This window comes from Streptomyces sp. NPDC005794 (genome assembly GCF_042871445.1).
Classification (GTDB): domain Bacteria; phylum Actinomycetota; class Actinomycetes; order Streptomycetales; family Streptomycetaceae; genus Streptomyces.
This window is the reverse complement of the sequence record NZ_JBIAIN010000009.1, coordinates 113,740-169,242: the sequence shown is the minus strand read 5'-3', so window position 1 is coordinate 169,242 and position 55,503 is coordinate 113,740. Positions and strand designations below refer to the sequence as shown.

The 55,503-nt window shown below is 71.8% G+C and carries 51 protein-coding genes, 1 other RNA gene and 2 pseudogenes (2 of these 54 cut by a window edge); 27 read left to right on the top strand and 27 right to left on the bottom strand.

Translation table 11 applies throughout. The features are described from left to right. Window positions 1-963 carry the 5' portion of a prenyltransferase/squalene oxidase repeat-containing protein gene (locus ACFYQ5_RS16815; RefSeq protein WP_389198060.1) on the bottom strand. The gene continues 291 nt to the left of window position 1, outside the view, so 963 of the gene's 1,254 nt are visible here — the first part of the coding sequence; it begins with the start codon at window positions 961-963; the stop codon falls past the left edge of the window. A gap of 271 nt (window positions 964-1,234) precedes the next feature. Here ACFYQ5_RS16815 and ACFYQ5_RS16810 point away from each other — a divergent pair, with 271 nt between their 5' ends. Further along, complete coding sequence (locus ACFYQ5_RS16810; RefSeq protein WP_389198059.1) at window positions 1,235-1,747, top strand: hypothetical protein; 513 nt, start codon at window positions 1,235-1,237, stop codon at window positions 1,745-1,747. Between the two features lie 36 nt (window positions 1,748-1,783). Here ACFYQ5_RS16810 and ACFYQ5_RS16805 read toward each other — a convergent pair whose 3' ends face one another. Then, entirely contained in the window at window positions 1,784-2,389 is a 606-nt protein-coding gene (locus tag ACFYQ5_RS16805; RefSeq protein ID WP_389198058.1) for a TetR family transcriptional regulator, read from the bottom strand. 231 nt (window positions 2,390-2,620) lie between these two features. Here ACFYQ5_RS16805 and ACFYQ5_RS16800 point away from each other — a divergent pair, with 231 nt between their 5' ends. The 4 genes and pseudogenes from ACFYQ5_RS16800 to ACFYQ5_RS16785 all read left to right on the top strand — a co-directional run. After that, entirely contained in the window at window positions 2,621-3,934 is a 1,314-nt protein-coding gene (locus ACFYQ5_RS16800) for a glycosyltransferase family 4 protein (protein WP_389198057.1), read from the top strand. A gap of 52 nt (window positions 3,935-3,986) precedes the next feature. After that, window positions 3,987-4,718 (top strand): class I SAM-dependent methyltransferase, encoded by a 732-nt coding sequence (locus tag ACFYQ5_RS16795; protein ID WP_389198056.1) that lies wholly within the window; start codon window positions 3,987-3,989, stop codon window positions 4,716-4,718. Further along, the gene (locus ACFYQ5_RS16790) at window positions 4,715-5,788 is read left to right on the top strand and encodes a prenyltransferase (RefSeq protein WP_389198055.1); all 1,074 of its coding nucleotides are present in this window, start codon (window positions 4,715-4,717) and stop codon (window positions 5,786-5,788) included. Before ACFYQ5_RS16795 ends, ACFYQ5_RS16790 begins: the two co-directional genes overlap by 4 nt. 108 nt (window positions 5,789-5,896) lie before the next feature. Continuing rightward, window positions 5,897-6,049, top strand: a pseudogene (locus ACFYQ5_RS16785) (maleylpyruvate isomerase N-terminal domain-containing protein); the annotation flags it as partial. 155 nt (window positions 6,050-6,204) lie between these two features. Here the strand turns inward: ACFYQ5_RS16785 and ACFYQ5_RS16780 are convergent. From ACFYQ5_RS16780 to ACFYQ5_RS16765, 4 genes are all read right to left on the bottom strand, one after another. After that, window positions 6,205-7,032 (bottom strand): hypothetical protein, encoded by an 828-nt coding sequence (locus ACFYQ5_RS16780; protein WP_389198054.1) that lies wholly within the window; start codon window positions 7,030-7,032, stop codon window positions 6,205-6,207. Window positions 7,033-7,227: 195 nt separating this feature from the next. Continuing rightward, entirely contained in the window at window positions 7,228-8,175 is a 948-nt protein-coding gene (locus ACFYQ5_RS16775) for an N-acetylmuramoyl-L-alanine amidase (RefSeq protein ID WP_389198053.1), read from the bottom strand. 22 nt (window positions 8,176-8,197) lie between these two features. Next, window positions 8,198-8,854 carry a class I SAM-dependent methyltransferase gene (locus tag ACFYQ5_RS16770; protein WP_389198052.1) on the bottom strand — a complete coding sequence of 219 codons (657 nt, stop codon included), beginning with the start codon at window positions 8,852-8,854 and terminating at the stop codon, window positions 8,198-8,200. Between the two features lie 192 nt (window positions 8,855-9,046). After that, window positions 9,047-10,579, bottom strand: a complete 1,533-nt coding sequence (locus tag ACFYQ5_RS16765) for an MFS transporter (RefSeq protein WP_389198051.1) — start codon at window positions 10,577-10,579, stop codon at window positions 9,047-9,049. 247 nt (window positions 10,580-10,826) lie between these two features. On the opposite strand from ACFYQ5_RS16765, the pseudogene ACFYQ5_RS16760 reads away from it, so the two are divergent. Next, window positions 10,827-12,333: pseudogene (locus ACFYQ5_RS16760) on the top strand (MFS transporter). Between the two features lie 427 nt (window positions 12,334-12,760). Here the strand turns inward: ACFYQ5_RS16760 and ACFYQ5_RS16755 are convergent. Continuing rightward, window positions 12,761-14,155 carry a hypothetical protein gene (locus ACFYQ5_RS16755; RefSeq protein WP_389198050.1) on the bottom strand — a complete coding sequence of 465 codons (1,395 nt, stop codon included), beginning with the start codon at window positions 14,153-14,155 and terminating at the stop codon, window positions 12,761-12,763. 252 nt (window positions 14,156-14,407) lie between these two features. On the opposite strand from ACFYQ5_RS16755, the gene ACFYQ5_RS16750 reads away from it, so the two are divergent. The 4 genes from ACFYQ5_RS16750 to ACFYQ5_RS16735 are packed head-to-tail and all read left to right on the top strand — an operon-like array spanning window position 14,408 to window position 18,042. Next, a complete protein-coding gene (locus ACFYQ5_RS16750) occupies window positions 14,408-15,244 on the top strand; it encodes a Nif3-like dinuclear metal center hexameric protein (RefSeq protein WP_389198049.1) in 837 nt (278 codons plus the stop codon). After that, entirely contained in the window at window positions 15,241-15,984 is a 744-nt protein-coding gene (locus ACFYQ5_RS16745) for a zinc ribbon domain-containing protein (RefSeq protein ID WP_389198285.1), read from the top strand. Before ACFYQ5_RS16750 ends, ACFYQ5_RS16745 begins: the two co-directional genes overlap by 4 nt. Continuing rightward, window positions 15,984-17,249, top strand: a complete 1,266-nt coding sequence (locus ACFYQ5_RS16740; RefSeq protein ID WP_389198048.1) for a bifunctional RNase H/acid phosphatase — start codon at window positions 15,984-15,986, stop codon at window positions 17,247-17,249. The genes ACFYQ5_RS16745 and ACFYQ5_RS16740 overlap by 1 nt, the downstream gene beginning before the upstream one ends. Window positions 17,250-17,256: 7 nt before the next feature. Next, window positions 17,257-18,042: a TSUP family transporter gene (locus ACFYQ5_RS16735; RefSeq protein ID WP_389198047.1), complete on the top strand. Its 786-nt coding sequence runs from the start codon at window positions 17,257-17,259 to the stop codon at window positions 18,040-18,042. Window positions 18,043-18,051: 9 nt separating this feature from the next. On the opposite strand, the gene eda is transcribed toward ACFYQ5_RS16735, so the two are convergent. Further along, the gene (eda, locus tag ACFYQ5_RS16730; RefSeq protein WP_389198046.1) at window positions 18,052-18,699 is read right to left on the bottom strand and encodes a bifunctional 4-hydroxy-2-oxoglutarate aldolase/2-dehydro-3-deoxy-phosphogluconate aldolase; all 648 of its coding nucleotides are present in this window, start codon (window positions 18,697-18,699) and stop codon (window positions 18,052-18,054) included. 66 nt (window positions 18,700-18,765) lie between these two features. Next, window positions 18,766-19,566, bottom strand: coding sequence for a peroxide stress protein YaaA (gene yaaA, locus ACFYQ5_RS16725; protein WP_389198045.1), 801 nt, complete (start codon window positions 19,564-19,566; stop codon window positions 18,766-18,768). Window positions 19,567-19,720: 154 nt separating this feature from the next. Between yaaA and ACFYQ5_RS16720 the strand changes: the two genes are divergently transcribed. From ACFYQ5_RS16720 to rnpB, 3 genes are all read left to right on the top strand, one after another. After that, a complete protein-coding gene (locus ACFYQ5_RS16720; protein ID WP_389198283.1) occupies window positions 19,721-21,139 on the top strand; it encodes an RNB domain-containing ribonuclease in 1,419 nt (472 codons plus the stop codon). Between the two features lie 129 nt (window positions 21,140-21,268). Continuing rightward, on the top strand, window positions 21,269-21,778 hold the full coding sequence (locus ACFYQ5_RS16715; RefSeq protein WP_389198281.1) for a TetR/AcrR family transcriptional regulator: 510 nt from the start codon (window positions 21,269-21,271) through the stop codon (window positions 21,776-21,778). 18 nt (window positions 21,779-21,796) lie between these two features. Next, window positions 21,797-22,196, top strand: an RNA gene (gene rnpB / locus ACFYQ5_RS16710) — RNase P RNA component class A. Window positions 22,197-22,521: 325 nt separating this feature from the next. Here rnpB and ACFYQ5_RS16705 read toward each other — a convergent pair. Both ACFYQ5_RS16705 and ACFYQ5_RS16700 read right to left on the bottom strand, forming a co-directional pair. Further along, complete coding sequence (locus ACFYQ5_RS16705) at window positions 22,522-23,091, bottom strand: Fic/DOC family protein (RefSeq protein ID WP_389198044.1); 570 nt, start codon at window positions 23,089-23,091, stop codon at window positions 22,522-22,524. After that, on the bottom strand, window positions 23,088-23,438 hold the full coding sequence (locus ACFYQ5_RS16700; RefSeq protein ID WP_389198043.1) for a type II toxin-antitoxin system Phd/YefM family antitoxin: 351 nt from the start codon (window positions 23,436-23,438) through the stop codon (window positions 23,088-23,090). Before ACFYQ5_RS16700 ends, ACFYQ5_RS16705 begins: the two co-directional genes overlap by 4 nt. 62 nt (window positions 23,439-23,500) lie before the next feature. Between ACFYQ5_RS16700 and ACFYQ5_RS16695 the strand changes: the two genes are divergently transcribed. The 6 genes from ACFYQ5_RS16695 (at window position 23,501) to ACFYQ5_RS16670 (ending at window position 29,735) form a co-directional block, all read left to right on the top strand. After that, a complete protein-coding gene (locus ACFYQ5_RS16695; RefSeq protein WP_389198042.1) occupies window positions 23,501-23,881 on the top strand; it encodes a hypothetical protein in 381 nt (126 codons plus the stop codon). A gap of 1,542 nt (window positions 23,882-25,423) precedes the next feature. Beyond that, a complete protein-coding gene (locus tag ACFYQ5_RS16690; RefSeq protein ID WP_389198041.1) occupies window positions 25,424-27,106 on the top strand; it encodes a sensor histidine kinase in 1,683 nt (560 codons plus the stop codon). A gap of 5 nt (window positions 27,107-27,111) precedes the next feature. Continuing rightward, window positions 27,112-27,522 carry a roadblock/LC7 domain-containing protein gene (locus ACFYQ5_RS16685; protein ID WP_389198040.1) on the top strand — a complete coding sequence of 137 codons (411 nt, stop codon included), beginning with the start codon at window positions 27,112-27,114 and terminating at the stop codon, window positions 27,520-27,522. Further along, window positions 27,519-27,890 (top strand): DUF742 domain-containing protein, encoded by a 372-nt coding sequence (locus ACFYQ5_RS16680; protein ID WP_389198039.1) that lies wholly within the window; start codon window positions 27,519-27,521, stop codon window positions 27,888-27,890. The genes ACFYQ5_RS16685 and ACFYQ5_RS16680 overlap by 4 nt, the downstream gene beginning before the upstream one ends. Further along, a complete protein-coding gene (locus tag ACFYQ5_RS16675) occupies window positions 27,871-28,476 on the top strand; it encodes an ATP/GTP-binding protein (RefSeq protein ID WP_389198038.1) in 606 nt (201 codons plus the stop codon). The genes ACFYQ5_RS16680 and ACFYQ5_RS16675 overlap by 20 nt, the downstream gene beginning before the upstream one ends. Next, complete coding sequence (locus ACFYQ5_RS16670; protein ID WP_389198037.1) at window positions 28,473-29,735, top strand: cytochrome P450; 1,263 nt, start codon at window positions 28,473-28,475, stop codon at window positions 29,733-29,735. The genes ACFYQ5_RS16675 and ACFYQ5_RS16670 overlap by 4 nt, the downstream gene beginning before the upstream one ends. Window positions 29,736-29,808: 73 nt before the next feature. Here ACFYQ5_RS16670 and ACFYQ5_RS16665 read toward each other — a convergent pair whose 3' ends face one another. The 3 genes from ACFYQ5_RS16665 to ACFYQ5_RS16655 all read right to left on the bottom strand — a co-directional run bounded on the left by ACFYQ5_RS16665 (window position 29,809) and on the right by ACFYQ5_RS16655 (window position 33,792). Beyond that, entirely contained in the window at window positions 29,809-30,840 is a 1,032-nt protein-coding gene (locus ACFYQ5_RS16665) for a 7-epi-alpha-eudesmol synthase (RefSeq protein ID WP_389198036.1), read from the bottom strand. A gap of 345 nt (window positions 30,841-31,185) precedes the next feature. Continuing rightward, window positions 31,186-32,088, bottom strand: a complete 903-nt coding sequence (locus tag ACFYQ5_RS16660; RefSeq protein ID WP_389198035.1) for a glycosyltransferase family 2 protein — start codon at window positions 32,086-32,088, stop codon at window positions 31,186-31,188. Between the two features lie 249 nt (window positions 32,089-32,337). Next, entirely contained in the window at window positions 32,338-33,792 is a 1,455-nt protein-coding gene (locus tag ACFYQ5_RS16655; protein ID WP_389198034.1) for an MFS transporter, read from the bottom strand. Window positions 33,793-33,898: 106 nt separating this feature from the next. Between ACFYQ5_RS16655 and ACFYQ5_RS16650 the strand changes: the two genes are divergently transcribed. Beyond that, a complete protein-coding gene (locus ACFYQ5_RS16650; RefSeq protein ID WP_389198033.1) occupies window positions 33,899-34,510 on the top strand; it encodes a TetR/AcrR family transcriptional regulator in 612 nt (203 codons plus the stop codon). Window positions 34,511-34,666: 156 nt separating this feature from the next. Here ACFYQ5_RS16650 and ACFYQ5_RS16645 read toward each other — a convergent pair whose 3' ends face one another. Next, a complete protein-coding gene (locus ACFYQ5_RS16645; protein WP_389198032.1) occupies window positions 34,667-35,491 on the bottom strand; it encodes an SAM-dependent methyltransferase in 825 nt (274 codons plus the stop codon). Between the two features lie 225 nt (window positions 35,492-35,716). On the opposite strand from ACFYQ5_RS16645, the gene ACFYQ5_RS16640 reads away from it, so the two are divergent. Beyond that, window positions 35,717-37,672: a serine/threonine-protein kinase gene (locus ACFYQ5_RS16640; protein ID WP_389198031.1), complete on the top strand. Its 1,956-nt coding sequence runs from the start codon at window positions 35,717-35,719 to the stop codon at window positions 37,670-37,672. A 38-nt stretch (window positions 37,673-37,710) separates the two neighbouring features. Here the strand turns inward: ACFYQ5_RS16640 and ACFYQ5_RS16635 are convergent, their stop codons facing one another. The 3 genes from ACFYQ5_RS16635 to ACFYQ5_RS16625 all read right to left on the bottom strand — a co-directional run bounded on the left by ACFYQ5_RS16635 (window position 37,711) and on the right by ACFYQ5_RS16625 (window position 40,092). Then, window positions 37,711-38,565 (bottom strand): PhzF family phenazine biosynthesis protein, encoded by an 855-nt coding sequence (locus tag ACFYQ5_RS16635; RefSeq protein ID WP_389198030.1) that lies wholly within the window; start codon window positions 38,563-38,565, stop codon window positions 37,711-37,713. 169 nt (window positions 38,566-38,734) lie between these two features. Then, window positions 38,735-39,199 (bottom strand): lamin tail domain-containing protein, encoded by a 465-nt coding sequence (locus ACFYQ5_RS16630; protein ID WP_389198029.1) that lies wholly within the window; start codon window positions 39,197-39,199, stop codon window positions 38,735-38,737. A gap of 137 nt (window positions 39,200-39,336) precedes the next feature. Beyond that, the gene (locus tag ACFYQ5_RS16625) at window positions 39,337-40,092 is read right to left on the bottom strand and encodes an SDR family oxidoreductase (protein ID WP_389198028.1); all 756 of its coding nucleotides are present in this window, start codon (window positions 40,090-40,092) and stop codon (window positions 39,337-39,339) included. 142 nt (window positions 40,093-40,234) lie between these two features. Between ACFYQ5_RS16625 and ACFYQ5_RS16620 the strand changes: the two genes are divergently transcribed. Continuing rightward, window positions 40,235-41,902, top strand: coding sequence for an alkaline phosphatase D family protein (locus ACFYQ5_RS16620; RefSeq protein ID WP_389198027.1), 1,668 nt, complete (start codon window positions 40,235-40,237; stop codon window positions 41,900-41,902). Between the two features lie 23 nt (window positions 41,903-41,925). Here ACFYQ5_RS16620 and ACFYQ5_RS16615 read toward each other — a convergent pair whose 3' ends face one another. Further along, on the bottom strand, window positions 41,926-42,933 hold the full coding sequence (locus ACFYQ5_RS16615; protein ID WP_389198026.1) for a Gfo/Idh/MocA family protein: 1,008 nt from the start codon (window positions 42,931-42,933) through the stop codon (window positions 41,926-41,928). Window positions 42,934-43,019: 86 nt separating this feature from the next. Here ACFYQ5_RS16615 and ACFYQ5_RS16610 point away from each other — a divergent pair, with 86 nt between their 5' ends. Beyond that, window positions 43,020-44,414 (top strand): Bcr/CflA family multidrug efflux MFS transporter, encoded by a 1,395-nt coding sequence (locus tag ACFYQ5_RS16610; protein WP_389198025.1) that lies wholly within the window; start codon window positions 43,020-43,022, stop codon window positions 44,412-44,414. A 202-nt stretch (window positions 44,415-44,616) separates the two neighbouring features. After that, the gene (locus tag ACFYQ5_RS16605; RefSeq protein WP_389198024.1) at window positions 44,617-45,621 is read left to right on the top strand and encodes a small ribosomal subunit Rsm22 family protein; all 1,005 of its coding nucleotides are present in this window, start codon (window positions 44,617-44,619) and stop codon (window positions 45,619-45,621) included. A gap of 105 nt (window positions 45,622-45,726) precedes the next feature. Here ACFYQ5_RS16605 and ACFYQ5_RS16600 read toward each other — a convergent pair whose 3' ends face one another. Further along, entirely contained in the window at window positions 45,727-46,110 is a 384-nt protein-coding gene (locus ACFYQ5_RS16600; protein WP_389198023.1) for a hypothetical protein, read from the bottom strand. A gap of 341 nt (window positions 46,111-46,451) precedes the next feature. After that, entirely contained in the window at window positions 46,452-47,339 is an 888-nt protein-coding gene (gene ddaH / locus ACFYQ5_RS16595; protein ID WP_389198022.1) for a dimethylargininase, read from the bottom strand. A 113-nt stretch (window positions 47,340-47,452) separates the two neighbouring features. On the opposite strand from ddaH, the gene ACFYQ5_RS16590 reads away from it, so the two are divergent. Continuing rightward, the gene (locus tag ACFYQ5_RS16590; RefSeq protein ID WP_389198021.1) at window positions 47,453-48,073 is read left to right on the top strand and encodes a TetR/AcrR family transcriptional regulator; all 621 of its coding nucleotides are present in this window, start codon (window positions 47,453-47,455) and stop codon (window positions 48,071-48,073) included. 142 nt (window positions 48,074-48,215) lie between these two features. Next, the gene (locus tag ACFYQ5_RS16585; protein ID WP_389198020.1) at window positions 48,216-48,959 is read left to right on the top strand and encodes a bifunctional DNA primase/polymerase; all 744 of its coding nucleotides are present in this window, start codon (window positions 48,216-48,218) and stop codon (window positions 48,957-48,959) included. A 61-nt stretch (window positions 48,960-49,020) separates the two neighbouring features. Here the strand turns inward: ACFYQ5_RS16585 and ACFYQ5_RS16580 are convergent, their stop codons facing one another. From ACFYQ5_RS16580 to efeO, 4 genes are read right to left on the bottom strand one after another with little or no spacing between them, the layout of a single operon-like run. Beyond that, window positions 49,021-50,028, bottom strand: a complete 1,008-nt coding sequence (locus ACFYQ5_RS16580; RefSeq protein WP_389198019.1) for a hypothetical protein — start codon at window positions 50,026-50,028, stop codon at window positions 49,021-49,023. Further along, window positions 49,940-50,875: an iron uptake transporter permease EfeU gene (efeU, locus tag ACFYQ5_RS16575; RefSeq protein WP_389198018.1), complete on the bottom strand. Its 936-nt coding sequence runs from the start codon at window positions 50,873-50,875 to the stop codon at window positions 49,940-49,942. The genes ACFYQ5_RS16580 and efeU overlap by 89 nt, the downstream gene beginning before the upstream one ends. A 22-nt stretch (window positions 50,876-50,897) precedes the next feature. Continuing rightward, window positions 50,898-52,205, bottom strand: a complete 1,308-nt coding sequence (gene efeB / locus ACFYQ5_RS16570) for an iron uptake transporter deferrochelatase/peroxidase subunit (protein WP_389198017.1) — start codon at window positions 52,203-52,205, stop codon at window positions 50,898-50,900. A 14-nt stretch (window positions 52,206-52,219) separates the two neighbouring features. Then, the gene (gene efeO, locus ACFYQ5_RS16565) at window positions 52,220-53,356 is read right to left on the bottom strand and encodes an iron uptake system protein EfeO (RefSeq protein ID WP_389198016.1); all 1,137 of its coding nucleotides are present in this window, start codon (window positions 53,354-53,356) and stop codon (window positions 52,220-52,222) included. A 281-nt stretch (window positions 53,357-53,637) separates the two neighbouring features. On the opposite strand from efeO, the gene ACFYQ5_RS16560 reads away from it, so the two are divergent. Then, window positions 53,638-54,309 carry a PhzF family phenazine biosynthesis protein gene (locus ACFYQ5_RS16560; protein ID WP_389198015.1) on the top strand — a complete coding sequence of 224 codons (672 nt, stop codon included), beginning with the start codon at window positions 53,638-53,640 and terminating at the stop codon, window positions 54,307-54,309. Here the strand turns inward: ACFYQ5_RS16560 and ACFYQ5_RS16555 are convergent, their stop codons facing one another. Then, the gene (locus tag ACFYQ5_RS16555) at window positions 54,310-54,975 is read right to left on the bottom strand and encodes a heme oxygenase (biliverdin-producing) (RefSeq protein WP_389198014.1); all 666 of its coding nucleotides are present in this window, start codon (window positions 54,973-54,975) and stop codon (window positions 54,310-54,312) included. It abuts the gene before it with no gap. Window positions 54,976-55,129: 154 nt separating this feature from the next. After that, on the bottom strand, window positions 55,130-55,503 hold the end of the coding sequence (map, locus tag ACFYQ5_RS16550) for a type I methionyl aminopeptidase (protein ID WP_389198013.1). Its footprint extends 484 nt past the window's final position; only the last 374 of its 858 coding nucleotides appear in the window; its start codon lies off the right edge, out of view; the stop codon is at window positions 55,130-55,132.

The window sequence follows — 55,503 nt, the reverse complement described above, 5'->3', positions numbered from 1 at the left end:
CGCCCAGCCCTGCGCGTGCTTCTCCAGGTACGCGACCGCTCCGGCCGCCTTGTCCTTGTGGCCGGACGCCGCGAGCGCCACGACCGCGTCCGCCGTGTTGCCGAAGTCCGGCTGCGGGGCGGAGTCCTCGGCGCCCGGCATCGGCGGCAGGTCCAGGTGCCCCGAACCGGCGAGTGTCCGCGCCAGGTAGTGGGCCCCGTTCTGCGCGGTCTGCTCGGGGGTGAGGTCGTCGCCCTGGTGGCAGGCGGGCGCCTTCGCCGCGTTGTAGTTCCCGGCGGCCAGGCCCTTGCCCATCGCGCCGATGACCGCGGCCGCCGTGGCGTCCGCGTTGGCGGCGAGCCCGCCGTCCTTGTCCGGCTGATAGGCGAACGCCCCGCCGTCCTCGCCCCCGCAGGGCAGCGCGAAGGTCTGCAGCGCCGTGTACGGGGTCTTCCCGTCCGCCGTGGTGACCTCGGCGAGCGGTACGCCCGCCCGCGCCAGCGCCCCGGTCACGACGCCGGTGGAGTTGGCGTCGCTCGGGCTGCCCGGGTTGTAGCCCCAGCCGCCGTCCTCGTTCTGTACGGACTTCAGCCAGGCGACCCCGCTGTCCACGACCTCGCGGTGCACGGCGAGCTCGACCATGGCCTGGACCGCCGCCGCCGTGGCGTTGGTGTCCGCGACCGTCTTGGCGCCGCAGGGCTCGGAGGCATCGCGGTACGAGGCGAAGGCCCCGCTGTCGCACTGCTGGCCGACGAGCCAGTCCACCGACTGCGTGGCGGGCGTGACCAGCTCGATCTTCTGGGCGAGGAAGGCCAGCGACTGGCGCCACACCCCGTCGTACGTCGGGTCCTTGCTGCCGTACAGCCCCGCCGGAAGGTCCGGCGTGGACGGGGACGGACTCGGCGCGGCGGCCGCCACCGGGGCGGCCGCTCCACAGAGCACGGCGGTGAGCGCGAGCGCTGCCGCGCGGCGGCGTACGGACATGGCGGGCCGGGCCTCTCGAATGGGGTTTCCCCTGCTCGAGCTGAGCCGAGCGCGTAGGGGTCGGGTCGGTGCCGGATTCGCACCGGCTTCCCCCTGTACGGGCATGATGACGACCCGCTCACTCTACCGGGGCACCCCCGGCCCCCTCCGGTCGGACAGCCACCCCTCCGTGCCGCGCACCTTCCCAGCAGGTCAGAGCCCATGCGAAACTCCTGCGGGGACCGCACGGGCGTGTGCCCGTGGGAAGGAACGACCGGGGTGGGAAGCGTCAGTGCGCAGAAGCAGGACGGCGGCCGTTGTCGCCGTGGCGGCCGGACTCATGACGGCGACGGCGGGCTGCGGCCTCATCGAGGACAGTGAGGGTGTCCCCGCTCCCTCCCCGGACCCCGCTCCACCGTTCGCCGCGCAGACGGTCGCCGACGAGATAGCCGGCTTCGCCCGGGCCGGAGGGCTTCCGCCCGGTGACACCTCCACCGCCGGACTGCCGAAGGGCGCCTGGCAGAAGTGCGTCGCACCCTGGAAGGGCGACGTGCCGGAGGCGGACGGCGCCGATGCCTTCGAGGCGACGGTGCTGCGGTCGAGGCAGCACGACTGGGAGATCGTCTCCAGCCATGCCGAGCACGAGGTCACCTACCGCACCCTGGCCAAGCGGGGCTGGAAGCTGTACGCCCGGCACCACGCCGCGGAGGGCTCGGGGGCGGGGCGGACGGTGTCCCTCACCGCGGTCGAGGACGGCTGCCGGCTGCCCGCGAGGATCAGGGGAGACTACGAGGACCCGGCCTGACAGCCGACGCTGCGGGCACCGCGCACGGCGCCGGCCTCAGCGCGTGTCCGCCGGCAGGTCGATCAGCCCGCACACCGTCTCGATGTCCCGCTTCACCTGCGCGATCGACTCCCGCCCCGAGAGCCAGGTGATCAGAGCCGAGTGCCAGGTGTGCTCGATGACGCGGACCACGGACAGCTGTTCCTGCGTCGGGTCCCGCACCCGCATGGCGTCCAGCACGATCGCCGTCGTCAGCCGGGACACGGCGTCCACCTCGGGGCTCACCCCGCGGTCGGCGAAGGTCAGCGCCCGCACCATGGCGTCCGCCAGGAGCGGATCGCGCTGGAGCGCCCGGAAGGCCAGCATCAGCGTGTCGGCGACCCGCCGGGCGGCGTCCTCACCGGTGGGCGGCTGCCTGCGGAGCGTGAGGTGCAGACGCTGGAGCTGGTCCTGCATGACCGCGACCAGAAGATGGATCTTGGACGGGAAGTAGCGGTACAGCGTGCCCAGCGCGACCCCGGCGGCCTCCGCCACCTCACGCATCTGCACCGCCTCGAAACCGCCCCGTCCCGCGAGCTGCGCACCGGCCCGCAGAATGCTGCGGCGGCGGGCTTCCTGGCGTTCCGTCAGGGGAGGCGCTGCCGGCCTGGCTTCCGCTGTCATCTGTCCCCATCCACAAAGGGAGAACCGGTTCCCTGTCCGGCCGGGCCCCGGTTTCCGGGGCGCACAGCATGCCAGGGCGTCCGTCGTGGCGCGAATCACCTGATCCGGCCGTCACACCGACGCTACCTGCCGGTAGATTCGGTGCGGGTTGAACGAACGAGTCTGAAACTTGTTCTAGATTAGCGCGACCGGTTACGCTCCGGCGAAAACGCAGTGAGAAGGGGGCCGAGTGTGACCGCTGAGGCCATAGAGACGGGCCCCTTCGAGGGCGGCGGCGCGTCCGGCACCGACGGTGACCGGCCGTTGCGCATCGCGGTCCTGACCTACAAGGGCAACCCCTTCTGCGGTGGCCAGGGCGTCTACGTCCGCCACCTCGGCCGCGAGCTGGCGCGGCTCGGCCACAGCGTCGAAGTGATCGGCGCCCAGCCCTACCCCGTACTCGACGAAGGCGTCCCGCTCACCGAGCTGCCGAGCCTCGACCTCTACCGCCAGCCCGACCCGTTCCGCACCCCGGGACGCGGCGAGTACCGCGACTGGATCGACCTCGCCGAGGTCGCCACCATGTGGACCGGCGGCTTCCCGGAGCCGCTCACCTTCAGCCTGCGGGCGCGGCGTCATCTCCTCGCCAGACGCGGTGACTTCGACGTCGTGCACGACAACCAGACGCTCGGCTACGGCTTGCTCGGGGACGTCGGTGCGCCCCTCGTCACCACGATCCACCACCCGATCACGGTCGACCGCCAACTGGACCTGGACGCCGCGGAGTCGGCGCGCCGCCGGCTCTCCGTGCGCCGCTGGTACGGCTTCACCCGCATGCAGAAGCGCGTCGCCCGCCGTCTGCCGTCGGTCCTCACCGTCTCCGGCTCGTCGCAGCAGGAGATCGTCGAGCACCTCGGGGTGCGCCGGGACCGCATCCGCGTCGTGCACATCGGGGCCGACACCGACCTCTGGTCACCCGACCCCTCGGTCGCCGAGGTCCCCGGCCGGATCGTCACCACCTCCAGCGCCGACGTCCCGCTCAAGGGCCTCGTCCACCTCGTGGAGGCCCTCGCCAAACTCCGCACCGAGAACCCGGCCGCGCACCTCGTGGTCGTCGGCAGGCGTGCGGAGCGCGGCCCCGTCGCCCAGGCCATCGAGCGCTTCGGACTCCAGGACGCCGTCGAATTCGTCAAGGGCATCAGCGACGCCGAACTCGTCGACCTGGTCCGCAGCGCCCAGGTCTCCTGCGTCCCCTCGCTGTACGAGGGCTTCTCGCTGCCCGCCGCCGAGGCCATGGCCACCGGGACCCCGCTGGTGGCCACCACCGGCGGCGCCATCCCGGAGGTCGCGGGGCCCGACGGGGAGACCTGCCTCGCCGTGCCGCCGGGCGACGCGGAGGCACTGGCCGCCGCGCTCGGCCGGCTGCTCGGCGACCGTGAACTGCGCGCCCGCCTCGGCGCGGCCGGCCGCGCCCGGGTGCTGGCCAACTTCACCTGGGCCAGGGCCGCCGCCGGTACCGTCGAGCTGTACCGTCAGTCGATCGCCGCCCGTGGGGCGCGAAGGTGAGCGCCCCCGTGGCTCCCGGAATCCGTACCTCCGACCTCGAAGGCAGGCCCCCGTGCTGACCGTCGACTTCACCCGCTTCCCGCTCGCCGCCGGCGACCGGGTGCTCGATCTGGGCTGCGGCGCCGGCCGGCACGCCTTCGAGTGCTACCGGCGTGGCGCCCAGGTGGTGGCCCTCGACCGGAACGGCGAGGAGATCCGCGAGGTCGCCAAGTGGTTCGCCGCGATGAAGGAGGCCGGTGAGGCACCCGCGGGCGCGACCGCCACCGCGATGGAGGGCGACGCCCTCAACCTGCCGTTCCCCGACGCGTCGTTCGACGTCGTGATCATCTCCGAGGTGATGGAGCACATCCCCGACGACAAGGGTGTGCTCGCCGAGATGGTCCGTGTCCTGAAGCCCGGCGGCCGGATCGCGATCACCGTGCCCCGCTACGGCCCCGAGAAGGTCTGTTGGACGCTCTCCGACGCGTACCACGAGGTCGAGGGCGGCCACATCCGGATCTACAAGGCCGACGAACTCCTCGGCAAGATCCGGGAAGCCGGACTCAAGCCCTACGGCACCCACCACGCGCACGCGCTGCACAGCCCGTACTGGTGGCTGAAGTGCGCCTTCGGCGTGGACAACGAGAAGGCGTTCCCGGTGCGCGCCTACCACAAGCTGCTGGTCTGGGACATCATGAAGAAGCCCCTGGCCACCCGGGTCACCGAGCAGCTGCTCAACCCGGTCGTCGGCAAGAGCTTCGTGGCGTACGCGACCAAGCCGCACCTGCCCAAGGCCGAGGCGTGAGCACGCCGGAGCAGACCGAACACCTCGTCCTGCCGGGCGTCCTCACCGCCGGACAGGCAGCCGAGACCGTGGCCGCGCTGCTCGCCGTGCAGCGCGCGGACGGGGCACTGCCCTGGTTCCGCGGGCACCACCTCGACCCGTGGGACCACACCGAGGCCGCCATGGCCCTGGACGCGGCCGGGGAGCACGCGGCCGCCGCCCGCGCTTACGCGTGGCTGGCCCGCCACCAGAACGAGGACGGCTCCTGGTACGCCGCGTACCACGACGGCGACCCCGGCCGGCCGACGGACCTGGGCCGCGAGACCAACTTCTGCGCCTACGTGGCCGTCGGCGTCTGGCACCACTACCTCGCCACCGGCGACGACGCGTTCGCCGACCGGATGTGGCCGACGGTCTACGCCGCGGTCGAGTTCGTGCTGCGGCTCCAGCAGCCCGGCGGCCAGATCGGCTGGAAGCGCGAAGCCGACGGCACCCCCGTCACCGACGCCCTGCTGACCGGCTCCTCCTCCGTCCACCAGGCGCTGCGCTGCGCCCTGGCGCTCGCGGAACAGCGCGAGGAACCGCAGCCCGACTGGGAGTTGGCGGCCGGTGCGCTCGGCCACGCGATCCGCAGCCACCCCGAGCGCTTCCTGGACAAGAGCCGCTACTCGATGGACTGGTACTACCCGGTCCTCGGCGGGGCGGTCACCGGGCCCGACGCGACGCGGCGGATCGAGGACGGCTGGGACAGCTTCGTGGTCCCCGGTCTCGGCGTGCGCTGTGTGCTCCCCAACCCCTGGGTGACGGGCGGCGAGAGCTGCGAACTGGCCCTGGCGCTCTGGGTGACGGGGGAGTCGGACCGTGCCCTGGAGATCCTGCAGTCCATCCAGCACCTGCGGGCCGAAGGCGGCCTCTACTGGACGGGGTACGTCTTCGAGGGCGAGCGGGCCATATGGCCGGAGGAACTCACCACCTGGACCGCCGGATCACTGCTGCTCGCGGTGGCGGCGCTCGGGGGGGACGAGGCGACCACGGCGGTCTTCAGCGGCGAACGGCTGCCGGCCGGGCTGGAGCCGGACTGCTGCCGGTAGGGGTGCCAAAGAGCGCGGGCGCCGAGGTGAAGAACAAGGTTCCGTCCACCTCCGAACTGGGCGGATAATCAGCTGAAGCGGCCGTCGTACGCCGCATAGGGTGCCCGGATGACCCTCCTCGCGCATGCGCGCTACTGCGACGAAATCCTGGCCCGGACCGAGCAGTTGGGCGCACTGGTCACGAGCGCCGGCCTGACCCGGCGGGTGCCGACCTGCCCCGACTGGAACCTGCGCGAGCTCGTCGTCCACGTCGGCGGCGCGGTCTCCAGCCAGAAGTCCAGCAGCCCCCTGTCCCCGAGGACCTCCAGTCCGCCCTCGTCCGGCTTCTGAGGTCGTCCTTCGGCTGAGCACCACCCGCCGCGGATACGACAGCGGCCCCCGCCCTGGTGGGCGGGGGCCGCTCGGGCGTGACGGGCTCAGCCGCGCTGGATGCCCGTGGTGTCCTGGAGGACGCCACGACGGCCGTCCTGCGTCTGGGCGATGAGCCCGGGGCCACGCTGCTCGACCGCGAGGTACCACGTACCGGGCGCGAGTTCGGCGATCGGGTTGGGGGCGCCGTCCTCGCCGTACAGCGGACGGGCCACCGGCACCGCGAACCAGAAGGGCGTGAAGTCGGCAACCGGTGCCGGCGCCGCACCGCCCTGCGAGGCCTGCTGTGCCGCCTGCTGGTGTTCCGGCTGACCGGGCTGGCCCGGCTGGGCGCCGTACGGCTGGTGCTGGCCGGGCTGGGCGCCGAAGGGCTGCTGGGCGGCACCTGGGTAGCCGTAGCCCTGACTGGGCTGCTGGCCGTAGGCCGGCTGGACGGCGGCCGGGCGCGGTGTCCCCAGCAGCGGGGCCTTGAGCGCGGGAACCAGCGGAGTGGCCACGGCGCCGCCGGCCAGCGCGAGGGCGGCGAGCAGCCCGAGGATCAGGCCGGCCCCCGCGTCACCGGCGTCGATGATCGTCCAGAACATGGTCCACAGGGAGAACACGGTGAACGCGGCGCCGAACTGGCCGAGTTCGAAGCCGGCCACCTTCCGGACCGGCATCGCGCGGCTGACGATCAGCAGCGCGGCGCCGATGATGCCGGCCAGGTAGATGCCCATCAGTACGGAAAGCGAGTCCCAGGCGTTCGCGCTGTAGCTCGAGCAGTCCACGCCCGAGGGGCAGTCGTAGCCGGAGAGGTCGAGGAAAGAGGCGATGAACAGCACGACCGCTGCTCCGATCACCACGCCGTCGCCTCGAGTGAGGGAGCGGATATTCACGTGAAGGTCCTTAGTCGGTCGTATCGTCGGGGCGGTCGTCGATGCCGCCTGAACGGCGGGTGCGGCGCGAAGCTCGGGGGCGGCTCCCCATCGTACGGATGAATCTATCGTCTGCCCGGGCCGGTTGTGGTGCTGCCCGAACCTCGGACCGGCTGTCCCCCACAGGCCGCCGCTGCCGCTGCCGTCCGCGCGGAACTACCTCTTCAGATAGCTGCCGATGCCCTCGGCGATGCCGAGAGCCGCTTTCTGGCGCCAGCCTGCGCTGGTGAGCAGGGCGGCATCCTCCGGATCACGCATATTGCCGCATTCGATGAACACTTTGGGTACCTTCGACAGATTCAGTCCGCCGAGATCATCACGGGTGTCGAGCCCGGTGTTGCCGCCGATGTAATTGGACGGGGCACTTCCGGTGACCCGTACGAAATTCCCCGCAATCCGCACTCCAAGTTCACGCGAAGGGGCAACGATCTTCGCGGTGTCCGCGCCGCCTCCGTTCACCGCTGCGGGGAGAATGACGTGGAATCCCCGGTTCCCGGTTGCGGAACCGTCCGCGTGGACCGAGACCACCGCGTCGGCACGCTCCCTGTTGCCGATCCGTGCGCGCTCGTCGACGCACGGGCCGAAGGCGCGGTCACCGTCCTGGGTGAGGACGACCTTCGCACCCTGTTCCTCCAGCAGGGTGCGCAGCCGGCGGGAGACGTCGAGGGTGAACCGGGCCTCCGCGTAACCGGCGTCGGTGGCCGTGCCGGTGGTGTCGCACTCCTTGCGCCCGGTGCCGATGTCCACCTGGCTGTTGATCTCCCGGGTGTGGTCGCGGTTACCCGGATTGTGCCCGGGGTCGATCACCACGGTGCGGCCCGTGAGGGGGCCCCGGGGCAGGGGTTTCGCGGACGTGGCCCCGGCGGACGGGCTCGCGGCCGGGGACGACGGCTCCCGGGTCGAGGGCGTGGGGGAGGGGGAGGGGGACGGCGAGGAGGACGACGGCCGGGACGCGGCCTCCGGTCCGGCGCCGGGATCCTGTCCGCCGTCGCCCGCGCACCCGGCGGCGGTCAGACAGACGCCGGCCAGGGCAGCCGCGGCGAGCACGGGCCTGCGGCGCGGGCCCGTGCTCGCTGTGGGGGGAGGCAACTCGTGGTGACGCACGTCGCGATGCTATCCGTGACCCTCAGGTCCCCGGCCCCGTACGCCGCAATACGCGCAAGGAGTCCGTCACCGAGATCTCGGCGAACGCGCCCGACTTCAGGGCGCGTTGGTGGATGCGGTACGGAGCCTGGCCGCCGTCCGCCGGGTCCGGGAACACATCGTGGATGACCAGCAGGCCGCCGTCGGCGACCTTCGGGGCCCAGCCCTCGTAGTCGCCGTTCGCGTGCTCGTCGGTGTGCCCGCCGTCGATGAAGACCAGTCCGAGTTCCCCGCCCCAGACGGCGGCGACCTGCGGGGACCGCCCGACGAGCGCCACCACGTGCTCCTCCAGCCCTGCGCGGTGCAGGGTGCGCCGGAAGGCCGGCAGCGTGTCCATCAGGCCGATCTCCGGGTCGACCACCGACGGGTCGTGGTACTCCCACCCCGGCTGCTGCTCCTCGCTGCCCCGGTGGTGGTCGACGGTGAGCGCCGTCACCCCGGCGGTGCGGGCGGCGTCGGCCAGCAGGATCGCGGACCGTCCGCAGTAGGTTCCGACCTCCAGGAGCGGCAGCCCCAGCGCGGCGGCCTCGACGGCGGCGGCGTACAGAGTGAGCCCTTCGTGGACCGGCATGAAGCCCTTGGCGGCCTCGAAGGCCGCGAGGACCTTCGGCTCCGGACGGGCGGCGGACTCGGCGGCCACGGGGTTCCTCCTGGTGGGGCGGTGGATCGGACGGCGTCCCATCGTGCCGTACGCCCCCGCGATACGGATCGGCGGGGGCGTACGGGTGGAGAGGGCCTGGGGCGGGGTCCCTGGCAGGGCGCGCCCGGCCGTTCACACGCGGGTTCCGGCCGCAGGAGCGCGCGGCCGGAACCGATGTGTCCCGTCTGCCGGCTACGGAGCCGAGGTCCGACGCTCCCGAGCGCTGACCGCCACCGCCACGGGGGCGGACTCCGCCGCGGCGAGCGCGTCGCCCGCGCTGCTGGCCAGCAGCACCGGGCGCGCCTTCCGCTGCGCCGGCAGGAACGCGGCCAGTACGAGGCCGATCAGCACCGCCCCGGTGGCGATCATGAACGAGGTGCGGAAGCCCTCCATGGTGGGGACCTCCACCGACCCCATCCGCACCGAGGTGTTCGCCAGCACCATGCCGATCACCGCACTCGACAGCGAGGTGCCGATCGAGCGCATCAGCGTGTTCAGGCCGTTGGCCGCGCCGGTCTCGGACGCGTCGACCGCCCCGATGATCAGCGCGGGAAGCGAGGAGTACGCGAGCCCGATGCCGGCTCCGAGCACCACCGCGATCACCACGGTCTGCCAGGCCGCGCTCATCAGGCCCAGCCCGGCGCCGTAGCCGACGGCGATGACGAGCATGCCCAGGATCAGCGTGGTCTTGGGGCCGCGGCGGGCGGAGATCCGGGCGTACAGCGGGGCGACGAACATCATCGTCACACCCAGCGGTGCCACGCAGAGCCCGGCCACCACCATGGACTGCCCCAGTCCGTATCCCGTCGACGCGGGCAGCTGGAGCAGCTGCGGCAGGACCAGCGAGACGGCGTAGAAGGCCACCCCGACCATGATCGACACGAGGTTGGTGAGCAGCACCTCACGGCGGGCGCTGGTGCGCAGATCGACCAGCGGTGCCGGGGAACGCAGCTCGAACAGGCCCCACAGCACCAGGATCAGCAGGGACACGCCGATCAGGCCGAGCGTCAGGGGAGAGGTCCAGCCCCAGTCGCCGCCCTTGGTGACGGGCAGCAGCAGACAGACCAGGCCGAGGGAGAGCCCCAGCGCGCCGATGTGGTCGAAGCGTCCCGGCGCGCGCAGCGGAGGCTCCGGCACGACGAGGGCCGTCAGGGTCATCGCCACGACGCCCAGCGCGGCGGAGCCCAGGAAGAGCGCGTGCCAGTCGGCGTGCTGGGCGACGACCGCGGCGGCGGGCAGCGCGAGTCCGCCGCCCACCCCTATGGACGAGCTCATCAGGGCCATCGCCGAGCCGAGCTTCTCGGCCGGCAGGACATCGCGCATGATGCCGATCCCCAGCGGAATGGCGCCCATGGCGAAGCCCTGGAGCGCCCGGCCGACGATCATGACCACGAGGCTGTCGGTGGACGCGCAGATCAGCGAGCCCACCACCATGACGGCGAGGCTGGCCAGCAGCATCCGCCGCTTGCCGTAGAGATCGCCGAGCCGCCCCATGATCGGCGTCGCGACGGCCCCGGCGAGCAGGGTGGCCGTCATCACCCAGGTCGCGTTCGCCGGGTCGGTGCCGAGCAGGGACGGCAGGTCCTTGATGACGGGGACGAGCAGGGTCTGCATCACCGCGACGGTGATCCCCGCGAACGCGAGTACGGGAACGACGCCGCCGCCCTTGCCCCTGCGCGGGTCGGGGTGTTTCCCGGCTTGCTGTTCGTTCGTCGTCCGTTGCATACGTGTGGCCTCCGGGCAGGGGAAAGTGCGGAAGATCGAGCGGGGCGGAGCATGCGGGGGCGCGCCGACAGGCAGCGCCCACCGCCAAGTGCGTGCATGGTGAACGCTTCCGTATGCCCGCGATATTCCGGTGAACACGACGTAAAAAGAGGACAGTCGGCAAAGGTCCTACGCCAGGGGGCGGAGGCCCGAGGGGGCCCGAAGGGGGACCCGAAACCGATGTACGGGGCACGTGTGGCCTGCGAGTATGACACGCATGGTTGACGTCTCCCCGCCCACGCGGCCTCCCGCCCGACCGAGAACCCGGACGTGGGCCGTGGTCGCGGCCGCCTGCACCGGCCAGTTCCTGGTCGTCCTCGATGTGTCCGTCGTCAATGTGGCACTGCCGTCCATGCGCACCGACCTGGGACTGAGCGCACCCGGACTGCAGTGGGTCGTCAACGCCTACTCGATCGCCTTCGCCGGCTTCATGCTGCTCGGCGGGCGGGCCGCCGACATCTACGGCCGCAAGAGGATGTTCCTGACCGGACTCGGCCTCTTCACCGCGGCCTCACTGGCCGGAGGGTTCGCGCAGGAGGGCTGGCAGCTCCTCGCCGCCCGAGCCGGGCAGGGACTCGGCGCCGCCGTGCTGGCCCCGGCGACGCTCACCATCCTCACCGCGGCCGTCCCCGAAGGCCCCGCGCGGACCAAGGCGATCGGCACCTGGATGGCCGTCGGCGCGGGCGGCGGAGCGGCCGGCGGGCTGATCGGCGGGGTGCTCACCGACCTCCTGTCCTGGCGGTGGGTCCTGCTCATCAACGTGCCGGTCGGCGTCCTGGTCCTCGCCGGCGCGGCCGTGTGGCTGGCCGAGGGCAGGGCGGGCGACCGGCGCCGTGTGGACCTGCTGGGCGCGGTGCTCGTCACGGCGGGCCTGGCGACGACGGCGTACGGCATCGTGCAGACCGAGGCCGCCGGCTGGACCGCCGCCGACACCCTGGTGCCCCTGCTGGGCGGTCTGGCCCCTGCTCGGCGTGTTCGTCCTGGTGGAGGCCAGGACGGCCGCGCCCCTGATGCCGCTGCGGGTGCTCGGGGTGCGCGCCGTCTCGGCGGCGAACGTGTCGATGCTGCTGCTGGGTTCGGCGACCTTCTGCATGTGGTACTTCATGACCGTCTACGTCCAGAACGTCCTGGGCTACACGCCGCTGGAGGCCGGATTCGCGCTCGTACCGAGCTCCGTAGCCGTCTTCGTCGGCGCGAAGGCCGCCCCCGCGCTCATGGCGCGGACCGGCGCCAAGCCCCTGGCCGTGGCCGGCGCCCTGGTCGCCGCCGTCGGCTTCGGCTGGCAGTCCACCTTGGGCGTGCACGGCTCCTACCTCACGGCGGTCTGTCTCCCCGGCGTCCTGATGATGGCCGGCGCCGGACTGGCCTCCACCCCGCTGGCCGCCCTCGCCACCTCCGGTGCGGCACCCGGAGACGCCGGACTCGTCTCCGGGCTGGTCAACACCTCCCGCACGATGGGCGGCGCACTGGGCCTCTCCGTGCTCTCCACGGTCGCGGCGGCCCGTACGGCGGGCTCGACGGGTCCGGCGGAGATCACCGCCGGATACGCCCTGGCCTTCCGCACCTCCGCCGTGGTGCTGGTGACCGGGGCGGTGATGATGCTGCTCTGGCTTCCGGGGCGGGGCGAGAAGCAGACGCCCGGCCGCGCGGAGACGCGAGCCGGGGGCCGCCCGGGGACGGAGCCCGCGTCGGCGCTGCAGTCCCCGGAGGCGTAGAACCTGTCCGGCGGATCAGATGACTGCCGGGGCGGGGGCCGGGGCTGACCTCAAGTCGGGAGCGGGACGCGGTCGCCGTACCGCCGAAGGCCGCCGCAGCCGGGTGGCTGCGACGGCCCTCGTGTCGTACGGAGCGGATCAGGCCGCCGCGCTGCCACCCCCTTCGGAGGGACGGCGGTGACGGCCGTGCGGCTGCACGGTCACACTCTCCGCAGATGCGCCTCCTCGGTGCTTTCCGTAGCCGCCGGCTTCGGCCCGTTCCGTGTCCGCCTCCGGCGGACGCGTCTGGGTCGTGTCGGTTCGGGCTTCAGACATGTGGGAAGTCTCCCCGTTGCAATCGCTTACGTGTGTGTCGCAGCCCCGCCGCCACCCGGCACGGTCACCGTCGGCGCCCGCGCGGAACGGCTGCGTAGCCCCGATCCCGAGTTTATCCAGGTGTGGTGCGCCCGGTGAGAGGCGCCTGCCCCAGCGGAACGGGCGTGCACACACCGCGAGCCGCCGCAGCCCCGGACGTGTCCGTTCCGTTCGTGGCGACCGGGTGCGGGCCGTCCACGGGAGCCTCCAGCAACGCCACGGCGCAGGGGGCGCCCTCCTGCGCGTACGGCAGGTGCAGCACACCTTCCCGGGTCCAGAAACCGGATCCGGCCAGCCACCCGCCGGGCGCCGCGAACTGGTGCAGCCGGCGTCCCGCCGGACGCCACAGCCCCACCCAGCTGCCGGCCGAACCGTCGATCCGCAGGGCCACCGCGCAGCTCTCCGGCATCAGCATCTGACCGGGCTGTACGGCGAACGGCGTCAGTGTCCCGTCCGGAGGGCGCAGGCACTCCGGGAACCGCACCGGGAGACAGCTGCCGAGTACGCCCCAGCCGAGCCGGTCGTGGCCGGGCGCGTCGGACCGGACCAGCAACAGGCCGCTGTCGGCGTCGGCCAGCAGCAACCGATCGTTGCTCTCCGGTGCGATCTGCAGCAGCGGGGTCACCTCGCCGCAGCGCTCCAGGTCCACGACGACCGCTTTCACGGGGCCGCCGCCCGGCATCTGCCGGTCCAGGGCGAGCAGCCGGCCCTCGCGGTCCAGCCAGGCACCGCCCGAACAGCGCCCCGGAACATCCGCGACCCGCTCGGGCCCGAACGCGCCGCCCGCCACCAGCCAGACGGCGGTGGAGCGTTCACCGGGAACCAGGGCACAGGCGCTCATGCCGTCCGGGGACGGGGGGAGGAGTGTGAGTTCCGGGCAGTCGAGGGAACCCAGGGAGAGTTCACCCGTGCCGGGCCCGGTCGGATAGAGCAGCGAGAACGTGTGCCGGTCGGCTCCCACCCGCCGCCGGATGAGGACCCGTCCGTCCGAGAGCGGCAGTACATCGGAGGCCGCCTCCTCCGGCTGGTCGAGGGGGAGGGGGACGGCGTAGGGCTCGGGCCCGTCCAGCGTCCAGCGCTCGGGGAACCAGGCCGGCTCGGCCGTCTCCCCGGCTGCGGTGAGCCGCGCGGCGTACGAGTGGTCGGCGGCGATGGTGAGCGCGGCCGGCAGGAGACGCGACGAGGTCCGGGGGCCGGCCGCCGCGGGTGTCCGCACGGGGGGCGTGGGCGGCACGGAGGGGACGGGCGGCACGGAGGGGAGGGGCGACGTGCGTGGGCCGGTGTCCCGGCCGACCGCACCCGGCCCGACCGGATCCGCGTCCTGGTCCTCGTCCGGCACACCCGCGGCGCCGACGTGCGGCACGGGCCCGTCCGGCCCGTCCGGTTCCGCCGGCTCGGGTGCGGGCTCGGCCGTCGCGACAGCCCTTGCGACTCCGGCGGTCTTGTCCTCGATGGCACACGCAGTCATGGTCCGGTCACCTCCGGCAACCGAAGCTAGGTTTCGCGCCACCCGACGGACAACACGAGCCACACCACTTCACGCATAAGGGTGTTGATGTCCTGATTCGCCTGCGAAGGCAGGGGTGACTGTGCTCCCGCTTTTCTGCGCACCCGAGGTAAGCAGCGAGGCGCGTAACGATTCGCACCGGCCGCCGGTCCGTCCCCATGGGCCCCGGCGGCCAGGGGCGGTGGGGCACGGCGGGCAGGTAGCCTTTCCTCCGTGCCCCGTCTGTCTGAAGTCATCGCCGAGCTCGACGCCCTCTGGCCGCCCGAGCGGGCCGAAGGATGGGACGCCGTCGGCACGGTCTGCGGTGATCCCGCAGCGGAGATCGACCGGGTCCTCTTCGCCGTCGACCCCGTGCAGCAGATCGCCGACGAGGCCCGCACCCTCGGCGCCCAGCTGATCGTCACCCATCACCCGCTCTATCTGCGCGGCACGACGACGGTCGCGGCCTCCACCTTCAAGGGCCGGGTCGTGCACGGGCTCATCAAGCACGACATCGCCCTGCACGTCGCGCACACCAACGCGGACACCGCCGACCCCGGGGTCTCCGACGCCCTCGCCGCCGCCCTCGACCTGCGGATCACCGGCCCCCTCGTGCCGGACCCCGCCGACGCCGGTGGCCGACGCGGACTCGGCCGGATCTGCGAGCTCGACCACCCCGAGAGCCTCCGCGACTTCGCCGCCCGTGCCGCCGCCCGGCTGCCCGCCACGGCGCAGGGCGTCCGGCTGGCCGGCGACCCCGACGCCGTCGTGCGCCGGGTCGCGGTGAGCGGCGGCTCCGGCGACAGCCTCTTCGACGCGGTGCGGGCCGCCGGTGTGGACGCCTTCCTCACCGCGGACCTGCGCCACCACCCGGCCTCCGAGGCCGTCCAGCACTCGCCGCTCGGCCTGGTCGATGCCGCACACTGGGCCACCGAGTGGCCCTGGTGCGAGCAGGCCGCCGCGCAGCTCGACGCGATTTCCGACCGCCACGGATGGGACCTGCGGGTCCATGTCTCGAAGCAGGTCACCGACCCCTGGACCACCCACCACTCTTCTGGAGCCCCCAACTGAACGCCGCGCCCGCCGACCAGATCCGACTCCTCGAAGTCCAGGCACTCGACGTACGTCTGTCGCAGCTCTCCCACAAGAGCACGTCGCTGCCCGAGCACGCCGAGCTCGACGTGCTCAACAGCGACCTCGCCCAGCTGCGCGACCTGCTCGTCGCCTCGCAGACCGAGGAGAGCGACACCACCCGCGAGCAGACCAAGGCGGAGCAGGACGTCGACCAGGTGCGCCAGCGTGCCGTCCGCGACCAGCAGCGGCTCGACTCCGGCGCGGTCTCCTCGCCGAAGGACCTGGAGAGCCTGCAGCGCGAGCTCACCTCGCTGGCCAAGCGCCAGGGTGACCTGGAGGACGTCGTCCTCGAGATCATGGAGCGCCGCGAGTCCGCCCAGGAGCGCGTCACCGAACTGACGGAGCGCGTCCGCGCCGTCCAGGCGAAGGTGGACGACGCCACCACCCGCCGGGACGCCGCCACTCAGGAGCTCGAGGCCGAGGCCGCCGTCGTGGCCAAGGACCGCGAGGTCGTCGCGGGTGCCGTTCCCGCCGACCTGCTCAAGCTGTACGACAAGCTGCGCGCCCAGCAGGGCGGCGTCGGCGCGGCCCGGCTCTACCAGCGCCGCTGCGAGGGCTGCCGCCTGGAGCTGAACATCACCGAGGTCAACGACGTGAAGGCCGCGTCCCCCGACACGGTGCTGCGCTGCGAGAACTGCCACCGCATCCTGGTGCGCACCGCGGACTCGGGCCTGTAGTGTCCGCTCCCCGCAAGCTGGTCGTCGAGGCCGACGGCGGTTCCCGGGGCAACCCCGGGCCCGCCGGCTACGGGGCGGTCGTGCTCGACCAGGCCGACGCCGCGACGCTCGCCGAGGCGGCCGAGTACATCGGCGTCGCGACGAACAACGTCGCCGAGTACAAGGGCCTGATCGCCGGGCTGAAGGCGGTCAGGGAGCTCTTCCCGGACACGGCCGTGGAGGTCCGTGTCCGGATGGACTCCAAGCTGGTGGTCGAGCAGATGTCGGGCCGCTGGAAGATCAAGCACCCCGACATGAAGCCGCTCGCCGCGGAGGCCGCGAGCATCCTGCCCGCCTCCTCGGTCACGTACGAGTGGATCCCGCGCGACCGGAACAAGCACGCCGACCGGCTCGCCAACGAGGCGATGGACGCGGGCAGGCGGGGCGTGCAGTGGGACCCGGCGTCCTCGACGGCCGACATGGAGACGACGCGTACGCCGGTGCTGCCGGAGTCGCCGCTGCCCCCGGCCGGGCCGCCCGGTGACGCGGTGGCGGGCGCGGCGAGGGTCCGCGCCGCGATGGCCGCCGTCCGCCCGGCGGAGACCACCCCGCAGGGCGCATCGGCGACCCCGCAGGTGGGCTGGGGGAGCGCCCCCGATCTGGGCGCGCCCGCCACCTTCTTCCTGCTCCGGCACGGCGAGACGGCCCTCACCCCCGAGAAGCGGTTCTCGGGCAGCGGCGGCAGCGACCCCGAGCTCTCGGAGACCGGACGCCATCAGGCGGACCGCGCCGCGGAGGCGTTCGCCGCCCGGGGCACGGTCCAGGAGATCGTGAGCTCCCCGCTGCGCCGCTGCCGTGAGACGGCGGAAGCCGTGGCGGCCGGGCTCGGCCTTCAGGTCCGCGTCGAGGAAGGCCTGCGCGAAGCGGACTTCGGGGTCTGGGAGGGCCTCACCTTCGGCGAGGTGAAGGAGCGCTACGGCTCCGACCTCACCGCCTGGCTGGCGTCCCCCGACGCGGCTCCCACCGGCGGCGGCGAGAGCTTCGCCGAGGTGGCGGAGCGGGTGTCGGCGACGCGCGACCGGCTGATCGCCCGTTACGCGGGCCGTACGGTGCTCCTGGTCACGCACGTCACCCCGATCAAGATCCTGGTCCGGCTCGCCCTGGGCGCCCCGCCGGAGTCGCTGTTCCGCATGGAGCTCTCACCGGCCTCGGTCTCGACGGTGGCGTACTACGCGGACGGGAACCCGTCGCTGAGGCTCCTCAACGACACCTCGCACCTGCGGTAGTGGGCGCGTGACCTGGTCCTCGGGGCTGCTCGGCTTCCTCGCCGGGCTGCTGATCTCGGTCACCACCGCGCCCGTGGGCGTGTCCGGTGCGGTGTTCCTGCTGCCGGTGCAGGTCAGTCTGCTCGGTGTGCCGAGTCCCGCGGTGACCCCCACCAACCTGCTGTACAACGTGGTGTCGTGCCCCGGCGCCCTCCTGCGCTACCGCAACAGCGGCCGGCTGCGCGGACCGCTGACCCGGCTGCTCGTCGTGGGCGCGGTGCCGGGGGTGGTGATCGGCGCGGTGGTCCGGGTCTTCGCGGTGCCCGGCCCGGCGGTCTTCCGGCTGTTCATCGCCGTCCTGCTGCTCCCGCTGGGCGCGTGGCTGTGTGCCCGGACCCTGCGCCCCTCGCGCCGCAGCGCCGCCGCCGCGCAGCCCTCGCCCCGCGCCACCACCGGTCTCGCGCTGGCCGTCGGCATCGCGGGAGGGGTCTACGGGATCGGTGGCGGCTCGCTGCTCGGGCCGATCCTCGTCGGGCGCGGGGTCCCGGTCGCGAAGGTCGCGCCCGCGGCCCTCGCCTGCACGTTCGTGACCTCCCTCGCGGGGGCGGGCACGTACGCCCTGCTGTCGCTGACCGTCACGGGCGACATCGCGCCCGACTGGGCCCTCGGCCTCGCCTGCGGACTCGGCGGACTCTGCGGCGGCTACCTCGGAGCCCGCCTCCAGCCCCGTCTCCCCGAGACGGCACTGCGGCTCCTGCTGGGCTCCCTCGCCCTGGGCATCGGCGCGCTGTACGCCGTCCAGGCCGTGAGCTGAGCGCTGGGCTCAGCCGCGGCTGAGCGCCGACGCCTCCGCTGCCAGCCGCTCCACGCGCGCCCAGTCCTTCGCCGCCACCGCGTCACCAGGCACCATCCAACTGCCGCCCACGCAGCCGACGTTGGGCAGGGCCAGGTAGGACGGCGCCGAGGCGAGCGAGATGCCGCCCGTCGGGCAGAACCGGGCCTGGGGGAGCGGGGAGGCCAGCGCCTTCAGATAGGCGGTGCCGCCCGCGGCCTCGGCCGGGAAGAACTTCATCTCGGTGACCCCGCGCTCCAGCAGCGCGACCACCTCGGACGTCGTCGAGACGCCCGGAAGGAACGGCACGCCCGAGGCCTTCATCGCGTCCAGCAGGGCGTCCGTCCAGCCGGGGCTGACCAGGAAGCGCGCTCCGGCCGCGACCGTCGCGGTCACGTGCGCCGGGGAGATCACCGTGCCGGCGCCCACCACGGCTTCGGGGACCTCCGCGGCGATCGCCCGGATCGCGTCGAGGGCCGCGGCCGTCCGCAGCGTGACCTCGATCGCGGGCAGCCCGCCCGCGACGAGCGCACGGGCCAGCGGCACCGCGTCGGCCGCGTCCTCCAGCACGACGACGGGAACGACGGGGGCGAGGTCCAGGACGGAAGTGGACACGGCGGCGGGCGCGGAGGAGGTCATGGACTCATCCTGCCGCGAGAACCGCACACTGCGCAACGCGCGTTGCGCATGCTGCAACGCGGTGTGTCAGTGGATCTCGGTGACCACCACATCGAGTGCCCACGACCGCCCCGCCCGCTCGGGAGCCTGTGACTCCACCACGTAACCGAGGTCGCGCAGCACCTCCACCAGCTCCGCAGGGCCCTTCGGCCGGGCCCCGGCCAGCAGCAGATCGCGGACCATCCGCCCCTTCGTCGCCTTGTTGAAGTGGCTGACCACGGACCGCTTCTCCACCCCGTTCACCCTCTGGGACTGGAGCACCCGCACACGCGCCGTGCGCTCCGCGACCTCGCCCGTCGGCTTCCACGCGCCGGCGTACGCCGACGAACGCAGATCCAGGACCAGCCCGTCCCCGGCCGCCTCCGGCATGACCGACGCCATCGGGGCGCGCCAGTACGCGTTCAGCGCGCCGAGCCCCGGCAGCCTCACCCCCATCGAGCAGCGGTACGAGGGGATACGGTCGCCCACCCGCACCGCGCCCCACAGCCCGGAGAAGACCAGCAGCGACGTCCCGGCCCGCCGCTCGGCAGCCGCGTCCAGCGTGGCCAGGCCGAGGGCGTCGTAGAGCACCCCGGTGTAGATCTCCCCGGCGGGCCGGGCCCCGGCCGTCCGCAGCTCGGCGTTCTTCGCGATCTCGCCGCGCAGCCCCTCGCTCAGGCCCAGCACCTCACGGGCCTTGTCCTCGTCCGCCAGGCACAGGTCGACCAGCTCGTCGAGGACCGCGGCCCTGGCGTCGGCGAGACCCGGCAGGGACAGGGACTCCGGCTTCAGCGGTGCCCCGCGCCCCGAGGCGGCCTTACCTTCGGAGGGCGGCAACAGCACGAGCACGGGGGTTCTCCTTCATACGCGGCACAGGGCCCCGCGCGGGTGGGAGCCCCCGGCAAGGGTACGGGCCGGACCGCCCGGAGCCGTCCCGGAGACCGGGATGCCGACCCCACCGCCCCGGCCTACGCTCGGTGGCATGCCCCGCCGCCACCTCCACATGACCGGCACGGACGGCACCCCGCTCCGGGCGGCCCTGCGCGCGCTGCGCACCGAGCTCGGTCTGCCCGCCGGCTTCCCGCCCGCCGTCCTCGCCGAGGCGGGGGACGCGGTGAGGTCTCCGGACCTGTCCGGCAACCAGGACGCCACCGACCTGCCGTTCCTCACCATCGACCCGCCGGGCTCCAGGGACCTCGACCAGGCGATGTGCCTGGAGCGGCGCCCGCACGGCTTCCGGGTGCACTACGCCATCGCCGACGTCGCCGCCTTCGTCCGGCCCGGCGGAGCGCTGGACGGCGAGGCCCACCAGCGGGTGACGACCCTGTACTTCCCCGACGGCAAGGTCCCCCTGCACCCCCCGGTGCTCTCCGAGGGAGCCGCCAGCCTCCTCCCCGGCGAGACCCGTCCTGCCGCGCTCTGGCGGATCGACCTCGACACGGAGGGCCGTACCGTCGCTGCCGAGGTCCGCCGGGCCCTCGTGCGCAGCCGCGCGAAGCTCGACTACAGGGGCGTCCAGCGGCAGATCGACGCCGGTACGGCCGAGGAACCCCTCGCCCTGCTCAGGGACATCGGCCTGCTGCGCGAGCAGCAGGAGATCGCCCGGGGCGGCATCTCGCTCGACGTACCCGAGCAGGAGATCGTCGAACGCGACGGCGCCTACGGCCTCGACTACCGCGCGCCCGTGCCCGCCGACGGCTGGAACGCCCAGATCTCCCTGCTCACCGGCATGGCGGCCGCCGGGATCATGCGGGACTCCGGCACCGGCATCCTCCGTACGCTGCCGGTCGCCCCCGACGGCGCGGTCGCCCGGCTCCGACGCTCCGCCGAGGCCCTGCACATCGACTGGCCGCACCACGTCCCGTACGCCGGAGTGGTGCGCTCCCTCGACCCCACGCGGGGCAACCACGCGGCGTTCCTCCAGGAGTGCACCACGCTCCTGCGCGGCGCCGGCTACAGCGTGTTCGAGCACGGCGACCTCCCCACCCCCGCCGTGCACGCCGCCGTCGCCGAGCTCTACACGCACTGCACCGCGCCGCTGCGACGGCTCGTCGACCGTTACGCCGCCGAACTGTGCCTCGCCGCGACCGCCGGGCGTGAGCCGCCGGAATGGGTGCTGCAGGCGTTGCCCGGCCTGCCGGAGGAGATGGCCGAGGGGACCCGCCGCGCGAACACCGTGGAGCGCGAGTGCGTCGACCTGGTCGAGGCGGCACTCGTCGCGGACCGGGTCGGCGAGGTCTTCGACGGCTATGTGATCGACGTCAAGGACAACGACCCCACCGTCGGCACCGTCCACATCGAGGACCCGGCGATCGTCGCCCGTGTCGAGGCCGCCGCCCCTCTCCCCCTGGGTGAACGACTACGGGTCCGCCTCACCCGGGCAGCCCCGGGCACGTCGAAGGCGCTGTTCGCCCCCGTGTGAGCGCCGGCCGCAGAGGTCCCCGACGACCGGCTTGTCCGCATCTCGTACGATCACGTCCTCGGCTACGGACTGCGTACCGACTCCGTACCAGGGAAGGTCTCATGCGTGCGTGACCTCGCCACCGCCCCCATGACCGGCCGGCCCCGGCAGATCATCGCCGCCGCGCGTGCCCTGCTGGAGGCGGAGGGCCCCGAAGCGCTCACCATGCGACGGCTGGCCGACCGGGTGGGCGTCAAGGCGTCGTCCCTCTACAAGCACTTCCCGGACAAGTCGTCCGTGGTGGCGGCCCTGGCCGCCGAGATGCTCCGGGAGACCGCCGGGGTCCTGGCCGCCGCCGAGGCGGCGGCCCCGGGATCCTTCTCCGCGCTCGCCACCGCGTACCGCACCTACGCGCTGGCCCACCCGCACCTCTATCTCCTCACCATGGGCCGCACCTTCCCCACGGCGGGAGCGGCGGACGCGGCGGCCGCCCCGCTGTTCCGTGCCGCCGGTGGCGACGAGGACCGGGCCCGGGCGGCCTGGGCCTTCGCCCACGGCATGGTGGTCCTGGAACTCAACGGCCGCTTCCCTCCGGGCGCCGACCTCTCGGCGGCCTGGGAGGCCGGCATCGCGGCCTTCACCGCCGCCCCCGCCGGGTAGCATGGTCACCACGGCAGACGAGCCGGGCGGACGGCCGCGTGAGGATCCCCGGATCCTCCCGAGGAACGTCCGGGCTCCACAGGGCAGGGTGATGGCTAACGGCCACCCGGGGTGACCCGCGGGACAGTGCCACAGAAAACAGACCGCCGGGGACCTCGGTCCTCGGTAAGGGTGAAACGGTGGTGTAAGAGACCACCAGCGCCTGAGGTGACTCAGGCGGCTAGGTAAACCCCACCCGGAGCAAGGTCAAGAGGGAGCACCCCGGTGCTCCTGCGCGAACGTCCGAGGGCTGCCCGCCCGAGTTCGCGGGTAGACCGCACGAGACCGGCAGCAATGCCGGTCCTAGATGGATGGCCGTCTCCCCGGCCGCCGCGAGGCGACCGGGCGACAGAACCCGGCGTACAGCCCGACTCGTCTGCCGCCACCTGCGGCTTTGCCTGGGAAAGGCACGATCTCGGTGTGCCGTCCGCTGTCCGCCACATCGGGAACCGCCAGCCGGGGAGCCGCGACAGCGCGGACCTCGGCGAGGACGGCAGTCCGGTCGAGGGGCGGGGCGGTCTTCAGTGCTTCGGCTGACTCCGTCACGCCAACGACCGTACGGACGGCGGGAATTGCATCTCAAGGGGCTTGCTGCGTCAGGCGGCGAAAAGTACCTCGGGCAGAGCTGAGAGTCCCTGAGAAGTCCCTGGAGCGGAGGGGCGCAACGCCCTTTCGAGGATCCTTGCCGACCGGAGTGACGGGCGTCAGTTCGTGGTGACCAGCTCGTCGAGTAGCTGTTCCAACAGATTGTTGTCACCGAGGAAGCTCTTCACTGAGGCGTCCTCGTTGCGTTGTGGGTCCATGCCCGACCAGTTCAGGGCGTATCCCGCGTCGGCGCTGAGTTGGGCAAGGAACGCCCGCTGGGCACGGCCGTTGCCCTCGCGGAACGGGTGGAGGACGTTCAGGTCGCCGTACAACGTGGCCAGTTGGATGACGAATTCCTGCCGGGGGAGATTCTGAAGCTGACCGGAGGAGGCGAGACGGCCGAATACCTCTCCGGCGTAGGGCACCAGGTTTCTCGCCGGGCAGAAGGGTGTGCGCTTGGCGATGTTCACGGTGCGTAACTCGCCTGCCCACGGATAGATGTCGCCGAAGATCGCGGCATGGCACGCTTGCAGATGGCCGAGGTCGTACGCGCCGGGTAGGGGGCGTTCGGCGAGCATGACGAGGCGCGCCCGGGTGATGTCCGCCTCTGCTGCCGCGAGCAGTTGATGGTCGGTGATGCCGAGCTTGTTGCGCAGCACGCCGTTGGGCATGGCGTACGGATCGTTCACCCTGCCCGCCGCTCCGAAGTCTGTCGGTGGCGGGCGATCGCGCGGGCGACAAGGGTGTCCGCGTCGACATCGCCCTTCACGTACGCCTCGGTGTCGCGGTCGGAGGCCTCGGAGGCGTGGAGCCCTTCGGCCTCGATGGAGCCGGTGGCCGAGGCGACGGCCGCACGTCGTGCCGCTCGGCCGCTCAGTGCTTCGAAGGCCTCGACGGACAGGAGGACGCCCTGGGGCTTGCGGTGGGCGCCGATCAGGACCGGGTCGGCATCCGCGCCGGACTCCGACAGGTCGGTCAGGATCCGCGACAGTCTGGCGCGGGCGTCGCTGACGGTCACGACCTCGGGGATCTCCATGCTGTCACCGTACCCATATAGAGTCTTGATTCTGTACAGATTCTAGTACGGATTCTGGTGGGATGCCGCCATACCTGCCCGCCGCCCCCGGCGTGCCGCCGCATTCGTTGAACGAGGCGCCGCAGACCTCCGCCCAGAGCTCGTACGACGTACGCGCCGGCCGTAACACGGTCCTGGAGTTCGGAGCCTTCGGCCAGCATCTGCAGGTGTGCGCGGCCATGGGTGACATCGACGGCTGCGCCCGGGCCCTCGACGAAACCGAGAAGGTGCACTCCCTCGACGACCACTCCCACAACGGCGGCCGGCTCCGCTTCGACGGTTCCCGCCTCCCCGAGGAACGGGGGCTTGCCATCTCCAGCTCGGCCGTCCCGACCTCGCGGAAGATGCCCTCACCGCAGCCCTCGCCCAACCACTGTCCCTGCGCCGTCGCGCCGCCGTACTGAGCGACCTTGCAGTCCTCGGGGCCCACCGGGGTGACGTCGATCAGGTCGTGCAGTACGCGGAGACGATGCTTGGTCCGGCCGACCGGCCGAACTCGGGATTCATCGGCAAGAAGCTGGACGGACGACCTGGCAGCAGGAGACGGACTCGGTCATCTTCGAGTGCATCGAGCAGACCGTCTGAACTCCGATAACGACGAAGCCCCCGTCCGGAGGTCGCGTCCCGCGTCGTGGTGCAGGGGATCAAGGGTTAAACATTCCGGTACGAGGCCCTTGACGATCTCCGCGGAGGCGGCAGTCCACGAGGCGCCCTGTTGAGGCGGGTTGAACCTTCGGTCCGGCGGGGCCAACACCCCGACCTGCGGATTCCGGCACCTTGATCGGCTACACCGGCGGGACGCCATCCGTCCGGACCGCTCCGGCGCGGGGGCGCCTTCTCACGTAGCCATCGAAGTAGCCACGGAAGCGCCCTCCCTGAACGTTTGCGCAGGTCATAGCGTTGTGGTGATTCTCCCCGGCGTACAGCCCCACTCGTCTGCCGCCAGGTCTTCCGGCCCGCGTGACTGCGGGTCAGGGGACAGGCGCACGAACTCCCTGTCCGTTTCTGCTCGTCAGGACGAGCAGGGCAGTGCACGCGCCCCCGCTCCCTTCCCCGGACCGCGCGGACTCGGGCCGGGCGAAGCCGCGCGGTCCACCGGAAGCGGCCGGCCGGTGACGCGGCCCGGCGATTTCACGGATTCCTCCCTTCCCGATGCCCGCTTCAATCGAGAGGTGCCGATCCCGAGACGGACTTCGGTCATCGGAAACAGGAACCACTCGCGTAGCCGACAACGGTGCGCCGGCGCATCCGGCCGGCGCGGCCGGAAGGGATCCATCCATCCCTTGTTCTTCGCAGGGAATCCCGGCCTTCAGGCCGGGCGGGAATGCGATCCTGGGCCCGGAGGCGCGAAGCGCCGGAGATCTCTGCGCCTTCGGGGTGACGGTCAGGCTGGGCGTTGCTGGTTCTCGATCGGCGTGGTCCAGTACAAGAACTGGTGACGCCGCCTCAACCAGCTTGCGCAGCACCGTTGTTCATGCGGGTGGGGCGGCGCGGGCACGCGTAGGCCCTGGAGCGAAGCGGGCGCCCGAAGTCGCGGAGAGGGTGCCCGTTCTGCTTCCGGCCGGCTGCCCTCCCGTACTCTCAGGCCGAGCCGGGGGCGCGTCGAGCGAAGGGCCTCCGAGCTGCGTGGGAGGCCCTTTCCGGTCATTCGGTGGTTCACCGTTCCGGGCGGATCCATCCGCGCATGCCGGAGTCCGCCCCCCGGGGCCGGTGTTGTTCGTCGCCCGTCGGTGCCACGCGGGCCGTCTGGTTCCGGCCAGAGCCTGACCGCATCCCCTCCGGTCTGCGGAGGCAAGTTGATCACAGGCATCCGTAACCCGATAGGCTTCTTTGCGGCGCGGCGAGTTGACTCGAACTCGGTCGGTCGCCGCGCTGCCCGCTCGGCGTGCGTGGCGACAACGCGACCCTCCCCCACTGTTCGATTGTGTTGCTCTCGAAGGATGCAGATGGAACTTGCCACTCCACCCCCGGCGGCACGTGCTCCCGTCGCCTGGTACGGCTGGTGGCTGATGCCGCTCGCTTTAGGGGCCGGAACCGTTGTCACCGCGGTGGCGGGACCCGATGAGGTCCAGATACCCGCGACGTTCGCAGGCGCGGCGGTCACCGTCGCCGGCACGGTCTGTGTACAGCTCCTCGTGCGGACCCGGTCCCGACTCCGGCGCGCGAACGACGACTTCCGCTCGGCTCAGACCGAGCACTCCCAGCAACGGTACGCGGATGTGCAGAGCAGGGAGCAGCGCTTCGCGGCCGAGCGCTCCGCCCTCGAGTTGCAACTGGGCCAGCAGGCAGCCACGTTCGAGGCCAGGCTCGCGGAGCACACGCAGGCGTACGAGACCGGCATCGCCGAACGGGCCCGCGCAACGGAGAAGCGGCTCGCACTCCAGCAGGACGTGGTCGTCAGGCTCGGCGACAGCCACCTCCCCGAAGCGGTCAAGCGGCTGCGGGACGGCGAGGCCATCGACGACATCCTGGCGGAGTCCGGCCAGGAGCCCGACGCGACCCCGGAGATGCGCGCCGCGCTGCGCAAGGTCCTGCGCACCGCATTGCTCGGTGTGGAGGAGGAGCTGAACCGCTCCACGTCGGCCGAACAGGCCGTGGTCGGCATCGGCAGCCGGATCCACGTGCTGACAGGACGGCTCCGCGGCCGGCTGCACGAGATGCAGGGCGAACACGGGCGGCTGCCCGCGGTGGCCCAGGGCCTCATGGAACTGGACCAGGAGATCGGTCCCGCCGACTGTCTCGCCGCCAGCATCGGCGTACTCGGTGGTTCGGACCGGCCCGGACGGCAGTGGCAGGAGCCGCAGCGACTGCTCAGCGTGGTCCGGGGCGGCATCGGGCGCATCAAGGACTTCAACCGCATCCAGGTCCGGCACCTGCCCGAACTAGGCGTCGACGGTGGTCTGGTGGACCACCTCACCCTGATCTTCGCCCACCTCCTGGACAACGCGGCGCGCTACTCGCCGCCCACCGAGCCCGTGGTCGTCTCCGGCAAGGAGGTGCCCAACGGTGTCGGCGTCGAGATCCAGGACGCGGGCAAGGGCCTGAGCGACGAGCGCAAGCGCGAGGCGGAGCAGGCCCTCGCGGGTACCTCGCAGGGCCCCGGCATCGGTGGCATCTCGGAGGAGGCCAACCTGGGCCTGCGCGTGGTGGGCGCCCTCGCGCGCCGTTACGGCATCCGGGTCACCTTCGCGGACTCGCCGTGGCTCGGCACCTCCGTGGTCGTGGTGATTCCGCACAAGTACTTCAGCCATCTGTCGGCCCCCACCATCGAGCCGGTCAGGCCCGCCGTGCAAAGGGCTGAGCCGGTCCACGTGCCGGCAGAGACCGCCGTCCCCGCCGAAAGCACCGAAGCCGCCGAGGTCACCGAAGCCGTGGACACCACGCCCGGCGGTCTGCCACGACGCAGGAGCAGGCGGGCCGACACGCCGGCCGCCCGGCGGAACGACCCCGACCGGACCGCGGACTCCGTGGTCGCCGTGCCGCCGGACGCGTCGTTCGCCGGCCTCGCCGCCTTCGCCACGGCCGGGCGCGAGAGCGGTCCACCAGGGGGGACGACTGCGGACGCCGGACCGGGCGCCCGCGAGACGACTGCCGGCCGCGAGTCCAACCGCACTGAAGAGAGCGACTAGTCCACATGACGCAACAGGGAACCGACGTGAGCTGGGCGCTCCGGGATCTGACGGAGAGCATCCGGGAGATCCGCTTCGCCCTCGTGGCCTCCAGCGACGGCAAGGCCATCACCTCCTACGGCGCCGACGACCCCGACGACGTGGACCGCTTCGCCGCCGTGGTCGCGGGCCTGCAGGCGCTCGCGCAGCCCGTCGCCGAGCAGTTCCCCAAGTACGCGGGGCAGCTCCGCCTCGCGATGATCGAGGTCGACGGCGGTCATCTCTTCGTGGTGCGGGCCGGTGTGGAGACGTACCTCGGCGTTCTGGCCAGGGAAGGGCTCGACCAGGGCCTGCTCGGCCATCAGATGAGGGACCTGGCGCGGAGGATGGGTGAGCTCCTCGGCACCAGTCCGCGCCTGGAGGAGAACCCTGGATGAGTGGTCCCCGCCGGCCCACGGACCCGCCCGGTCTCGAGCGCTACTACGTCCTCACCGGGGGGCGCAGCGGACCGGGTGGTTCTGCGGCGACCCTGGACGTGGCGACCCTCATCATCTCCCGTGCCGCAGCCGAGCCCGGCCTGCAGCATGAGCACGAGGAGATACTCCGGCGCTGCCGCGATCCGCTGTCGGTGGCCGAACTCGGCGCCCATCTCGGATTGCCCTTCAACATTCTCGCGGTGCTCCTGGCCGATCTGCTGGACGCAGGCCGCGTCGAGGCCCGTGATCCCATCCCCGCGTCACGAGTCGGCCGCGGGCCCGACCTCGCGCTGCTTGAGGAGGTACTCAGTGGACTTCAAAGGCTTTGACCGTTCCGACCGGCAGGCCGGAGGCGGCACCCGCTCGGTCAAGGTGATGATCGCGGGCGGTTTCGGTACCGGGAAAACCACCCTGGTGCGCTCGGTCAGCGACATCAAACCGCTGACCACCGAGGAGACGCTGACCCAGGCGAGCGTGGACGTCGACGATCTGATCGGCGTGGCGGACAAGCAGCAGACCACCGTCAGCCTCGACTTCGGCAAGATCGGCATCAACGAGGAGCTGGTGCTGTACCTGTTCGGGACGCCGGGGCAGGAACGTTTCTGGTTCCTGTGGAACGGCCTGTTCAAGGGTGCACTCGGGGCCGTGGTCCTGGTGGACACCCGGCGACTGGCCTCCAGCTTCCGGGCCATCGAGGAGATGGAGCGCCAGAACGTGCCGTTCGTCATCGCCCTGAACGTGTTCCCCGATTCCAAGGACCACCCGGTCGAAGAGATACGTGACGCGCTGGACATCCCCGAGCACACCCCGGTCGTGACCTGCGACGCCCGTGACCGGACCTCCAGCCGTGACGTGCTGATCGCGCTGATACGTCACCTCAAGGCACGTTCTGCCATCGCTCTGGAGCCCCGATGACCGATCGTACGGCCGACGACGCGGACGCAGTCCGCGGCTGCCCCGTCATGCACGGCGGCGCCGGCGACCTGATCCGGTTGTACGGACCGGACGCGGCGATCGACCCGCAGGGCATCTACGGACGGCTGCGCAAGGAGTACGGAGCCGTGGCACCCGTGCTCCTGGAGGGAGACGTCCGCGCCTGGCTGGTCCTCGGCTACCGGGAGAACCGGCGGGTGCTCGACAACCCCCTCCAGTTCAGCCGGGATTCGCGCATCTGGCGGGAATGGCGGGAAGGGGGTGTCGAGGAGACCTCGCCGCTGATCCAGATGCTCGGCTGGCGTCCCGACTGCGTGTCCCAGGACGGTGAGCCGCACCGCAGGCTGCGCAGGGCCGTCACCGACAACCTGGACACCCTCGCGGGGCGCGGTATCCGGCGCCATGTCACGCACTTCGCGAACAAGCAGATCGACGCGTTCGCCGGGAAGGGCAGCGCCGACCTGGTGGGCGAGTACGCCGAGTACCTGCCGATGCTCGTGCTGACGCGCCTGTTCGGGCTCCCTGCGGCCGAGGGGCGCAGCCTCGCGGTCTCCTGCGCCCAGGTCATCAAGGGCGGCCCGGACGCCCTCGAGCACAACGAACGCATCATGCGGATCCTGGGGGAGCTCGCCGAACGCAAGCGCGCCGAACCCGGACCCGACTTCACCACCGGGCTGCTCGGACACGGCGCCGGCCTCGACGAGGACGAGATCCTCAGCCATCTCCGCCTGGTGCTGATCACCGCGCACACCACGACCAGCAACCTGCTGGCCCGGGTGCTGGAGCTGATCTTCACCGACGCCACCAGGCTCGCGGGGCTCGTCAGCGGCCAGCTGAACGTCTCCGCGGTCGTAGAGGAAGTCATGTGGAACTCCCCGCCGCTGGCAGTCCTCCCGGGGCGTTTCGCGACCGCGGACCTCGAACTCGGCGGCGCGCAGATCAAGGAGGGCGACCTGCTGGTGCTCGGGCTCGCCGCGGGCAACCTCGACCCGGAGATCCGGCCCGACTCGGGCGTCTCCGTGCACGGCAACCAGTCGCACCTCGCGTTCAGCGGCGGTCCGCACGAATGCCCCGGTCAGAACATCGGCCAGGCCATCATCGAGATCGCCGTCGACGTCCTGCTGCACCGGCTGCCCGGAGTGCGCCTGTCCGTACCCAGGGGGGAGCTCACCTCGACCGCCTCCACCTGGGAAGCGCGTCTGGACGCACTCCCGGTCGAATTCGCCGCGCAGTCCGCGTAGGGCCGGACGGGACCCGACGTCCCGCTCCACGTTCCCGCCCGGCCGGATCCTCCGGCCGGGCGGGAACGTCGTGTCAGACGGCGAGCAGATCGTCCAGCGATCCCCGGCCCGCCAACTCGGCGGTGGCGGCCGGCCCCTCCTTCGCGGCGGAGTACCGGCCCGAGGTCAGCGCCCACTCGTAGTTGCCGTTGATCCAGTGCTGGATGGCTTCCACGCCCATCCGCACCTGGTCCCGCTGTTCGGCGCCGAGGCCGAGCTCCTCGCACATCCCCGGGACGAGGGCCTCGAGTCCGAGGTACTCGTCGAGGCATGCCGTGGTCATCCGGTACGCCTCGTCGGCGGCCTCCTCCCACGTGCACCCGCGCTGGCGGTGCAGGACGGCGATGAGGTTGTGACCGTCCCCCCGGCGCTTCTCGCGCTCGAAGGAGTGGATGTCGTTCATGAACCCGATCGTGTCCGCGGCCAGGTCACGCATCCTGACCATCAGCCCGTGCGCCTGCACCTGCGCCGGCACCTCGAAGCCGCGGCTGCGCTCGCCGGCGTCGATGCTGTGGTGGATGCCCACGGTGCGGCGGCGGAACTCCGCGTACTCCTCGATACCGAGGGTCCCGGCCCGGCCCTTGGCCGCCAGGTCGACCTCTTCGGTGTGCGCCACGAGGAAGCGCCCCCAGGAGGCGGCGAACCGGGTCCGCCAGGTCAGGGACATGCCGTCCGAGAGCTGGGCCCAGACCTCGGCCCAGGCCACGGTGATCGGGCAGACCACACGCGGAGTCGTCCCGGCGGGACGCAGCGGAGTGGCTATCAGTTCCCGCGCGACCTCCGCTATCCGGTCCGCGCGATCGGGGCTCCCGGAGTCGAACTGGTCATCGAACAAGAAGGCGAGGGAGAACCAGTTCATCAGGACGACCATGTCATCGGCCGAGGCGTGAGGGTACGTCCGCGCGGCAGCCTGGGGCAGGTCCCAGGAGCAGTACTCCTCGAAGCCGGCCTGGCTGCGCACCAGGCCCATCTCCCACACCCAGCGCAGATGGCGCTCCTGGGCGTAGGCGAGATGCTGGCTGACCGGGGTCCTGAAGGGGAGGTCGAATGTGACGTCCTGCGGCATTGGCGTCCTCTCTTGGGCGATTCGCAGGCCCCCGCCCCTGCGACAGGGCGATCGAAATTGATGCCCATTGGCTTGAAGTGCACGTTTTGAGAACGGAATTGATGACCCGTCAGGTGCGCATTCAGGCTGCCCAGACCCTAAACGATCTATGCCACAAGATCGATTCGAAGGATGTCAGGCGCTCAGGGCGCCCGTGACTGCCTCGTCCGCACGGCTCACGCCCCGCCGGGGCCGGAGCTCAGCCAGTGCTGGGGGCGCATGTGGACGACCGGGATCGGCACGGTGAGCGGTGCCCGTACCGGTGGACGGCGGCCGGCTGAGCGGCGGGCGCTCGGTGCCCGGTGGTCAGACGAGGGGCGGGCGGCCCAGGCGCGTCATCCGCCACACCGTGCGCCAGCGCATCGGGTTCCGTTCGCCGCACTCGGTACGCGTCCCCTCGGCGAAGCCGGCCGCCCAGGCGCGCAGGCCGGTGGCCGAGTGGGTGCGGGCGGCGGTGAGCAGGATCCAGGTGCCGAGGTAGGCGGGGACCAGGGGGAGGGGCAGGTTGCGGCGGGCCAGCCAGACGCGGTTGCGGGCGGTCATGCGGTAGTAGACCGCGTGCCGGGCCGGGGAGGTCTTGGGGTGCTGGAGGAGCAGGCCGGGCTCGTAGAGGATCTTCCAGTCCGCGTCGAGCGCCCGCCAGGACAGGTCCGTCTCCTCGTGCGTGAAGAAGAACTCCGCCGGCCAGGGGCCTGTCTCGGCGAGCATCTTCATGGAGAGCGCGTGGCCGCCGCCGAGGAACGCGGTGACCGGGCCGCGGCGCATCGGGTCCTTGGCGCGGAGACGGGGCACGTGCCGGCGCTGGGTCTCGCCGTGTTCGTCGGCGATGCGGAAGCCGACGATGCCGAGGCGCGGGTCGGCGGCGTACAGCTCCTGGACCGTGCGGAACACGTCCTTGTCCACCAGGAGCCCGTCGTCGTCCAGTTCGATCACCACGTCCACGTCGCCGAAGCCGGCGAGTGCCTTCAGGGCCTCGTTGCGGCCGCCGGGGCAGCCGAGGTTCTCCTCGAGTTCGAGCAGGGTCACGCCGCCGGAGAGGTCCGTCAGGCCGGGGAACGAGCGGTAGTCGGGGAGCGGTGAGCCGTTGCCGACGACGACCACGCGGGAGGGCCGCACATCCTGCATGGCCACCGACGCCAGCAGTGCCTCGACCTGCTGCGGGCGGTCTCCCATGGTCACGATGGAAACGCCGATGCGGGGTTCGGACAAGGCTCGGCTCCAGGAGTTCGGTTGGGCCTTCGACGGCTCGGTACCGCGGTGCTGCCGCGGTGCCCGCGATCGTAACGCCTCCCGTTCATCTCCCTGTGGGCGCCCGGTCATCGGGAGGGCGGTCGCCGTTCGGTCCGGCGCACATCAGCATGTCCCGGCGCCGCCCTCCGCTCTCCTGCCGGCCGCGCAACAGGCCCTCGCGGCGGGCCGGCCGCCGGTCCCGGGTACGCCCCGAGTCACCCGCCGTATTCACCCGGCGTCCTCACCCGGCGTCCGTCGGCCGGGCCGGCCGAGGAACGCCCCGGCGAGCAGGGCGCCGGCGAGGACGAGGGCCGAGTTGACGAGGACCGCCGCCGAGACCCCGGACAGCACCGCGCCGGGGCCGGTGTCCGTGCCCATCCGCGCGGTGACGACCGCGCTCATGACCGGGATGCCCATGGTGATGCCGACCTGCTGCGTCATCGTGGCCAGCCCGGTGGCCAGCCCCTGCTCCTTGTCGGGGAGCCCTGAGGTGGCGGTGACCATGAAGCCCACGATCATCAGCATGTTGCCGACGCCGCCGACGAAGGTCGCGGCCAGCAGGAGCGCGATCCAGCCGCCGGAGGTGCCGAGCGCCACGAGGGACAGGGTGGCGGCGGCCTGGACGACGCCACCCACGACGATGGTGCGCCGGTTGCCGAACCTGCCGACCGCACGGCCGCCGAGCAAGCCGCCGATCACGGTGCCGACGCCCAGGACGCCGAAGGCGAGGCCGGTGGCGAGCGGGGAGTAGCCGAGGACCTCCTGGAGGTAGAGCGTCAGCAGGAAGACCAGGGACGTCTCGGTGACGAAGGCGATCAGTCCGGTGGCGTTGCCCCAGACGACGCTGCGCCGCCGGAGGATGTGCACGGGGACCAGAGGTGCCGCCGCCCGCTTCTCGACGAACCAGAAACCCACGAGCAGCGCGGCGCCCAGGAGCAGCGCGGTCAGCGTGGTGGGTGTGCTCCAGCCGGACTCGCCCGCCTGCGTCAGTCCGTAGACGAGGAGCAGCAGACCGCCGGTGACGGTCGCCGCACCCGGCAGATCGAGCTTCGGCCGCTCGGCCGGCCGCGAGTCGGTGATCACGGACGGGGCCAGGGCGACGACGAGCGCGGCGACGGGGACGTTGATGAAGAAGGCCCAGCGCCAGGAGAGCAGATCGGTCAGCAGTCCGCCGAGGATCGCCCCCGCCGTGAAACCGGCGGACATCAGGGCGCCGTTGAGGCCGAGGGCGCGCTCACGCAGCGGGCCCTCCTTGAACGCCGTGGTGAGCAGCGCGAGTCCGGCCGGGGTCACGGCCGCGGTGGCCAGGCCCTGCAGGACGCGCGCGGTGAGCAGGACCTCGGGGGAGGTGGCGAGCCCGCCGAGCACGGAGGAGAGGCCGAGGACGACCATGCCGCCGGTGAACAGGCGCTTACGGCCGACGAGATCGGCGACACGCCCGAACAGCAGGGTGAATCCGGCGGCCGCGAGGGCGAAGGAGGTGGCGATCCACTGGAGGTGGGCGAGGGAGAACCCGAGGCCCTCGCCGACAGCGGGCAGGGCGACGTTCAGGATCGAGAAGTCCACAGCGATCATGAACTGTGCGCCGAGGAGGAGGACGAGGACGAGCTTCTGCCGGCCGGTCATGCGCGGGGCCGGAGCCGGGTGGGGCGTGGTGGCGGATGCCTTGCTGGTCGTGGACATTGCGGTGCCCTTTCCTGGAGAACCGGAGGCCTAACGGTTCCGTAGTTCCGTTAGGGTGAGGTCACCGTAACAGGGGATGGCTTACTAATGGAACTGGAGACCCGTTATGGATGCAGGGGATGGAGAGCCGGGCACGGTCCGGCCCGGTGGGCGTACGGCCCGGGTGCGGGAGTCCGTGCTGCGTGCGGCCGGTGACGCGCTGGTCGAGCAGGGTTTCGACCGGCTCGACCTCGCCGACGTCGCCCGCCGCGCCGAGGTCGGCAAGACGACGGTCTACCGGCGTTGGTCCACCACGACGGGGCTGGTGGCCGACCTGCTGACGGACATGGCGGAGCAGTCCGTCCCGCGCGCGGACACCGGGTCCCTGGACGAGGACCTCCGGGCCAACGCCCGGCTGGTGGTGCGGACACTGACCGACGCCCGCCAGGGTCCCCTCTTCGCCGCCGTCGTCGCGGCGGCGACGTGCGACGCGCGGACGGCGGAGGCCCTGCACCGCTTCTACGCGGTGCGCATCGAGGAGTGGGCCGGCTGTGTCGACGCGGCGGTCGGGCGGGGCGAACTGCCCCCGGGCACCGATGCCCGCGAGGTGATCAGAGCCGTGTCGGCGCCCCTCTACTACCGGTTGCTGGCCACCGGCGACCCCCTCGACGAGGCGGTCGCCGACCGCGCGGCCGGGGCGGCGGCGGTCGCGGCGCGGGCGGGCGTGTACGTGAGCTGAGGCCGGTGCGCCCGGCTTCGGGTGCCGGGGGACCGGCGGCGGGTGGGCGACGCCCGGCGGCAGCCCGACCGGCGCACCGGGCGGCGCGGGTGGAGGCCGCCGGAGAGGTGCCGGCCGTTGCCCGTGTGAGCGAGGACCCCGGCCGGGACCCGGGGATCAGGACGTGCGGGCCACCGCCACGTACTCCCCGCTGTGCGCGCTCTCCTGGCCGGGGACCGGCTCACCGAGCTCCGGGTGCCAGTCCTCGGCGGCCACGATGCCGGGGGCGACCAGGTCGAACCCGTCGAAGAAGCGGGCGAAGCGGTCGCGGTCGCGCATGTCCAGGGTGAGCCCGTTGGCCCGGTACATGTCGCGGACCTTCTGGGACGCCTCCTCGGGGTGGAAGTCCGGAGTGAGGTGCGAGATCACCAGGTGACTGCCGGGTGCCAGCGCGGCGGTGAGCCGCTCCACCACCTCGTAGGCGCCCATCTCGTCGCTCAGGAAGTGCAGCAGCGCGTTCAGGGAGAGGGCGACCGGCCGGTCGAAGTCCAGGACCTCGGCGGCCTCGGCCAGGATGCGGCCGGTCTCCCGGGCATCGGCCTGTACGTAGCCGAGGGCACCCTGAGGAGTCCCGTTCAGCAGGGCCTGGGCGTGGCTGAGGACGACGGGGTCGTTGTCGCAGTAGACGACCCGGGCGTCCGGGACGGTCGTCTGCGCCACCTGGTGGAGGTTGGGTTCGGTGGGGATCCCGGTGCCGATGTCCAGGAACTGGCGAATCCCCTGACCGGCCAGCCATCGGGTGGCCCGGTGGGTGAACGCCCGGTTCATACGGGCCATGACGGGGATGACAGGAGCGAAGGCGGTCAATCTCCTGCCCAGCTCCTCGTCCACCGGATAGTTGTCCTTGCCGCCGAGGTACCAGTCGTACAGCCGCGCCGGGTGCGGCTTGCTGGTGTCGATGTCCATGGGTGCCATCGCCGTCCCGTTCTCCGATGCGGACATGCCCGGCCTCCGCGGGCCGGCTCCGAGTGGTTGATCGATCTGACGGCAGCATAAGAGGTCGCGCGGACAAGCGAGTCGGCCCAGGAGGCACGGAAAGGACAACCCGGTCGGGAGGTATGTCACGGGGCGGCGCGCTGGTTGTCACCACCGGGCTACGCAGCACGGAAGTGGCGGACCGGAGTCTAGAGTTACCGCTCATATCGGTCATCACGTCTTGGGGGTCGGATGGACAGCGAGAGAACGGGCGGCAGTGGTCCGGAGGACGGGCCGAGCACGATGATCGCGGGCCGGTACAGGCTGCTGCGCCAGCTCGGGCGCGGTGGGATGGGGGTGGTCTGGGAGGCCCTGGACACGAGCCTGGACCGCAAGGTGGCCGTGAAGGGGCTGCTCTATCCCGGAGTGGCGAGCGCCGAGGCCCAGGCGAACTGGGTGAGCCGGGCACGCCGTGAGGCGCAGGCCATCGCCAGGATCGGCCACCAGAACGTGGTCGCCGTGCACGACGTGATCGAGGACGGCAACCAGGTCTGGATCGTGATGGAGCTGCTCAACTCGCGCTCCCTCGCCGACCTGCTGCGCGAGCAGCAGCAGCTGTCCGTTCCGCACGCCGCGAGGATCGGCCTGCAGGTGCTGCGCGGCCTGGCCGCCGTGCACGAGTCCGGCGTACTGCACCGCGACGTGAAGCCCCACAACATCCTCTTCCGCCCCGACGGGCGCGCGCTCCTCATGGACTTCGGTATCGCCACCTTCGAGGGCGCGGCACAGGTGACCCGCTCCCACGAGATCATAGGGACGACGCAGTACCTCGCACCCGAGCTGCTCAGCCACACACCGGACAACCCGCGCCCGGCCTCCACCGCGTCCGACCTGTGGGCGCTCGGCGTCACGCTCTACGAGATGGTGGAGGGGAAACGCCCCTTCGACGGCGGCGGGACCTTCGAAGTCCTCATCGCCGTACATGAGTCGCCGGTACCGCCCATGAGGTACGCGGGCCCGCTCGCCGGACTGATCGAGGCACTGCTGGAGAAGGACCCCGCACGCCGCCCGGACGCCGCCGAGACGGACCGGATGCTGCAGGCCGTGACCCAGGACGTCGCCGCGCTGGACACCCCGGCCGTCCGGGCGAAGCCCGCGGAGCCGGCGCCCGCGAGCACGCCGGAGCCTTCGGGGCCCCCGCCTGCCGGGCCCGCGGGACCCGTCGGCGCGCGGCCCGCCGGACTCGCGGGAGCCGCCCGGCCCGAGGCGTCCGGCCGGGACCGGTGGAAGATCCCCGCTGCCGTCGTCTGCGCGGCGCTGCTCGTCGGCGGAGGACTCTTCGCCTGGGGGCAGTGGGGGAGCGACGCAGCGTCGACGGGCGGGTCGGGGACGGGCAAGGGGGCCGCCGAGGCCGGGGAGACGGAGCGGTCGAGGTTCGGTGACACCCACGAGATCCTGCGCGTGGGAGTCAAAGCCGACCAGCCCGGGCTGAGTGTGAAGTCCGGCGACGACTACGAGGGGCTGGAGGTCGACCTGGCCATGAAGATCGCCCGGCACATGGGCTTCGAGGACGACCAGGTGCGGTTCGTCAGCGTGAACTCCGGTAACCGCAGCGATCTGCTGAACGCCGGGAGGGTCGACCTGGTGCTGGCCACGTACAGCATCAGTGAGCAGCGCGAGAAGGAGGACAAGGTGAAGTTCGCCGGTCCCTACTTCGAGGCGCTCAAGGGGCTCCTGGTGCGCGAGAAGCGGCCGTACAACGATCTCAGCGACCTCCAGGACGACCCCACGGCGGAGGTCTGCACCGCGAGGGAGTCGGTCTACGTGCCCTGGATCAAGAAAGAGGGGCTGGGCGACCAGATGGACCTCCGCGCCGGCTACGAGGACTGTGTGAAGGCTCTGTTGAATCCGAAGTCCCCCGTCTACGCGGTGGCCACGGACGACGTCATCGTCGCCGGGCTCGCCGACAAGTACGCCGAGCAGACGAAAGCGCTCGACAGCCTCGGGGGCTCGAAGGAGGGCTACGGAGTGGCGATCGCGCAGGGGGACGACGAGAAGGTGCTGCACCGGGAGGTGTGCGGAGCGCTGGCGGACATCATGGCGAAGCCCCGGGGCGGAGCCTCGCAGTGGGCCGGGACCTACTCCCTGCACCTGCAGCCGATCATGAAGCAGTCGGCGCCGAAGGAGCCGAAGCTGACTTCGTGCTGAGGCGGCGGGGCGGCCGTCCCTGCCCCTCGCCCGGCCCGTCAGCCGATGCGGGTCCCCGTCCCGCTCACCCTGATCCGGGGGTCGCCGGGGCGCAGTTCGACGGTGAGGGTGCCGGGGCGGCCCATGTCGGCGCCCTGGTGCAGGGTGAGGACCGTGTCGTGCGGGACGAGGCCGAACTCGCGTGCGTACGCGCCGAAGGCGGCTGCCGCGGCGCCGGTGGCCGGGTCCTCGACGACGCCGCCGACCGGGAACGGGTCGCGGACGTGGAAGACCGTGGCCGACTCCCGCCACACCAGCTGGACGGTCGTCAGGTCGAGCCGGTGCATGAGGGCTTCCAGGCGGGCGAAGTCGTACGAGAGGTCGGCGAGGCGTTCCCGGCTCGCCGCGCCCAGCACCAGGTGGCGGGCGCCCGCGTAGGCGATGCGGGGCGGCAGGCCGTGGTCCAGGTCGGCGGCCGGCCAGTCCAGCGCGGCCAGGGCCTCCGCCAGGTCGTCGGCGGCGATGCCCTCGGTGTGCGGCTCGACGCTGGTGAGGGTGGCGCGGAGCTCGTCGCCCTCGCGGGTGACGGTGACCGGGACGGTGCCGGCCGGGGTCGAGAAGACCAGATCGCCCGGCCCGTCCCGCTCGGCGAGCGCGAGGGCGGCGGCGACCGTGGCATGGCCGCAGAAGGGGACTTCGGCCTTCGGGCTGAAGTAACGGACGGTGTGTCCGCCGCGGCCGTCCGGCGCGCTCAGGAACGCCGACTCGCTGTAGCCCAGCTCCGCCGCGACGGCGAGCATCTCGCTGTCGCCGAGCCGGGACGCGTCCAGGACGACTCCTGCCGGGTTGCCCCCGTCGGGGTCGGCGGAGAAGGCGGTGTAGCGGAGGACCTCGGTGCCGGAGAGTGAGCTCATGCCGCGTGTCAACAGAGGGGCGGGGACACGCATTCCCGGCGGGGCCGTCGAGCGCTCCCGAGGGCTGCCGGGGCGTTGTCCGCAAGGGTGGTCCGGGTTCCTGATCCCCCGGACCACCCGCCGGCCGCTCCCGCGGCACCCCCGGCCGCGGCGGCCACTCTCACTGCGGTCAGTGGCAGGCCTTCACACCGGTGCCCTTGCCCCAGGAGCAGGAGTCCAGGAGCGCACCGCTCGGCTTGATCAGCCGGGCTTTGTCGCCGGTGTTGTTCCAGACGTACGAGCCGCGGTTCCAGTACACGTGGGCCCCGGTGTTCTTGCCCTTGCCGGTGTGGACCCGGACCGTCTTCCCGGCGGCGACGGTGAAGCCGGGGAACGTGTAGGTGTATCCGGTGTTGTCCTTCAGCTTGTAGCCCTTGAGCTGCAGCTTGGACGTGCCGTTGTTGTGGATGTCCACGAACTCGGCGTTCAGGGACGTGTTCGTCCGGGTGTCCTTGCCGGGGCTGTCGTACTGGATCTTGCCGAGGTGCAGCCCGCCCTGGTGGGAGGCCGCCGAGGCCGGGGCCGTGACGAGGAGCGAGCCGGCCAGTGCGGTGGCGGCGGCCAGGGCCAGAGGCGCGGCGGTGCGTATGCGCATGCTGTGTGTTCCTTCTGTGGTCATCCGGTGAAGGTCCGTAGCATACGGGCAGCACGCGCTTGCCCGGACCCGGAACGGGAAACCCGCAAGTTCCGTCATTCGGGGACGAGTTCCGGGCAGGCGTGGACCGTGATGGATCAGCCCCGGCCCACGTACGGCATGGCCGTCGCCAGTACCGTCGCGAACTGCACATTGGCCTCCAGCGGCAGCTCCGCCATGTGCAGGACCGTCCGGGCCACGTCGTCCGCCGCCATGACCGGCTCGGCGGCCGTCTCACCGTTGGCCTGGAGGATGCCCGTGCTCATCCGCTCCGTCATGTCGGTCGCCGCGTTGCCGATGTCGATCTGCCCGCAGGCGATCCGGTACGGCCGCCCGTCCAGCGACAGCGACTTGGTCAGGCCGGTCACCGCGTGCTTCGTCGCCGTGTAGGCGATCGAGTGCGGACGCGGCGCGTGGGCCGAGACCGAGCCGTTGTTGATGATCCGGCCGCCCTGCGGGTCCTGCTCCTTCATCAGCCGGTACGCCGCCTGCGCGCACAGGAACGTCCCCGTCAGGTTGACGTCCACCACCGCCCGCCAGTCCTCGTACGCGAGGTCCTCGACCGGCGTCGAACGCGGCCCGAACGTCCCGGCGTTGTTGAAGAGCAGGTCCAGCCGGCCGAAGCGGTCCCGTACGGAAGCGAAGAGCGCGGCCACTCCGTCCGGGGCGCTCACATCGGTGGGCAGGCACACGGCGGCCCCCGGGGCCGCCGCGGCGGCCGTCTCCTCCAGGGCCGAGGCACGGCGCCCCGCCAGGGCCACGGTCCAGCCCGCACCCGCGAGAGTGAGGGCGACCGCCCTTCCGATTCCCGATCCCGCACCTGTGACGACAGCGATTCTCTGCTCAGCGTTCATGGCCCGGCAGCGTACGGGAGGTTTCGCGGCGGCCGGCACCCGGTGCTCATCGCACCGCCATAAGGATGTGGTGTACCCGCCAACGGCAGGTCGTCGCCCCGCACTCCAATGCCTCTGACAACATCCGGCAGGGGAGGGGCACATGACACCCGCACAGATCAGCAGGACGCCCGGCCAGCACGGCCATTCCGCCGAGCTCCGCCGTGCAGCGCAGCGGTTCGGGTCCGGTGTCGACCGCCGCCGTTTCCTCACCGTCACCGGTGCCGCCGCCGCGCTGGCCTTCGCGGTCAACCTCCCCGGCGCGGGTACCGCCGCCGCCGCCGAGCTCGACGCCCGGAAGATCACCGAGGACCCCTTCACCCTCGGTGTGGCCTCCGGCGACCCGCTGCCGGACTCCGTGCTCCTGTGGACGAGACTCGCGCCCCGCCCCTACGAGGCCGACGGCGGGCTGCCCGCCGAGCGCGTCCAGGTCCGCTGGGAGATCGCCCACGACGAACGCTTCAGCCGGATCGTCCGGCGCGGAGCCACCACCGCCCACCCGGAGTTCGGGCACAGCGTCCACGTGGACGTGGACGGCCTCGACCCGGACCGGAGCTTCTACTACCGCTTCCGCGCCGGCACCTGGATCAGCCCCACCGGCCGCACCCGCACCGCACCCGCCCGCGGCGCCCGCAACAGCTCCCTGACCCTGGCCGCCGTCTCCTGCCAGGCGTACCACGACGGCTACTTCACCGCCTACCAGCACCTCGCGGACGAGGACGTCGACGTGGTCTTCCACCTCGGCGACTACCTCTACGAGTACGCGGTCACCTCCGTCGGCGGGGCCCGCGCGTACACCGACCGCGTCCTGCCGGACCACTACAACCGGGAGACGCTGACGCTGGAGGACTACCGCATGCGGTACGGCCTCTACAAGTCCGACCCCGATCTGCGCGCTGCCCACGCCGCGCACCCCTTCGTCGTCACCTGGGACGACCACGAGACCGAGAACAACTACGCGGGCGACACCCCGGAGAACAGCGTCCCGCCGGAGGAGTTCCTGCTGCGCAGGGCCGCCGCCTACCGCGCGTACTGGGAGAACCAGCCGCTGCGCACCCCGCAGCGCCCCACCGGCCCCGACATGCGGCTCTACCGCCGGCTCCGCTTCGGCCGGCTCGCCCAGTTCGACATCCTCGACACCCGCCAGTACCGCAGCAACCAGGCGTACGGCGACGGCTGGAAGGTCCCCGGACCGGAGTCCGAGGACCCGTCGCGCACCATGACGGGCGCCGCCCAGGAGCGCTGGCTGCTCGACGGCTGGAAGACCTCGGACGCCCGGTGGAACGTCGTGCCCCAGCAGGTCACCTTCGCCCAGCGGCGCGACGTGCCGACCGACGCCTACAAGCTGTCCATGGACTCGTGGGACGGCTACCCCGCCTCCCGGCAGCGGGTCCTGGACGGGGCGGAGGCCGCCGGGATCGAGAACCTGATGGTCCTGACCGGCGACGTGCACGTCGGCTACGGCTTCGACCTCAAGAAGGACTTCGACGACCCGGCGTCCCGGACCGTCGGCACGGAGATCGTGGCCACCTCGATCACCAGTGGCAAGGACGGAGCCGAGAAGCCGGCCAACTGGAACAACCTGACCCAGGCCAACCCGCACATGAAGTTCTACAACGGCCGCCGTGGCTACGCGCTCGTCACCCTCGGGACGGAGCAGGCGCGCGCCGAGTTCCGTACGGTGTCGGCGGTCACCACGCCCGGCGCTCCCGTCACCACGGCCGCCACCTTCGTGACCGAGGCCGGGAACCCGGGGCTCACCCCCGCGTAACCCGGCACCCGGCCCGCGCGAGGTCAGCCGCGCTCGTCCGCCGGATAGCGGACGCCGATCCGGTCACGCACCGTGTCGAGCGTCCGCATCACGGCGAGCGAACCCTCCAACGGCACCAGCGGGGACTCCTTCTCGCCCGCCAGCAGCGCGCGCGTCACCTCGGCCGCCTCGTACTGCATGCCCGAAAGGCCCTGCGGCCCCGGACCCGTGGAGATCTTCTCGGGCTCCCGGCCCGGCCGGTGCAGGACGAAGTGCTCCGGGTGGAAGAAGCCCTGCGGGAAGTCGATCCGCCCCGCCGTGCCGGTGACCGACGCGACGGTCGGCAGGTCCCCGACGATGGAGCAGCTCAGCAGTGCCGTGGCACCCGAGTCCCAGCCCAGCAGCATCCCGGTGTTCAGGTCGACGCCCTCCGGGGACAGCAGCGCGTCCGCCTGCACCCGGTCCGGCTCGCCCAGCAGCAGCTGCGCGAAGGACACCGGATACACCCCGAGGTCCAGCAGCGCGCCGCCGCCCAGCGCGGGATCGCGCAGCCGGTGCTCGGCCCCGAAGGTGCCCGCGAAGCCGAAGTCGGCCTGCACCGTGCGGATCTCGCCGATCGCACCGTCCCGCACCAGCTCGGTCATCCGGCGGATGAGCGGATTGCAGTACGTCCACATGGCTTCCATCAGGAACAGCCCGCGCTCCCGGGCCAGATCCACCAGCTCCCGGGCCTCACGCTCATTGAGGGTGAACGCCTTCTCGCACAGCACGTGCTTGCCGGCCTCCAGGGCGAGCCCGGCCGCCTCCCGGTGCGCCGAGTGCGGGGTGGCGACGTAGACGACATCGACGGAGTCGTCGGCGACGAGCTCCGCCCAGCTGCCGTACGCCCGCTCGATCCCGAACCGTTCGGCGAACGCCCGCGCGGAGGTCTCCGCGCGGGACGCCACCGCCACGACCTCGGCCCCGGAGTCCTTCATGGCCAGCAGGTCCCCCGTGAACGTCGCGGCTATGCCGCCCGTCGCCAGAACTCCCCAACGCACAGTCCCGCTCATGCCCGTCCGCCCTCACCCGAAAAAGGTATCGACCACTACGACTGACCTGAGAGCATAGATGCGGATTCAACGAAGCGGAGACGAGGATGCCGGACAGCGGCGCGAGCCGGGCCCAGCAAGACCACGAGCACATACCGACGAGCAGCAAGGGCGCCGCACAGGGCGCCACGGCCACCACCACCCCCACCGCAGTGGGTGCCCCGGCCGCCTCCACGACCCCCACGCCGGGCATCCCGGCCACCTCCACGACCACCGCACGGCGGGCCGGACTCCTGGTCACGCTGGTGCTGGGCGGGCTCACCGCACTGCCGCCCCTCTCGATGGACATGTACCTCCCGGCACTTCCGGAGGTCACCGACGCCCTCCACGCACCGGCGTCCACGGTCCAGCTCACCCTGACCGCCTGCCTCACCGGCATGGCACTCGGCCAGCTCGTCGTCGGCCCCATGAGCGACCGCTGGGGACGGCGCACCCCGCTGCTCATCGGCATGGTCGTCTACGTGATCGCCACCGCGATCTGCGCCGTCGCGCCCAGCGCGGAACTCCTCATCGGCTTCCGCCTCCTCCAGGGCCTGGCCGGCGCGGCCGGCATCGTGATCTCCCGGGCCGTCGTCCGTGACCTCTACGACGGCGACGAGATGGCCCGGTTCTTCTCCACCCTGATGCTGATCTCGGGAGTCGCACCCGTCATCGCGCCCGTGATCGGCGGCCAGGTGCTCCAGTTCACCGACTGGCGCGGCATCTTCGTCGTCCTCACCGGCGTCGGCATCCTGCTCACCCTCGTCGTCTGGAAGTGGCTGCACGAGACACTCCCCGCGACGGAGCGGCACACCGGCGGCGTCGGCGACGCGCTGCGCACCATGCGCGGACTGCTGGCCGACCGGGTGTTCACCGGCTACATGATCGCGGGCAGCCTCGCCTTCGCGGCGCTCTTCGCCTATGTGAGCGCCTCGCCGTTCGTCGTACAGGAGATCTACGGGGCCTCCCCGCAGACCTTCAGCCTGCTCTTCGGGGTCAACTCCATCGGGCTGATCGCCGTCGGCCAGATCAACGGCAAGCTGCTCGTCGGCAGGGTGAGCCTGGACAAGGCGCTCGGCTTCGGCCTCGCCGTGATCTCCGTGGCCGCGATCGCCCTGCTGCTGATGACCTCCGGGGTCTTCGGCGAGGTCGGCCTGCTGCCCGTCGCCGTCGGACTGTTCGTGCTCATGTCCGCGATGGGCCTGGCGATGCCCAACACCAACACCCAGGCCCTGATGCGCACCAGGCACGCGGCCGGCTCGGCCTCCGCGCTGCTGGGGACGACCCAGTTCCTGATCGGTGCCATCGCCTCACCGCTGGTCGGGATCGCCGGTGAACAGACCGCCGTGCCGATGGCCGTGGTGCAGGTCGTCTGCGCCCTGGCCTCGGTGGTGTGCTTCCTGGCGCTCTGCCGGCCGTGGCAGAACACGCGAGCCGCGCGGGAGCCGGTCGTCAAGGGCTGAGAGGTTCGCGAGCGGGCAAGCCGCGTACGAGGCCCGGGCCGGACGATCCGCCCGGGCTTTCGCGTACCCGCTCGCCCCGGTTGTCGCCGCACGGAGGCCCGGCCGGTTCAGCCCACGCGCGGACGGCCCAGCAGATGCGGCCGGTCCTTGCGGTCCGCCCAGCGGAACACGCCGACGCCGGAGCTGCGCCTACAATTCGGCGGTGAACGCCACCCTCCCCACCGCGGACGCCCTGCGTGCGGCGCTGGCCGCCCTGCTCGACGGACTGCCCCCGACGCAGGCCGCGCAGGCCGTCGACCGGCTGATCGCCAGCTACCGCGGGACGACCCCGACCGACGCCCCGATCCTGCGGAACCGCTCGGACGTCGCCGCGTACGCCGCGTACCGGATGCCCGCGACGTTCGAGGCCGCACGGTCCTGCCTCGCCGCCCTCCGCGAGGCCGCGCCGGACTGGGTGCCCGCCACCCACACCGACATCGGGGGCGGCACGGGCGCGGCGAGCTGGGCGGTCGCAGGGGCCTGGGAGGACGGGCCCCGCACCACGGTCCTGGACTGGGCGGAGCCCGCCCTGGCACTCGGCCGTGAACTGGCCGAGGCCTCCGGCATCCCCGCGCTGCGGGCCGCCCGCTGGGAGCGGGCGAGGATCGGTGCGTCACCGGCTCCGGCGCCCACGGACCTGGTGACCGTCTCGTACGTACTCAAGGAACTCGCGCCGAAGGACCGGGCCGCTGTCGTGGACACCGCGGCCGAGGCCGCGCAGGCCGTGGTGATCGTGGAGCCCGGCACCCCCGACGGCTACGACCGTGTCATCGAGGCCCGTGAACGGCTGATCGGTGCCGGAATGAGCGTCGCGGCGCCCTGCCCGCACGACGACGCCTGCCCCATCGAGCGGGGCAAGGACTGGTGCCACTTCTCGGCGCGGGTCAGCCGCTCGTCCCTGCACCGCCAGGTCAAGGGCGGCTCGCTCAGCCACGAGGACGAGAAGTTCAGCTACGTCGTGGCGACCCGCTTCCCCACCGAACCGGCACGTGAACGGGTCACCCGCAGGCCGCAGATCCGCAAGGGACAGGTGCTGCTGGAGCTGTGCACGAAGGACGAGGGCCTCCGGCGCGCCACGGTCACCAAGCGGCACGGCGAGCTCTACCGTGCCGCCCGGGACACCGACTGGGGCGACGCCTGGCCGCCGGCGGACACATCGGAGGGCTGAGGTGCCCGGTGCGGCTCAGGTGGACCCGCCGCCGTGAGCGGAGCGGGCCCAGGTACGAGCACGGACGGGTGCGGGCCGGGGCCCGCACCCGTCCGTGCGGGGGTCTCAGCGGGTCCCCACCATGTGGCCGAACCACGAGGGGTCGTCCACTCCGCCCTCGTTCTCGTGCCACTGCGGCGGCGCGGAGACGACGAAGCCGGAGGACACGTCCTCGCCGAGGGCGAAGACGTACTGGCCCTCCTTCAGTTCGATCCCGTGATCGCGGACGATCGTGCGGCTCTCCTCCTCCGTGGCGCGCCTCACGGTCAGGCCTTGGTAGGTCGGGCGCAGCAGCATCAGCCCCACGCCCGCGAAGTGGACCTCGACGCGGGTGGCCGGCGGCCTGTCCCGCGTGCTGCGCAGCAGGAGACGGCAGTGGCCCACGCTGTACTGCCACACCTTGAAGTACCGGTCCGAGCGGAAAAGGACGCCCGTCGGTTCACCAGTCATCCGGGTGCTCACCACTTCGGCTCGGGGACATCGGCATGGGGAATGGCCTTGCCGTTCACATCGTAGAAAGTGACGTTCTTCCAGTCCAGGCTCAACCAGATCACGTTCTGATCCCGTACGGGCGATTTCTGCTTCCAGGCCAAGGGCTCCACCGGACAGCTCTCCCTGGAGGTGCCCGACGTGTGGGCCCTGGAGACTTCCAGGCGCTCCGGGGCCATGGGCGGGCCCGGCCGGTGTGCCGGAGGGGCTGTCACCAGGTGGCCGGCGGCCGCCCCCCCCGGAGCGCCGTGTGCTCTCCGCTGTCAGGTGCCGAGAGCGTGGGCCCCCTCCACGCCGCCGGCTCAGCCCCGCAGCTCCTGGGTGCAGCACTTCACGCTGCCACCGCCCTTGAGCAGCTCGCCCAGATCCATCGGGACCGGTTCGAAGCCCCGGTCCCGCAGCGGGTCGAAGAGCCCCACGGCGGCCTGCGGGAGCAGCACGTGGCGGCCGTCGCTGACCGCGTTGAGGCCCAGCGAGGCGGCGTCCGCCTCCTCGGCCAGCAGCGCGTCGGGGAAGAGCCGGGCCAGCACGGACCGGCTGCCCGGGGAGAAGGCCCCGGGGTAGTACATGATCTCGTCGGCCGCCTCGTCGAGGACGCACAGCGCCGTGTCCAGGTGGTAGTAGCGCGGGTCCACCAGATCGAGGCCGATCACCGGGCGCCCGAAGAACTCCTGGGCCTCGTCGTGGGAGAGCGGACTGGACCGGAAGCCCCGCCCTGCCAGCAGGTACGAGGCGGTCACGGCGAAGTCGCCCTCGCCCTCGTTGACATGGGCCGGCTCATGGATCTCGGTGTAGCCGTGGGCGCGGAACCACTCCCGGTGCGCCTCGGCCTCCGCGTACCGCTCCCGGTAGGCGAACAGGGCGCCGAGCACGCGGCCGTCGACCACGGTGGCCCCGTTGGCCGCGAACACCATGTCGGGCAGGTCGGGGCGGGGGGTGAGGAGCTCCACGGTGTGGCCGAGGGTTCGGTAGCGGTCGCGCAGGTCCTCCCACTGGGTGGTGGCCAGGGGCAGGTCGACGGGTTTCGACGGGTCCATCCACGGGTTGATGGAGTACGTGACCTGGAAGTGGGCCGGGGCGCACATCAGGTAGCGACGAGGGGTGGCGTCACGGGTCAATGCAGGCTCCTCACGAACGGCGGCCGCGGCCGCGGAACGGTGGGATGCGCACGGGGTGTGTGCGTAGCTCATGGTGCGCCGAGCCGGGGCCGTTGCGCTGTGATCCGTTCGGGTGGTTTCGCGGGAGGGCGGGGCGAGCCGGACAAGACGATACGTATCGGACCGTCGGCCTCTAGGATGGCCGGATGTCAGCTCACAAGTCCCCCGACTCAAGCCGTCGCAGTGACCGCTCCCGCCGTGCGATCTGCGACGCCGCTCTCGCACTCGTCGGCGAGGTGGGTTACGCGAGGACGACGATCGAGGGTATCGCCGCCCGGGCCGGGGTCGGCAAGCAGACGATCTACCGCTGGTGGCCGTCGAAGGCGGCCGTGCTCATGGAGGCGTTCCTCGACATGGGCGCCCGGCAGGCGGAGGAGGCCGGCGAGGGCGGCGAGTACGGGATCCCCGACACCGGCGACCTGGCGGCCGACCTCAAGCTGGTCCTGCGGGCCACGGTCGACGAACTGAACGACCCCGTGACCGAGGCGCCCACCCGGGCCCTGACCGCCGAGGGCATCATCGATCCGGCCCTCGGGGCCCGATTCGTCGAGAACCTGCTCGAACCCCAGCTCCAGTTGTACGTCACACGCCTGCGTGCCGCCCAGGAGGCCGGAGAGGTGCGGGCGGACGTCGATCCGCGTATCGCGCTGGAGCTGCTGATCGCCCCGCTCGCCCACCGCTGGCTGCTGAGGACGCTTCCGCTCACCCACGCGTACGCGGACGCCGTCGTCGACCACGCCCTGCGGGGGCTGACCGTCCGGCCATGAATCCGAAGGTGCGTTTCATGACATTCCGTACGAGTGCGGCTACCTCCGTGCAACGGTCCGCGTACCCCGCTTGAGAACTCTGGCCACCCGAGGAGCAGGATGGTGCGACCATGGAGAGGTAACCGCTGAGGTGAGGGGATAGATGGGCGCCGATTCCGGCCGCTGTCGCGGCACAGAGGGCAGGATTTCCCAGTGGCTGCGCAGGCGGCCGAAACCACAGCCGGAAGCCGACGACGCGGCGCGGCTGGCGCTGCTCCTGGCCGTCGCCGAGGCAGGAATGCCCATCTCACCCGCAGCGCACCCGTCGGGATACCGGTGTTCGTGCGAACGCATCGGCTGTCCGACCCCCGCGCGGCACCCCATCTCGTTCGCCTGGCAGACGCAGTCCACGACGGACCGCGCGCAGATCGAGCGCTGGGCGGCCAACCAGCCGCTGGCCAACTTCATCACCGCGACGGGCATGATCCACGACGTCCTCGACGTCCCCCTCTCCGCGGGGCTCGCCGCCCTGGAGCGGCTCACCGATGCGGGCGTCGACGTCGGCCCCGTGGCCCAGTCCGGCAGCGACCGGATGCTCTTCTTCGCCGCCACCCGTGGCACCCCCGACGACGAGGACGAGTGGTGGCCCTGCGAGCTGGACTGCCACCCCGAGACCATGGACGAGCACCCCGGGCTCCGCTGGCACTGCCGTGGCAGCTATGTCCTCCTGCCGCCCGCACGGCTCCCCGGTGAACTGGACGTGCACTGGATCCGCGGCCCGGAGAACCCTTTGCCCGATCCGCTGACCCTGCTCGAGACGCTCACCGACGCCTGCGCGCAGTACGCGGACACGGCCGACGCGAGCGACCTCGACCACGATGCGGTGGCCTGGCCGCTCAGCCGCTGAGGGCGATCACGGGTTGCAGGGCCCGCCGGGAGACCCGTAGGGCCCTGCAGCCGACGGCGGGTCAGGAGCCCTGCGCCGCGACCAGACCGGGCAGCCGGTTGAGTACGCGTACCTTGCCGGCCGCACCCCCGGCGTCCTCCGCGCCCTTCTTGGGCACGTAGACCAGCTGGCTGGAGACCCGTTCCTTGGTGAGGGTGCTCTTCACCTCGCCGGTCAGCAGCGCCCGCACGTCCGCCGTGACCGTCGGCCGCAGTCCCCGCGCCGCTGTCTGCCGCTCGAAGTGCTTGCTGCTGAAGAAGACCAGCGCCCCGCCGTCCTCCGTCGTCAGACCCAGCGGTGCGAACGTCCCTGAACCCAGCGGCTGGTCGACGTACTGGTAGGAGAAGCCCGCCCTGCGGGTGGTCTTCCGCGCCTCGCGCCAGCCCGAGGTCATCGAGCCCGGAGCGAACACGTCCGGCGCGCCGTCCTTGAGGTAGTCCGTGTACGTGGTGCTCAGGTCCGCCGGCGGGGTGACCAGCGCGGCGTCCGTGTCCGCGGAGGGCACCGGCTGGGCCCAGCCCTCGGCGTCCTTGCGGAACTTCGGTATCCCGGACGGCGAGGCGACCGCCAGATAGGAGGCCTTCCACGGCGCGTCCGGCCCGGTGCGGACGAACCCCAGCAGCCAGCGGGTGTCCAGCTTCCCGCCGTCCTGGTCGCGGTTGGAGTCGGTGTCCGCCACGAACCACCGTGGCCACCCCGCCTTCTTGGGGATGGCGTACGAGGCGTCGGTCAGCTCCAGAGGTGTGTGCCGCGCGTTGCCCTCCGGGCTGTTCTTCTGCCGCGCGGCCAGACCGGCCTGGTTGATCGCGCCGAGCGAACCGGTCACCTGGTCCGCGTCGAGCGCGGGATCGTATGACTTGTCCGCCTTGTTGTACGCGACGGTGAAGTCCTCCAGGGCCTTCGCGGCCTCCGACTCCGTCGCTCCCGGCACGACTTCCAGTTCACCGTGCACCGTTACGCAGCCGCTCGCCGTCACGCTCAGAACCGTCGCCGTCGCGAGTCCCGCTGTCAGTCGCCCCAGCCTTGTCATCCGTTGCCTTCTGCGCCTTCTGATCCGTCGTCCGCACTGACCGCCTGAACCCTACCGGGGCGAGGAACAGCACGAGCGTGGGGATGAGATACAGCGCCCACACCGTGACCTGAAGAACGGTCGGATCGGCCTGGAAGTTGAAGACGCCCTTGAGCAGGGTTCCGTACCAGCTGTCCGGAGGGATCGTGGTCGTGATGTCGAACGCCTTGTTCTGCAGGCCGCCGAGGAAGCGGGCCTCCTGCAGGTCGTGCACGCCGTAGGCGAGCACACCCGCCGCCACCACCACGAGCATGCCGCCCGTCCATGTGAAGAATTTCGAGAGGTTGATCCTCAGCGCGCCCCGGTAGAACAGCCAGCTCAGCACGATCGCGGTCACGATGCCCAGCAGCACCCCGATCAGCGGCGACGAGGAACCCTCGCCGCTCGCCCGCACCGACGCCCACACGAACAGCGCGGTCTCCAGGCCCTCTCGGCCCACTGCCAGGAAGGCGGTGGCCACCAGCGCGCCGGTGCCCATCGCGAGTGCCGTGTCGAGCCTGCCGTGCAGTTCCTTCCTCAGATGCCGCGCGGTACGCCGCATCCAGAACACCATCCACGTCACGAGCCCGACGGCGATGATCGACAGCGACCCCCCGAGCATCTCCTGTGCCTCGAAGGTCAGCTCCTGGGAGCCGAATTCGAGCGCGGCGCCGAAGGTGAGCGAGATCGTGCAGGCGATGGCGATGCCGATCCACACCGGGCGCAGCGCGTCACGCCGGCCGGTCTTGACCAGGTAGGCGATGAGGATGCAGACGACCAGACCGGCCTCGAGCCCCTCACGCAGGCCGATCAGATAGTTGCCGAACATGCCGGTCCCTCCACGGTGTCGGTCATGAGAACAGTGCCCGCCCCCACCAGTCGTCCGTGTCGCGGACGCCCGGCGGAACGGCGAAGACAGCCGAACCCACGTGCTGGATGTACTCGTTGAGCGCGTCGGAGGCCGCGAGGCTGCGCTGCACCGGAATGAAGCCCGTGCGGACGTCCCGCTGGTAGGCCAGGAAGAACAGCCCCGCGTCGAGCCTGCCCAGACCGTCCGTACCGTCGGTGAAGGAGTAGCCGCGGCGCAGGATCGTCGCCCCGGCGTTGGTGTCCGGGTGCGCCAGGCGCACGTGCGCGGTCGGCAGCATCGCCTTCAGGAACGGCTCGTCGCGCTCCTTGGCCTTGCCGACGGGAGCGCCCTCGCCCTTGTCGCGGCCGAAGACGTCCTCCTGCTCCTGCAGCGGAGCCCGGTCCCACGTCTCGATGTGCATGCGGATGCGCCGGGCCACCAGGTACGAACCCCCGGCCATCCACCCGGCGTCGTCCGTCCCGCCCGCCCACACGTGCTTCTTCAGCGCGGCGTCGTCCGTGCCGGAGATGTTCCGGGTGCCGTCCTTGAACCCCATCATGTTGCGCGGGGTCTGTGCGCTGGGCGTCGTCGAGGACGTCTTGCCGAACCCCAGCTGCGACCAGCGGACGGCGGTGCGCCCCATTCCGATCCTGGCAAGGTTCCGGATGGCGTGCACGGCGACCTGCGGGTCGTCCGCGCACGCCTGGACGCACAGGTCCCCGCCGCTGCGGGCGGTGTCCAGGTTGTCGCCGGGGAACTTCGGCAGATCCACCAGTGCTTCGGGCCGCCGTCCCTCGAGGCCGAAGCGGCCCCTGGCGAACAGGGACGGGCCGAAGCCGAGCGTGAGCGTCAGCCGGGAGGGCCTGAGTCCCAGCGCCTCGCCCGTGTCGTCCGGCGGGGCCTCCGCGGGCCCTCCGTACGCTCCCTCGCCCACGGGCCGCCCGGCAGTCATCCGCTCGGCGGCCCGGGTCCATTCCCTGAGGAGGGCGATCAGCTCGGCCCGGTCCTTCGTCGTCACGTCGAACGAGGCGAAGTGCAGCCTGTCCTGAACGGCAGTGGCGATACCCGCCTGGTGAGCCCCGTGGAAGGGCACCGCCGCGCCGTCGTCCGAGGCCGGCTCCGCACTTCCGCCGGAGCGCACCGCGGCGACCGCGCCGCCCGCCGCCGCGGCGCCGAGCGCCAGCCCGGCACCGCCCCAGCCGAGCAGAGCGCGGCGCGACGGCGCGACGGCGCGCTCGTCCCCGTCGACCGCGTTGCTCGCGTCGTCTGCGTCATCGGCGTGGGCGCCGTCGCCCCCGGTCCCGGTCATGCTCCGGCTCCCGCTCACTTCGTGACCGCGGCGGCGAGCTTGGACAGCGGCTCCGCGAGCGCGTTGACCGCGTCGGAGAGCTCCTTGCGGTCCGCCTTGCCGACCTTGTCGTACGAGGTGAAGTCGTAGGAGGCCTTGTCCGCGCGGTAGGTGTCCAGCAGGGTGTTCAGCGCCGCGAACTGCTTGTCCAGGGAGGCGGTCAGCGCCGCGTCGTTCTTCGACGCGATCGGCTTGAGGAGCTCGTAGGACTGCTCCGCGCCCTCGACGTTCGCCTTGAAGTCGACGAGGTCGGTGTGGCTGTAGCGCTCCTCCTCGCCGGTGACCTTGCCGGTGGCGACCTCGTCGAGGAGCTCCTTGGCGCCGTTGGCCATCGAGGTCGGGGTGATGTCGGCCCTGCCGACCCGCTTCTGCCAGTCCAGCAGGTCCGTGTAGAGGGTGGGCGCGAGCGCCTTCTCCTCGGCGCCCAGCTTCTTGTCCTGCCACAGCGCCTTCTCCAGGCGGTGCCAGCCGGTCCACTTCTGGCCGTCCTCCAGGCCGTCCTCGCGGACGTCCACCTTCGGGTCGATGTCACCGAAGGACTCGGCGACCGGCTCGGTTCGCTCCCAGCCGATCCGGGAGCCCGCGTACGCCTTCTTCGCCGCCTCGATGTCGCCCGCGGCGACCGCGTCCGTGAAGACCTTCACCTTGGGCAGCGTCTCGTCGGCCTGCGCCTGCACATACGCGCGGTAGCCGCCGACGGCCTTGTCCATCTCCGGGCTGCGCGCGGCGGCCTTCCCTCCGGTGACCTCGACCGTCTGCCGGATGCCCTTGCCCTTCATGCCGGGCTTGCAGGCGATCTCGTACGTGCCGGCCTTGATCTCGGCCGTGATCTTCGCCTTGGTGCCCGGGCCGATGTTCTCGCGCTCGGTGACGATCCGGTCGTCAGGGAAGAGGACGTAGACCTCGGTGACCTTGGATCCCTTGTTCTCCACGGCGAGTTCGACGTGGCCGGCCGGGATCTTCGTCGACGACACGGTGCAGGAGTCGTCCTTGGCCACCACCTGGACGGCCCCCTCTCCCTTGCCGTCGCTCTTCTCGGCGCAGCCCGTGACGGCGGTCAGGGCGGCCACCGTGGCGACAGCGGTGACGACGGAGGAACGAAGGGCTCGCATGCGGGGCTCCACAAGGGGGAAAGAGCGGGTGATGGTGCGGACGAATAGCAGGTGAGGCGGCCCTAACTTAACCGTGCCTTACCTCGCCTGTACCCGTGGCGACCGTGATTCGCATCTCAGTCGACGCTGCCGGAAACGCTCCGGTCACGGAGCCCTCATGGGGAACCCACGGGAGGGTCAAAAGCGGGTCAAGCAAGCCTTTTCGGAACGGCGAGCGGCACTCCGGCCCGAGGGGCGGCCCCGTGACGCCAGGGCGTCCCGCGCGGTGCTTGAATGCGCATGTGAACGACTTCGAGGTACCCGAAGGCATCGACGTACTGCGTGTGTTCTGCGGCCCGGACGGCCGCCACGGCAATCCGCTCGGCGTCGTGCGCGACGGGCGCAGGTATCCCGACAACGAGTCACGGCAGGTGCTCGCACGGAAGCTCGGCTTCAGCGAGACGGTGTTCGTGGACGACCCGGAGCGCGGGACCGTCGACATCCGTACGCCCGGTCTGCGGCTGCCGTTCGCCGGGCATCCGCTCGTCGGCGCGGCCTGGCTGCTCGACCTGGAGATCCTGGAGCTGACCGTGGGGGACGTGTTCGCCCGTCAGGACGGCGAGTTCACCTGGATCACGGCCCGCTCGGAATGGGTGCCGCCGAGGAGGCTGGAACGTTACGCGTCGGTCGCGGAGGTCGAGGCGCTGACGGGGCCGCCGCCCGGCGAGGGCTGGCTCTACGTCTGGGCCTGGGAGGACGAGGCCGCCGGCCGTGTACGGGCGCGTGCCTTCCCGCGGCGCGACGACGGCGTGGAGGAGGACGAGGCGACCGGCGCGGCGGCCATGCTGCTGAGCGCCGAGCTCGGCAGGGCCCTCAACATCACACAAGGGCGCGGCTCCCAGATCCTCACCGCGCCCGCGCCGGACGGCACGATCGAGATCGGGGGCCGCGTCCTCCTGGTGGTCGCCTCGTGATCACGCGCTGAGCGGGAAGACCTCGCCCAGCTCGCGGAAGACGGCGGTGTTCAGCGCGAAGGCGCGCTTGCACTCGTCGATGATCCGCTGCTTCTCCAGGTCGTCGGCGTTCACCGCGTCCAGCAGCTCCCGGTACTCCCGCTTGAAGGCGGCCGGGTTGGGGATCTGCTCGAACACGTAGAAGCGCACCCCGTCGCCCTTGCGCTCGAAGCCCCAGGTCTTCTCGGCGGTGCCGCGGATGATCTGGCCGCCCGAGAGGTCGCCGAGGTAGCGGGTGTAGTGGTGCGCTATGTATCCGGCGGGCCACTCCCGGGCGCACTCGGCGACCCGCGCGGCGTACGCGGCGGTGGCGGGCAGCGGCTCCAGCCCGTCGCGCCAGCCCTCGCCCCGCAGATGGGCGAGGTCGCGCTCCAGCTCGGCCGTGCGCATCAGCTCCGGCTGGATGAAGGGCCCGGTGACCGGGTCCTCGCTCAGGGCCTGCGCGCCGTCCTCCAGCGCCCGGTAGACGAACCACAGCTGCTCGGTGTAGCGCGCGTACGCGTCCACCCCGAGCCGTCCGCCGAGCATGTCGCCCATGAAGGTCGAGGACTCGGCCTCCGTGTGCTGCTCGTGCGAAGCGGTGCGGATGAGAGTCGAGAAGGGCGGGGTGGTGACGGTCGAGTCCAAGGCGGGCCTCCGGGGACCGAGGGGACGGGAAGTCCGGACAGGAAGGTGCGTATCGGTGCCGGTCGTACGCGTGACTACGCACCGATAGGCCGATCCTCCTGCTTAGGCATACCTAAGTCAACAGCTTCCCGACCTCGTGTCGGTAAACCGGCGCTCACGGAAGCGTCAGGATCTCCGCCCCGGTCTCGGTCACCACCAGTGTGTGCTCGAACTGCGCGGTCCGCTTCCGGTCCTTCGTCACCACGGTCCAGCCGTCGTCCCACGTGTCGTAGTCATGGGTCCCGAGCGTCAGCATCGGTTCGATGGTGAACGTCATTCCGGGCTGCATCACGGTCGTCGCGTGCGGGCTGTCGTAGTGCGGGATGATCAGGCCGGAGTGGAACGAGGAATTGATCCCGTGCCCGGTGAAGTCCCGTACCACCCCGTAGCCGAACCGCTTCGCGTACGACTCGATGACACGGCCGATCACATTGATCTGCCGTCCGGGCCGCACCGCCTTGATGGCGCGGTTCAGTGACTCCCGGGTGC

Excerpts from the sequence above, each read along its gene's own strand:
- ACFYQ5_RS16640 (WP_389198031.1), top strand. The coding sequence starts at position 35,717 with ATGGACAGCGAGAGAACGGGCGGCAGTGGTCCGGAGGACGGGCCGAGC.
- ACFYQ5_RS16685 (WP_389198040.1), top strand. The coding sequence starts at position 27,112 with ATGACGCAACAGGGAACCGACGTGAGCTGGGCGCTCCGGGATCTGACG.
- ACFYQ5_RS16755 (WP_389198050.1), bottom strand. The coding sequence starts at position 14,155 with ATGACTGCGTGTGCCATCGAGGACAAGACCGCCGGAGTCGCAAGGGCT.
- ACFYQ5_RS16645 (WP_389198032.1), bottom strand. The coding sequence starts at position 35,491 with ATGTCCGCATCGGAGAACGGGACGGCGATGGCACCCATGGACATCGAC.
- ACFYQ5_RS16680 (WP_389198039.1), top strand. The coding sequence starts at position 27,519 with ATGAGTGGTCCCCGCCGGCCCACGGACCCGCCCGGTCTCGAGCGCTAC.
- ACFYQ5_RS16715 (WP_389198281.1), top strand. The coding sequence starts at position 21,269 with ATGACCGGCCGGCCCCGGCAGATCATCGCCGCCGCGCGTGCCCTGCTG.
- ACFYQ5_RS16720 (WP_389198283.1), top strand. The coding sequence starts at position 19,721 with ATGACCGGCACGGACGGCACCCCGCTCCGGGCGGCCCTGCGCGCGCTG.
- efeB (WP_389198017.1), bottom strand. The coding sequence starts at position 52,205 with ATGACCGGGACCGGGGGCGACGGCGCCCACGCCGATGACGCAGACGAC.
- ACFYQ5_RS16765 (WP_389198051.1), bottom strand. The coding sequence starts at position 10,579 with ATGCAACGGACGACGAACGAACAGCAAGCCGGGAAACACCCCGACCCG.
- efeU (WP_389198018.1), bottom strand. The coding sequence starts at position 50,875 with ATGTTCGGCAACTATCTGATCGGCCTGCGTGAGGGGCTCGAGGCCGGT.
- ACFYQ5_RS16805 (WP_389198058.1), bottom strand. The coding sequence starts at position 2,389 with ATGACAGCGGAAGCCAGGCCGGCAGCGCCTCCCCTGACGGAACGCCAG.
- ACFYQ5_RS16630 (WP_389198029.1), bottom strand. The coding sequence starts at position 39,199 with ATGCGCATACGCACCGCCGCGCCTCTGGCCCTGGCCGCCGCCACCGCA.
- ACFYQ5_RS16695 (WP_389198042.1), top strand. The coding sequence starts at position 23,501 with ATGCCGCCATACCTGCCCGCCGCCCCCGGCGTGCCGCCGCATTCGTTG.
- ACFYQ5_RS16665 (WP_389198036.1), bottom strand. The coding sequence starts at position 30,840 with ATGCCGCAGGACGTCACATTCGACCTCCCCTTCAGGACCCCGGTCAGC.
- ACFYQ5_RS16650 (WP_389198033.1), top strand. The coding sequence starts at position 33,899 with ATGGATGCAGGGGATGGAGAGCCGGGCACGGTCCGGCCCGGTGGGCGT.
- ddaH (WP_389198022.1), bottom strand. The coding sequence starts at position 47,339 with ATGAGCTACGCACACACCCCGTGCGCATCCCACCGTTCCGCGGCCGCG.
- eda (WP_389198046.1), bottom strand. The coding sequence starts at position 18,699 with ATGACCTCCTCCGCGCCCGCCGCCGTGTCCACTTCCGTCCTGGACCTC.
- ACFYQ5_RS16625 (WP_389198028.1), bottom strand. The coding sequence starts at position 40,092 with ATGAACGCTGAGCAGAGAATCGCTGTCGTCACAGGTGCGGGATCGGGA.
- ACFYQ5_RS16620 (WP_389198027.1), top strand. The coding sequence starts at position 40,235 with ATGACACCCGCACAGATCAGCAGGACGCCCGGCCAGCACGGCCATTCC.
- ACFYQ5_RS16585 (WP_389198020.1), top strand. The coding sequence starts at position 48,216 with ATGGGCGCCGATTCCGGCCGCTGTCGCGGCACAGAGGGCAGGATTTCC.
- ACFYQ5_RS16590 (WP_389198021.1), top strand. The coding sequence starts at position 47,453 with ATGTCAGCTCACAAGTCCCCCGACTCAAGCCGTCGCAGTGACCGCTCC.
- ACFYQ5_RS16700 (WP_389198043.1), bottom strand. The coding sequence starts at position 23,438 with ATGGAGATCCCCGAGGTCGTGACCGTCAGCGACGCCCGCGCCAGACTG.
- ACFYQ5_RS16615 (WP_389198026.1), bottom strand. The coding sequence starts at position 42,933 with ATGAGCGGGACTGTGCGTTGGGGAGTTCTGGCGACGGGCGGCATAGCC.
- ACFYQ5_RS16600 (WP_389198023.1), bottom strand. The coding sequence starts at position 46,110 with ATGACTGGTGAACCGACGGGCGTCCTTTTCCGCTCGGACCGGTACTTC.
- ACFYQ5_RS16690 (WP_389198041.1), top strand. The coding sequence starts at position 25,424 with ATGGAACTTGCCACTCCACCCCCGGCGGCACGTGCTCCCGTCGCCTGG.
- ACFYQ5_RS16610 (WP_389198025.1), top strand. The coding sequence starts at position 43,020 with ATGCCGGACAGCGGCGCGAGCCGGGCCCAGCAAGACCACGAGCACATA.
- ACFYQ5_RS16635 (WP_389198030.1), bottom strand. The coding sequence starts at position 38,565 with ATGAGCTCACTCTCCGGCACCGAGGTCCTCCGCTACACCGCCTTCTCC.
- ACFYQ5_RS16580 (WP_389198019.1), bottom strand. The coding sequence starts at position 50,028 with ATGACAAGGCTGGGGCGACTGACAGCGGGACTCGCGACGGCGACGGTT.
- efeO (WP_389198016.1), bottom strand. The coding sequence starts at position 53,356 with ATGCGAGCCCTTCGTTCCTCCGTCGTCACCGCTGTCGCCACGGTGGCC.
- ACFYQ5_RS16670 (WP_389198037.1), top strand. The coding sequence starts at position 28,473 with ATGACCGATCGTACGGCCGACGACGCGGACGCAGTCCGCGGCTGCCCC.
- ACFYQ5_RS16655 (WP_389198034.1), bottom strand. The coding sequence starts at position 33,792 with ATGTCCACGACCAGCAAGGCATCCGCCACCACGCCCCACCCGGCTCCG.